Source organism: Bacteroidota bacterium (genome assembly GCA_030017895.1).
Lineage (GTDB): Bacteria > Bacteroidota > Ignavibacteria > UBA10030 > BY39 > JASEGV01.
Window position 1 is genome coordinate 1 of the sequence record JASEGV010000015.1, and the last position, 49,025, is coordinate 49,025.

The following is a 49,025-nucleotide window of genomic DNA, read 5'->3' on the forward strand; positions in this document are numbered from 1 at the left end:
ACGACGATAAAATCTATAACACTAAACTTATATTTGAATTTTTGGAACTGCCCTAAATGAATTGGATGTAATCAAAGCAGAAGTACAACTTCTTCAAGCCCAACTCGACAAGACTGAAATCCGAACTCCATTCGATGGAATCATCGGACTCCGGTATGTTAGCGAAGGCAGTTACATTTCTCCTTCTACCCTTATTACAACATTTCAAGATATTGGCACAGTAAAAATTGACTTTACTTTCCCGGAAAAATATTCGGGAGAGATAAAGTCAGGGAATAAAATCACGTTCAATGTCCAGGGCACTTCGAGAAAATTTACAGGAACAGTTTACGCAATTTCTCCAAAAGTCGATATTAACACACGAACATTACGGGTCAGAGCCACATGCCCAAATCACGATGGATATCTTCTGCCGGGAAGATTCGCAAACGTGGAAGTTCAGCTAAAAGAAAAAGAAACCCTTGCCATTCCTTCGTATGCTGTTATTCCCGAAATGAAAAAACATAAAGTATTCATCTATAAAAATGGAACAGCCGAAGAGAATACAGTCGAAATCGGGACGCGAACAGATGAACATGTAGAAATAACCAACGGCTTAAAATCAGGTGACACACTGATTACTTCTGCTATCCTGCAATTACGGTCTGGCATGGCTGTTAAACTTTCCAAAGAATAAAATATTAGAAGAAAGGATATTGGTTGAGTTTATCTGCGGTATGTATTAGACGCCCCGTGTTGACGATTGTAATGTCTCTTATTATTATTTTATTCGGAGTGATAGGTTACACTTTTCTTGGCGTACGCGAATATCCAAATGTAGACCCTGCAATAATAACCGTTAATACATCATATACGGGTGCGAATGCAGATGTAATCGAATCGCAGATCACCGAGCGTCTTGAAGATGCAATAAGCGGCGTACCGGGAATTCGCACAATCAACTCTACAAGTCGTGACGGTCGAAGCTCAATTACAATCGAATTTGAGTTAGCAGTTGATTTAGAAACAGCCGCAAATGATGTACGAGATAAAGTAGCAGGAGCCGCTCGCAATTTACCGCCCGATGTTGATCCACCAGTCGTCTCAAAAGCCGATGCCGATGCAAGTCCGATAGTTATATTGAGCGTCGGTAGCAACACTCGGAACCTATTACAATTAAGTGATATTGCCGACCGCATATTTAAGGAACGTCTGCAAACTATTCCCGGAGTAAGTGAAGTACGGATTTTTGGAGAGAAACGCTATTCAATGCGTTTGTGGCTGAATCAAGCGAAACTCGCTGCCTATCAGCTAACACCTTTAGACGTTCGCAGTGCGTTGAATGCAGAAAACCTCGAGCTGCCTGCCGGTCGTATTGAAGGAAACGATGTCGAGCTTACAGTAAGAACACTCAGCCGGCTTGAGACTCCTGAACAATTCAACAACCTAATAATCCGTGAGCATAACGGACAGATAATTCGCTTTCGAGATATAGGATCTGCCGAGCTTGGTCCGGAAAATGAGCGGTCTGTAACAAAAGGATTAACGGGACCACGAGTTGCAATTGCGATAGTGCCACAGCCCGGATCGAATCACATTGCGATAGCTAATGAATTTTTCAGACGCGTAGAACAAATCAAAAAAGATTTACCTGAAGACATTGAGCTTGCCAAAGCCTTCGATACTACAGAATACATTCGGACATCTCTGGAAGAGGTCCAAGAAACTATCATTATTGCATTTGTACTGGTTGTCTTGATCATTTTCCTTTTCTTCCGGTCTTGGAGAACAACATTAATTCCTGTATTTGCAATTCCTCTCTCATTAGTCGGAACATTTTTTATAATGTATCTTGCAGATTTTTCTATCAACATTCTTACCTTATTGGGTTTGATATTAGCGATAGGTATTGTTGTAGATGACGCCATCGTTGTACTGGAAAATATTTATGCCAAGATCGAACAAGGAATGGACCCGATTGACGCGGGATTGAAAGGTTCAAAGGAAGTCTTCTTCGCTGTGCTTTCAACAACAATGACACTCATTGCAGTCTTTATGCCTATTGTTTTTTTGCAAGGATTCACAGGTCGACTTTTTAAGGAATTTGGTATCGTGATTGGCGGCTCCGTTGCGATTTCAGCATTCGTTGCACTTACACTTACTGCGATGCTAAGCTCTCACATCATCAAGCCACACAGTACACATAACTGGTTTTATAATAAGACCGAACCGTTCTTCAATAAACTAATAGATTTATATCGTAACTCTTTAAATTCTTTCTTACAGCGCCGTTGGCTGGCATTTATAGTAATTCTCGTATCGGCAGGAATGTTATCGCTTTTTATTATCGTAATTCAGAAAGAGCTTGCACCTTTAGAAGACCGCAGTCGATTGCGCATCAGCTCTACCGCTCCTGAAGGTACATCCTTTGAAAGAATGGATAATTACATGAATAGTTTAATCGATGTGGTTAAACAAAGAGTCCCGGAGGTAACGAATGTCATGGCAAACACTTCGGGATTTGCAGGTGGCGCTAATTCAGGCTCGATGACTATAACATTAAATTCACCTGTTGATCGTAACCGAACTCAGAATGATCTCGCAGAAGATTTATCACGCAGTGTACGGCAGATGAACGATGCACGCACAATTGTTACTCAAGAACAAACTATCAGTGTTGGCACCGGTATGGGGCGTTTCGGATTACCTGTGCAATATGTTCTTCAAGCACCTAATTTAGAAAAGTTAAGAGATGTGTTGCCTCGTTTTATTGACGAAGTGAACAATCATCCGGCATTCAGTGTATCCGATATAAATTTGAAATTTAATAAGCCAGAGCTGGTTATATCCATCAACCGAGATAGAATTCGCTCGCTCGGTGTTTCTGTCAGCGATGTTGCTCAAACACTTCAATTGACATTAGGCGGACAGCGGTATGGTTATTTCATCAAGGATGGAAAGCAGTATCAAGTAATCGGACAGCTTACGCGTGAAAACCGCGATGAGCCAATGGATTTAAAATCAATCTTCGTGCGCAGTCGTAATGGCGAGCTTATACAGCTTGACAACTTAGTTGACATCTCAGAACAAGCAAATCCACCGCAGCTCTACCGGTTCAACCGTTACAAATCTGCCACAATTTCTGCCGGCTTATCACCCGGATATTCACTCGGCGATGGTATTAATGCAATGGATGAAATTTCTAATAAAATTTTAGATGAATCGTTTGCGACTTCACTTGCGGGTGCGGCGCGAGACTTTGCAGAAAGCTCATCGAGTTTAATTTTTGTATTTCTTCTGGCGCTCACACTTACTTATTTGATTCTTGCTGCTCAATTCGAGAGTTTCCGTGATCCACTCATCATAATGTTCACAGTGCCGCTCGCAATCGCAGGCGCTTTACTAACACTGTGGTATTTCAATCAAACCATCAATATTTTCAGCGAGATCGGCATGATTATGCTTATCGGGCTTGTTACTAAGAACGGTATTCTGATAGTAGAATTTGCGAACCAACGAAAGGCAACGGGTCTCTCCGTGATGGATGCTGTGAAAAGTTCTGCGGTCGCACGTTTCCGACCAATACTTATGACAAGTCTATCAACGATATTCGGTATTCTGCCAATAGCGTTAGGACTCGGTTCAGGAGCCGAGAGCCGTGTTTCAATGGGTATCGCCGTCATTGGTGGTCTGATATTTTCAGGTGTGCTTACTTTATACATAATACCTGCGATGTATTCGTATCTGTCAAGAGAGTCTCGAACCCCGTCCTATTAAACTAACATTACCTTGTTGTGTTCGCCACCTTGGTGGAAAAGGGCGAGTCGGTGTGCGGCTGTGGATGAGAATGTCGCATATTTCATCTCCGGGGTTGAGGAACTGGTTAGCTTGTTTTGGCGAGCGTTATTTGGAGACGCAAGAACCGTCCGACTTGGAATAAGATCCACAACTGCGTGTAGTTGCAGGATGGAGAAATGCCGTTACGGAATTTATGCTTGAGGATGCGGCAGGAATAAAAAAAATTATCGGTTGATATTAATCAGCAATCAAATTAATAGTTCCTTGTTGATTTACCTTTATCCAATATCCTTTACCAGGCTTCAAAGTATCGGCAATAAAATATCCGTTCGAGTATCCAAAATATTTTGATGTCGTAATACTGGCGGGATTTGTAACTATCTTACTAACCAGTATTGGCTTACTTATCGAACCAATCATATTCCAACCAGGTGAAACTGGGAGTAGAAGTGAGTTCAATGGATTTGCTGTAAACACAACAGTTTGGTCTCTATCAAATTTTAACCAGTAACCTTTTCCCGGCTTTAAAATATTTTCTACAGTATAACCGATTCCCGGAGTGTATATAAACGCATTCGTTACAGAGGTAGGGAATAAAACATTTTTTTCAGTCGAAATATCAACAGGTACTGAAACCATATTCCACTTGTTAGAGATATTTATTGATAGTGTTTCAGTCGATTTATAATCAACGTTAAGTTTAAAAAATTTTAATTTTGTTCCCGAAACCGGACGTGCTTCGGTTGCCAATGTTGCATAGTTAGCTCCCGGAATTCTATCTTCATGAAAAACCATAAACACCCAGTTACTATCGTTGCCTTCTGTATTTATAATTGGATTGATGGTCGAAAGCGATACATATCTCTCATCGATATCATTCGTATTAGTAATATTTTTGGGAATTGTCCAAGTAGTACCGTCATCATCGCTGTATGTTAAAATTATATCGCTGTAATTGAAGCCGTCCAAATCGGTTATTCCCTGCAGAAACGCATCAGCAGCGATGTATATTCGGCTGCCGGAACTGTTTTTTCCGATTGATGAAAAATTAAACGCAAAGTTATGGTTGGTTTGTATGTTTTGAACACCGGTTGTTTTCATCAATCTTGGAAAAACAAAACTGTCGATAACTGCGGTTGAAGTTAGTGTATTCGATTTCCAAAGCCGGACTTGGTTTGCTAACATGTAGTCATTGTTTACATAGTTGCTGCGAGTATATGTAACATACAATGTTGTTCCGATGTACATTGCATCAAATCCTGTCCAACAAGGACCCGCCGAACCGTTCTCGGCATCGATTGCAATTTTAGTTCCCCACGTAACACCGTTATCTGAGGACAAACGGGTTAGAAGCGAATCGGGATTTGTACTTGACCGCCAGATTACGGCAACGCTTCCGTTATCGCCCGAAGCGATTGCAACTCTTCCGCTATGCTTCGCCGAAGTTTCAAGGCGAGTCCAGTTGTTCCAAGTTCGATCCTGATTAAAAATGATTACCGATAACCCACTTAACAAACTTGAAGAGGGAAATGAACCCGCTAAAACAATATTGCCGTTTGTTGTTTGAGCTATCGAGGGCCAAAGCACATCGTCGCTATTTGGTTGGTGAAGAGGAGAGAGGTATGTAGAAAAATTTTTCCCCCCTTCATATCCATCAAGATAAAGCGCACTTTGCAGTGGTAAACTCGTTCCCGGAGAACCGTGACTTGTAATTGCAGCAAAGTAATTTAATTCGGAATCAGAAGCGAGTATCAACGAAGGATAACCCGAACGTATTATTGGTACAACTGCCGGCGTTCCCCAACTTTGGCCACCATCGTAGCTGAAATTGTAAGCAACACGTCGCGACATCGAGATAGCGGTGGCACTACTCGAATCAGTCGAAATCATTGATGTAACATGAATGTTGTTTGGGTCGTTCGGATTTATCTCGATGTAATTAATAGCCCCGCCATTGCTTTGTAAATCCCAATACCCATAAATTTTTGTATCAATGCCAGTTGGATTAGCTGCCGCTCGGATTTGATATGTTTGTTCTGATTTTCTAAGCGGTAAACTATCATTTATGCTGAAATCAAAGATTTCTTGATAAAATTTAGGACTTACTGCAACCTGCCTATTTTCAACAGTCTGAGAGAAAACAGGTATACTAAATAGAAAAAAAAGGAAGAATTTTGATACAAATTTTAACATTAGCCGCAACTACGATTATATATTTCTAATTTTGGTTATAAAGTAAGCTAAAAATTGTATAAAAACAAAAACTACACCGCAGCAATTAAAAGGTTTATTGTAGAAAGTAAAAAATATTTTCATATATTTGTTGAAACAATGGAGATTTTATGCACATATTTTTAACAGGATCAACCGGTTATGTAGGGAATAGAATTTTGTTGGCACTCATTAATTCTAAAAATCAGGTAAGTGTTTTAGTTCGTAATGAATCTGTAAACAAAATTCCGGATAAGTTAAAACCGAATTTGAGAATAATAAAGGGTGATGTAAGAAACAATGAAAGTTATGCCGGAGAGCTATCTGGTTGCGATGCAGTAATTTATCTGCCCGGTCTTATTCGCGAGTTCCCTAAACGAGGAATTACATTTCAACAAATTCACTTTGATGGTGTAAAGAATATGATTGATTCCTCAAAGCGGGAAGGAGTGAAGCGTTTTTTATTAATGAGCGCCAACGGTGTGAAACCAAATGCTTCAACGGAATATCTTCGAACAAAATATGATGCTGAAGAATACTTGAAACAAAGCGGACTGAATTGGACTATCTTCAGGCCATCAGTAATATTTGGCGATGAGAACGAAGGCAGGTATAATTTTATTTCTGTTATTGTTGATTTGTTGAATCAACTGCCGCTGTTCGTTCCGGTAATCGGAAATGGCGAATACAGGTTTCAACCAATCTCCATTTATAATGTCGCAGATGCTTTTGTAAAAAGTTTGGAAATAGAACAAACAATCGGCAGAACATATTCCTTGTGTGGTAAAGAGGTTTTTACTTATAATCAATTAGTAAATATAATTCTGAAAATAGTAAATCGAAAAAAAATGAAACTCCATATTCCAGTTTGGAATATGAAGCTACTCGCAAAATTGTTTGATAAATTTGATTGGTTTCCTGTAACGCACGATCAGATTATGATGCTTCTTGAAGAAAATATTTGTCGAGACGAAGTAGATATTTTTGTGAAGATGAATATTAAACCAATCTATTTGGAAGATGGGATAAAAGTATTTCACAAAAAATTTTTGTAAATTAACACGTAAAAAATATATGAAAGGAAAATTCTTCTGATACAAGCACTGATAAATTGGCTTCGCCGCCTCAAAGAGTGGGTCGAACACTTTGCCACAAAACCTTATGCACTCCACGCATTGTTTTGGATTGCATTTATCGAGGCATCATTCTTTCCGATTCCACCGGATGTACTGTTAATTGCCTTAGCAGTAGCCACACCTCGGAAGGCATTTAAATTTGCACTTATTTGCACTGCCGGTTCTGTAATAGGCGCCTATTTAGGCTATCTCATTGGGTACGGATTTTTTGAAGTCATCGGCAAACCGATACTCAGTTTTTATGGAGCGCTTGATAAATTCGACTCCGTCCTTCAAACTTATCGCGAGCATGGTTTCTTAGCACTTTTTATAGCCGGATTTACACCAATCCCTTACAAAGTTTTCACAATCGCAGCAGGTTTTAATCAAACAATTGATTTACTCACACTCACTCTCGGTTCGCTTGTTGGCCGTGCTTCAAGGTTTTTCCTTGTCGGTGGTTTATTGTACCTCTTCGGTGCTCGGATAAAAATATTTATTGATAAGTATTTCGATAAATTATCATTAGCATTTGTTATTCTTTTCATACTCGGAATTGTTACTATAAAGTGGCTTATCTAAACTACTCATCCGATGGAGCCGAGTAAAGAAAATATCGTGAGTTTGCCGCGGGCAATTTCAAAATTAGGTGCTGCATCTCGTAAGCAAGCAGAAGAATTAATTCGGTCAGGTCGTGTTTCAGTAAATGGAACAGTTTCAAAAAATATTTCTATCAGAATTGATTTACGAAAAGATAAAATTAAGTTGGATAGTGTGGATATACAAAAGAAGAAATTCTCCTATCTTATTTTGAATAAACCGAAAGGTTATGTAACAACCCGTTCCGATGAATTAAATCGTAAAACAATTTACGATTTAATTAAAAATATCCGAAAATGGGTTTTTCCTGTAGGAAGATTGGATAAGGATACAACCGGGTTGCTACTCTTAACAAATGATAATAAATTGGGGGAGGTTCTTACAAATCCGAAATCAGGGATTCATAAAACGTATGTTGCAAAGATTAACAAACCGGTTGACCGTATAGCTTTAGAAAAATTAAGAGGTGGTGTTTTTATTGGAGAAGGATTGAAAACACTCCACGCAAAAGTAAACATAATAAACGGTTCAAGAACAGAAATTATGCTGACTATAGTTGAAGGTAAAAACCGGCAAGTCAGAAGAATGTTCGAATCTCTGAATTACAAAGTGATAGAACTGAAACGCATCCAAATCGGACCGATAATATTAGGCAGTTTAGATTCAGGGTGCTTCAGGCATCTTACAAAGCCGGAAGTTGAAAAATTATTGGAACATAAATGACCCAAGTAGCTTCGTTATATATTGAAGTCTGTGTGTTTAAATTTGAAAAAGGGAAGCCAGAATATCTGATTCTTCAAAGGTCGGACACCGAAATAATTTATCCTGGAATATTTCAATTTATAACAGGGACAATCGAAGAAGGGGAAACTGCCATAGCTGCCGCAAAACGCGAAATGATAGAGGAAATTAACATTTCTCATAAAAATTTTTGGGTTATCCCATTCATAAATCCATTCTATGTATATACCAGGGATGTAGTAAATTTATCACCAATGTTTCTTGCAGAAGTTGAAAACGATAAAATCCCTCTACTGTCTCCCGAACACCAAACGTATGAATGGTGTGATTATGAGACGGCCTTGAAACGGCTAAATTGGCATGGGCAGAGAGAGGCATTAAAAATTGTGAATAATTTTCTTACAGAAAAGGAGAGCAGGTTTACAACTTGCTGATTGGAAATTAACGAAACTTACAATTTACCAGACACATTTTCTTTAATTTCGAATTTTTTGTTATCAGGAAATTTTTTTAATAAATCCTCGGCTGTTTGCGAAATCGAAATTGTTGCCGCATCTAATATTTGAACGAACTGTTTTATAACTCCCAAATTGAGGGACTGCGGGATATTACTTTCTGACTCTTTGATTACTGTTTTCAACATAGTTAGAGCGTTACAGGCAGTCAGTCCATAGGCCAATAACGAATTCCTGTAAGTATTAAGAATTTCAATAAAGGTGTTCCAATTTTCAATCACTAATCGATTATTTTCTCTTTCTTTGCGAAATAAGTAACGCTCGTGAATTCCATTCAAAATTATTGGCAAATGTTCTAAGTCAAGTTGATCTTTTTTCATATAATCGTATGCCCCTAATTTCATTGCTTCGACTGCAATATTTTCAGAGCCGGCTGCTGTTAGCATTAAGGTAGGCGTTTCGTTTTTTTGCTCACACATCGTTTGAAGCACGTTCAAACCGCTAATGCCTTGCATTTTGTAATCGAGTATGATTACATCGAACTGAAGTCGATTCAATAATCCAACGGCATCTTCACCCGATTCGCATTCTGTACATTCAAACTTGTTGGTCGATTCAAGATATTTCCGTAGAATATTTCTTAAAGGTTCCTCGTCATCGACGAGTAGGATTCTTAGTACGTTTAAATCTACCATTCATTCTCCTTTTGTTCAAAAAATAGTAATGGAAAAAATTCTACTGAATATAGCAAACGACTATTAGATTTGCAAATCGTGTATATAGTTGTGTTGATTTGCTATAAATTCCAACTTTTCGTATCATTATCAGTCAAATTAATAAAACACAGGAATCAAATTGAGTTTACTCGTAGTCGGTTCATTAGCCCTCGATACAATCGAAACGCCGTTCGGAAAAGCTGAAGATGTTCTCGGCGGTTCGGCAGTTTATATCTCGGTATCAGCAAGCTATTTTGTTGAACCTGTCAGGTTAGTTGGTGTTGTTGGCAGCGACTTCCCAAAATCAGCGATCGAATTTTTAGAAAACAAAAATATCGATTTGGAAGGATTGCAAAAAATCGATGCCGGAAAAACTTTTCGTTGGGGTGGAAAGTATCATTACGATTTAAATGTTCGGGACACTCTTTATACCCATCTGAACGTATTCGAACATTTTAAACCGGTCATTCCTGAGTCTTATAAAAAAAGTTCGTATGTTTGTCTCGGAAATATCGACCCTGTACTTCAGCAATGTGTAATTGAACAAATTCAAAATCCGCGGCTCGTTATTGGTGATACTATGAATTTCTGGATAAACGGCAAGCGTAAAGAATTACTAAAAGCAATTGAATTGATGAACGTCCTCGTACTAAACGATTCCGAAGCCCGTTTACTTTCAAACGAGCCTAATCTTATCAGGGCAGCGAAAATTATTATGAAGATGGGTCCCCGAATCGTGATTATTAAAAAAGGGGAACACGGCGCCCTGCTAATTACCGAAAAAACAATTTTTTCAGCTCCAGCTTATCCGCTTGAAAATATAAACGATCCAACAGGAGCAGGGGATGCTTTTGCAGGTGGATTTATCGGATGGATTGCAAAAACAGACGACCTGTCTGAAGAAAATTTAAAACGTGCAGTAGTATATGGCAGCACTTTAGCCTCTTTCTGCGTTGAAAAGTTCAGCATCGAACGAATCAAAGATTTAAACCATCTCGAAATCAAAGATCGGTTTTTAGAGTTCCGTGCTCTCTCGCATTTTGAAGAAGATAGCTTATGAAGTCATTAGAATGGTTAGGAGGTAAATTACGATTCATTGACCAAACCAAATTACCAGCAGAAGAAATTTACATAGTTACAGATGATCATCGAATAGTAGGCGATGCGATACACAAATTAAGTATCCGTGGAGCTCCCGCATTGGGCGTTGCTGCCGCTTACGGTGCGGCACTTGCAGCATTTGAAAACTCAAACGAAAATTCCGCTTCTTTTAAAACCAATTTAACATCCGCAATAAACGAATTAAAATCGACACGTCCCACCGCTGTAAATCTATCTTGGTCGTTAGAGCGAATCAACAAAGTTCTGGATACTTTTATCATTTCCGGTGTTGAGTTAACAGTTGCAAAAATTATAGATGAGGCAATAAATATTCACGACGAAGATATTGCTATGTGTAATGCCATAGGAATTAACGGGGCAGAAATTATTCCGCAAGATGCTACCATACTTACGCACTGCAACACCGGTGCGTTGGCAACAGGCGGCGATGGAACTGCCCAAAATGTTATAGTAACTGCCCACACATCAGGCAAAAATATTAAAGTGTATGCCGGCGAAACTCGTCCCCTTTTACAAGGAGCCCGATTAACCGTTTGGGAATTGATGAAATTAGGCATTGATGTAACTTTGATAACCGACAGCACAGCCGCATTTCTTATGCAGCAGAAAAAAATTGACTTGGTGATTACGGGAGCCGACAGAATTACGATGCAAGGTTTTGTTGCAAATAAAGTTGGCACTTACAATCTTGCAGTGAATGCAAAGATGCACGGGATTCCGTTTTACATTGCTGCACCAACATCGACAATCGATACCAAAATCGAATTCGGTGATGAAATAATAATTGAGGAAAGAAGCGAAAACGAGATAACTGAATATTTTGGAAAGAGAACAGCACCGGTAGGAGTAAAAGTATATTCGCCCGCATTCGATATCACTCCACCCGATTTAATTACAGGTATAATTACCGACAGGAAAATATTCTTACCTCCTTATTCGCACTCGTTATCCGAACTGAAATGATTGTAAAAACAGAAGCCATAGTCCTGAAGGCGAGCAAATACAGAGAGACAAGTAAGTTAGTTACTTTTTATACGAAACGATACGGCAAAATAAACGGGATAATAAAAGGTGCACGACAGTTCAAAAATAAATTCGGTTCATCACTCGAACCGCTCTCTTATGTAATGATCGTATTTTATAAAAAGGAATCTACTCAACTTCACTTGGTTACTCAATGCGATTTGTTAAAAGCGTTCAAAAGTATTTCACAGGATTTAGATAAATTAGAAACGGCATTAAAAATTATTGAGCTTGTTTATAAAGTGATGCACGATGAAGAAGAAAACGAGAAGCTCTTTAGTTTATTGAATAACATTCTTTTGGCAATCGAAACTAATAACCGGAACTTCGCTAATCTATTTTATCTTTTTGAAATTAAATTAGGCGAAATATTAGGATATCAATATAATTTTTCGATTTGTGGTAAATGCGGAGTTGATATTTACAATAACGGAGACGAAATGCTCCAAATCGTTTTCGACTATTCAAAAGGAAGTTTGATGTGTGTTGATTGTGTCAAATATTCAGTTCATCCTCATAAATTGTCTGTAAGAATTTTAAAAATATTAAATCGGATTGAAAAAACAGAACAAGTCGATTCGGTAACTAATATGATAATAAGTAAACAGGATGGAAATGAGATAGGGAAATTTTTATTCGACTATTTACGTTATCATATCAGCAGTTTGAAAGAACTAAAAAGTGAAAAAGTTTTCAGCCAGCTTTTTTAATCGGTTTTGAAACAAAATCAAACCATCTTCAGTATAATGCACTAAAAATGAATCAAATAACTAATTAATAGGATCATATATATGAATAAAAAATCAATATTATCAGCAATATTTTTAATCACCGTTGGTATTATTTTCGGAGTAATACTTGTTACGAGCTTGAATACAGGCATCAATTTTAGTTTTGCGGGGGATGAACAGGTTAAGTTAGGGGCAGCTTCGCCAATTAAGAAAGAAGCTGTCGAAATTAAATCGCTAAGCCAACCTTTCATTGATGTAGCCAAAGCAATAACTCCGACCGTCGTAAGTATCAATGTTGTTGAGAAAGTAGAAAAACGAAGTCAGGAATTTAAAGAGTTCTTCCATTTCTTCGGTCCCGATTTTAAGTTTCCCGAACCTCAACCACAGATGGGATCTGGTTCGGGTGTAATTATTAATTCCGACGGTTACATCCTTACAAACAACCACGTTGTAACCGGTGCACGAGAAGACGGGATCGAAGTTACACTCAACGACAAACGCGTTTTTAAAAAAGTAAAAGTAGTTGGAACCGATCCGACAACCGATTTGGCGGTAATCAAAATTGATGGGAAAGATTTACCAACTGCCTCGCTCGGTAATTCCGAAGAATTACAAGTGGGCGAATGGGTGCTTGCAATCGGAAACCCCCTAGGACTTCGATCAACAGTAACGGCTGGAATAGTTAGTGCAATCGGTCGTGGCGGCATAGGTGTCATCAGTGGCGATTACAGCATCGAAAGTTTCATACAAACCGATGCAGCAATTAATCCCGGAAACAGCGGCGGTCCGTTAGTGAATCTTTATGGTGAGGTTGTAGGTTTGAACACTGCCATCGCCACAACAAACGCTCGCTATCAAGGATATGGTTTTGCTGTGCCGATAAATATTGCAAAGTATGTTGCACAGGATATTATTCAGTACGGAAAAGTTCGGCGTGGTTACTTGGGTGTTCAAATCGGACAAATTGATGAAACGATGTCGAAGGCGCTGAAGTTAGGAAAATTAACAGGTGTTCTGATACAAGGAACGGTTAAAGATGGCGCAGCCGAAAAAGCTGGTTTGAAACAAGGCGATGTAATACTCGAAATCGACGGACGCGAGATGGCGGCTCCTAACGAAGTTCAAAGCTATATCGCAACGAAGCATCCGAATGATGTAGTAGCAATAAAACTGAATCGCGATGGAAAAATTATTGAGAAAAAAGTAAAACTTGCTTCAAGAACTGATGATAAAGAATTAATTACCGCTAAAGAAGCGAAGAAAGAAAAAGAATCAGATGAAACAATCTCCACGAAACCATATTCGTTCGAAAAGTTAGGTCTTTCAATTCAAAATCTAACGTCCCAACAAAAAAAAGAACTGAAATTGGATAACGGGGTGATAGTCAGTGATGTAAAAACATTAACCGAAGCGTTCAAACGAGGACTGCAAAAGAATGATGTAATTTTAGAAATTAACCGGAAAACTGTTTCATCGGTGAATGAAATACGCAAAATAATCGAGAATACAAGTCCCGGCGAATCGGTTTTATTGAGAGTTCGAAAATCGGAAGAAAACTCAATCTTCTTAGCTTTAGAAATACCGAAATAGTTTAAATAACTGAAGTTACGCAAGAATCTGAAACCTCAAATTCAGGTTATTTTTAGATGTTTCGCTTCGCTCAACATGACAAAAAGTCAATTCTGCGTAACTTCACTAAATAATTAAGAATACCCTAAATTTGAAAGGAAACCTTGTATTTTGGGTTTCCTTTTATTTTTGATAGTAAAACTTGATTATCTTCCCATTTTAACATATATTTTTTATGAAATAAATCATTTTAACCATAACCAATTAAAAACAAAAGGAAGTATTTAGTCTTCAGCAAGTTTACAATTTCAAAAAGGTCAAATGGTATCCTGAGTTCAAGGGTACTTGTTCTGAATCAGAATTATGAACCGATCAGCATTTGCAATGCTAAGAAGGCAATATTGTTATTATACCTTGGTAAAGCCGAATTAGTTGAAGCCAAAAACGGCAAGGTAGTACGATCGGCAAAAACCCAAATTTCCGTTCCGAGCATTGTGAGGTTAGATATTTACATCCGCATTCCGTTTCAAAAAATTATTCTATCGCGGAAAAATATTTTGCGCCGCGATGGGCATCAATGCCAATATTGCGGTTCGCATGGTGGTAATCTCACTCTGGATCATATCATTCCAAAATCGCAAGGAGGCGAAGATACGTGGGAAAATTTAATAACTGCCTGTGTATCATGTAACAACAAAAAAGACGATAGAAAACCTGAAGATGTTAATATGAAGCTTCTCCGACAACCGAGAAAACCGAATCACATCACATTTATTCGACACAGCGTAAATAAAATTGATGAACGATGGAAGCCATACCTCTTTTTAAATTAATTACGACTCAACATTCTATTCATGAATAATAAAAAGCGAATACTCAGCGGGATGCGACCTACGGGTAAACTACATCTTGGGCATCTAGTGGGTGCCTTAGAAAATTGGGTTACCCTGCAAAACGATTTTAACAACTATCATTTGATTGCCGATTATCACGCACTCACAACAGATCTGAATTCTACAAACATTTATCAAAATTCAATTGAGATGTTAATCGACTGGCTGGCAGTAGGGCTTGATCCTGAAAAAAGTCCGATGTTCCGTCAATCTAAGATTAAAGAGCACTGCGAGTTACACCTAATTTTTTCAATGCTCATAACATCAGCTCGTTTAGAACGCAATCCGACAGTCAAAGATCAAGTTCGTGATTTGAATATCGAGAATATTTCTTACGGTCATCTCGGTTATCCTGTCCTTCAGGCAGCAGATATACTTTTATACAAAGGTGAATTCGTTCCTGTAGGTGATGATCAGGTACCACATGTTGAGATTACGCGAGAGATAGCCCGCCGTTTTAATCAGCAGTACGGCGAAGTGTTTCCTGAAGCTGAACCCCGCCTGACTGTTTTCTCACGGCTACCCGGTTTAGACGGCGACCAGAAGATGAGCAAGTCGGCAGGCAACACAATTTTAATTTCCGACGATGCGGCAACAGTACAGAAAAAGATGCGCTCGGCTGTAACGGATCCGCAAAAACTTCGCAAGGGAGACCCTGGAAGACCAGAAATATGTTTGGTATTTACATACCATAAAAAATTCAATCCTTCCGAAGTTCCGGAAATCGAATCTGGATGTCGCAGCGGGGCGTTAGGTTGCGTAGATTGTAAAATGAAATGTTCAAATAAAATAAATGAACATCTATCTCCATTTATTGAGAAGAGAAAATATTTTGAAGTTAACCCGGAATTAGTTCTTGAAATATTGACCGACGGCGAAAATAAAGCTCGTTTTGTTGCACAAGAAACAATGAACGAAGTTCGTTCCGTAATGAAGTTTGGGTAATGTCTTATAAAATTAAATTGCTCCAATTCGAAGGACCGCTCGATCTGCTCTTGTTCTTTATCAAGCGGGATGAATTAGATATTAAAGATATTCCAATTTCAAAAATCACAAAAGAGTTTTTAGATTATTTAAATATTCTTCAAGAACTTGATCTTGAAATAGCAGGCGATTTTATCGTGATGGCTGCCGAGCTGATGCAGATTAAAGTAAAAATGCTTCTTCCGAAAGAACCCGGCAACGAAGATGAGCAGGACCCGCGTGCGGAATTAATAAGAAGATTATTGGAATACAAACGTTACAAAGAGATTACGGAAAAATTTTCAGACTTAGAAATAGAGCAACGGAAATTATATTTCCGCAAAACATTCCATCAAGATGAGAAAAAAATTCCTCCCGAAGACCAAGAGGAAGGTTTAAAAGATATCACAATGTATAAACTTATCTCGGCATTCAAACGTGCAATGGAGCGTGCCCCACGGAGGATTTACCACGATGTCGAGTTGATGAATGTTACCATTGATGAACAGATGAGCTATATAGTCGATTTTTTTCGTGCTCGCGACGAAGGAACATTCCTTGAACTTGTAGCGTATATGACTGAGAAAATTCGTATAATTGTTACAATTATTGCTCTTCTCGAATTGATGAAAGCTCAAATTGTAGCCATCAAATATGTAGAAAGTTTAGAAGACGATTTCATAATTTATAAAGTAAAAGAATGGATCAATTAGATAAACAAAAAGTAGTTGAAGCTCTGATATTTGCATCTGATGAACCGTTGTCTTTGAGAGAAATCGTGAACATTCTAAAAATGTCTGAAGAAAGCCATTTAAGAATTAGAATGAATGAAGACGATGTTCTCTCTGTGATCAGGCAGTTGAATAGCGAATACGTAACATCAAACAGACCATTCCGGATAATTCAGTCGGCGGGTGGATTTCAGTTTGCAACACTCCCTGATTTTGCTACTTGGTTGGGATTAATGGTTAAAGAAAAAGCGAAACGAAAACTTTCGCAATCTGCTTTGGAAACTTTGGCGGTCATCGCTTACAAACAACCGGTAACTAAACCGGAGATTGAAGCTATACGTGGTGTGAACGTTGACTATATGATCAGCGCTCTGCTCGAACGCGATTTAATTACAATCGTTGGAAGGTCGGCATCGCCCGGCAGACCGCTGTTATACGGAACAACTTTAACATTTTTAAAACATTTCGGTATAAATGATTTGATTGATTTACCCAAACCAAGAGAAATTGATGAAATTTTAAGCGACACTACTTTTGAAGTAGAAAAAGAATTGATGAAGCGATTAGGCAAAGATTTAACTGAACAGGAAGAACAAATCTCCGGTTCCGATGAATCACCAAGCGATGAAAATGGAACACAAATGGAAATTAAAAATGAGAATTGAAATGAAACTTGTTAGGTTGAATAAGTTTATAGCCGATTGCGGTCTCGCCTCGCGCCGTAAAGCTGATACATTGATAGAAGAGGGGAGAGTAAAAGTAAACGATAAAATTAAAACCGAATTAGGTTTCAAAATTAATCCCTCACGCGATAAAGTTTTTGTCGATGGCAAACAAGCCGTAAAATTAGACAAACCTGTATATATCGTTTTCAACAAACCAAAAGATTGTATCACAACAACCAAAGACGAAAAGGGGAGAACAAGTGTTTTGGATTATGTAAAAGTCCGCGATCGTATTTATCCGATCGGTAGGCTCGATCGTGACACAACGGGTGTTTTGCTCTTAACTACTGATGGCGAGTTTGCTAATCATTTGATGCATCCAAAACACGAGATTAAAAAATCATACAAAGTTACACTCAATGAACCGATGACTCCCCAAATCGCTGCTATACTCAGTAAAGGAGTAAAGATCTCCGGCAGGCAAACAGAAGCTGCCGAAGTGATTATTATTCCAGGAACGAAAAACAAAGAAGTTGGTATCATCATTCACGAGGGAAGAAACCGTCAGGTTCGTAGAATGTTTGAAGCTCATAATTATGAAATTAAAAAATTAGAGCGCATTGCCTACGGTGATGTTTCAATCGAAGGATTAAAACGTGGCGAATGGCGATATATGACTAAAAAAGAGATCGAAAGTTTTTATAAATAGGAGAAAATTATGCAACTAATTAAATTGTTTGTGTTTAGTTTACTAATCTTTGTTATAAGTTCAGTAGCTTATTCAAATTTTGATAAGTTATTCTTCAATAAAACTATGCGTGTTGATTATTTCCATACAGGCTCGAAGACGCAAGAGATTTTTAACATCGACCAAATTTATGAAGAAGGCGAGTGGCCCGGAAGCAAAATTAACTTGATCGATACACTGAATTATGGTGAATATTTAGTAAAAGTATTTGATGTTGCAACCAATAATTTAATTTTCTCACGCGGTTATTCTACAATCTTCAACGAATGGCAGTCAACCGATGAGGCTGCGCCCGGTGTTTTTAAAACTTACCACGAAACAGTCCGACTTCCAATGCCAAAGCGGAAAATCCAATTTACAATCAACAGGCGGGATAAACAGATGATGTTTAAAGAAGTTTATTCAATTACGATTGATCCCGAAAATCCAACCGTTGTTAATAAAAATAATCGTAAATATGACTTCAAAGTTTCGCAAGTTATGAACAACGGACCTTCGGATAAAAAGGTTGATGTGTTGATAATCGGGGATGGCTATACAAAAAATGATCTTGATAAATTTCGCAGAGATGTTAAAAAAGTAAACGACCACATGTTCAGCGTTAGTCCATTCAAAGAACGAAAAAAAGATTTTAATGTTTGGACGGTAGAAGTTGTTTCAGCAGATTCGGGTATCGACAAACCCGATGCAAATGTTTACAAAAATAACATTCTCGGCACTACTTATAATTATTTTAATTCGCCACGTTATATTTTAACCGAGGAGAATAAAACATTACGAGATATTGCAGCAGCCGTGCCTTACGATTTCATAAATATTCTTGTGAACGATAACCGTTACGGCGGCGGCGGAATTTACAACCTTTACACAACTACATATACGATTCCCGACGCTGCCGATAAAGACTGGCAAATAGATTATGTTTATGTTCACGAATTCGGACATAGTTTCGGTGGGCTTGGCGATGAATACTACAGTTCGCAAGTTTCATATACCGATTTCTACACAAAAGGTATAGAACCCTGGGAACCGAATGTTACTGCTCAAACTAAAAAAGAAAAATTAAAATGGAAAAATCTTGTTGATGCCGATACACCAATTCCAACTCCGTGGGAAAAAGCTGAGTTCGACAGTCTCGAAAGCCTCCGCCAAAAATTAGATCGCTTAGCACCCGACTATTACCAGAAGCGTGAACCTTTGATTCAACAGACTCAAAATATTTTGAAATCTACAAAATATGCAAATAAGGTCGGTACCTTTGAAGGGGCTGGATATATTTCAGAAGGACTGTTCCGTCCGCAAGCCGACTGCCGTATGTTCACATTGAGTTTAGCCGACTTCGATGCAGTTTGCCGCGCATCAATCATCAGGATGATAGATTTTTATTCAAAATAATTTTGTTAGGTATTTATGGTCAAAATACTATTTGGTCTTATTTTATTTTTTTCGTTTGGATTTTCACAACAAGATATTCCGAACGTATGGCTTACAAAAGCTGAAAGGAGTAACTTTATTGAAACAGCCCGCTACGAAGAAACCCTGGGTTTCTGCCGCCAGTTAGAAAAAGCTTCATCCTGGATAAAGATAATCTCTATCGGTAAAAGTGGCGAGGGGCGTGAAATTCCTTTGTTGATCGTTTCAAAAGAAAATATTTTTAATCCTGAAAAAGTTTATAAATCTTCCAAGACCGTTGTCTTGATCCAAAACGGAATTCACTCAGGAGAAATCGAAGGCAAAGATGCATCGCTGATGCTTCTGCGTGATATTGTCATTACAAAAAAATATCCTCACCTGCTCGATAATACAATTCTTCTGATACTTCCCATTTATAATGTCGATGGGCACGAAAGATTTAACTCTTATAACAGGATCAATCAAAACGGACCGGCACAAATGGGATGGAGAACTAATGCTACGAACTTAAATTTAAACCGCAATTATATGAAAGCCGATGCACCGGAAACACGCGCCTTCCTGAAAATGTTCAATACCTGGCTTCCCGATTTTTTTATTGATGTTCACACAACCAACGGCGCCGATTATCAATATGCACTTAGTTATTCAATCGATAATTCTGAAAATATGCAGCAAGGTGTTCGCACTTGGATCAACGAAAATATTATTAAGAATGTTTTCACAAATATGGAATCATCGGGTTATCCGCTTGTGCCTTATGTCTGGTTCCGCAATAATATGGACTTGGAAAAGGGGATTCAAGGGGGAGTTGCTCCGCCACGATTTTCAAACGGTTATCCACCCCTTCAAAACCGTCCTGCATTACTCATCGAAACACACATGATGAAAGACTACAAAACGCGTGTCGAGGGAGTGTATCATTTTATATTAACAATTTTAGAAAACTTTCACACCGATAATGGACAACTTAAAAAAGCAGTTCGGAATGCTGATGCGCAAACTATAAACGGAGTAATCTCACCGTTCCCAATCCGTTTTGAAACGAATTCGGAAGCTGACTCGATTAATTTTTTGGGTTATCAGGCAATCGTTGAATCGAGTGAGGTTTCTGGGACGAATTGGATCCGCTGGACTAACGAACCTCTCGATATAAAAATTCCTTGGTTCAATAAAACAAAAGTTACTGCTGCGATTGAACCACCTTTGGCTTATTTAATTCCACAGCAATGGATTAATGTAATAGATGTATTGCGGTATCACGGTATCGATGTCGAACGATTAAAACAACCGGTCGAAGTTGATGCTGAAGTTTATCGCTTATCAGATGCTAAGTGGCAAGAGAAATCATACGAAGGTAGGCACCCTGTAAGTTATAATGTTGAGAAATTTACAGAGAAACGGAAATTTCCAGTGGGAACTTTTGTTGTTCGACTTAATCAAAGGCTTGCCAAAGTTGCAATTCACTTACTTGAACCGGAAGCTCCTGATGCTTTAGCATTTTGGGGATTCTTCGATGCAATTTTTGAACAGAAAGAATACGCCGAAGCGTATGTCCTTGAAAAATTAGCCCGCGAAATGTTAGTCGAAAATGCAGAATTGAAAAAAGAATTTGAGTCGAAGATTGCGAGTGATACAACATTCGCAAAAAGCCCGCAAGCAAGGTTAAACTTCTTTTACGAGCGTTCGCCGTACTGGGATACTCAGATGAACCTGTATCCTGTTGCGCGGGTTGTTTCGGATGTGAAGTTTGTAACGGAACCGGTTAAGAAATGAATCGGTGGAATGGGGAAGGGGAGAAGTCGGAATGAAGGAATGATGTCAGCCGGAGGCTGATGTGCCTATGGCACAGATTGTTGGAGTGATGGAATGATGTAAGCTGGAGGCTGATGTGCCAATATATAGTCTATTACGTTATAGAAATCAAAATAATATTTTGTGCCATATAACGGCGTTGCCGATAAGCGGCGCCCCAGAACAAGAATGCCACTTAGAAAACAACTGCCGAAGATTAAGCAAACTGTGCTTAACTTTCATCGTAAGCGCAGTTTGCAACAATGTTATTTAATTGAACTACCTTGAACAAGTTAGCCGAAACGGAACGACTAACACTGAAATTTGTTAAATGCCGAATGCGAAAACGCTGTCGGCTTGAGGCACTTGTTAGCTCACGTCTCATTCTTTTTAGTAAAATCATACATCCCAATTTTTAATAAACATATAAACAAGAGGTGCAAGTTATCAACTGAATATTCAGAAGAATGCATTAAGCCGTGTGCGACTTTATGCCTTAAATTATAGCCCTTCTTTTCAACTAATAGAAATTTGAACAGCAACAAATCGTCTGGATTAAATATTTTTTCTATTTCTTCTTCCCTAAGTAACATATTGATATCTTTTTCTTTTACTATCAATTTATCATTTTTATCTTTTGTTTGTGTGAATGTTGTAATTCCATTAAACGAACATAAATCTCTTACAAGTCCTTCAATTTTTAAAGTCAGTGAATCGGTTGGCATTACTAAATCCGGATAGTAATTAACATTATGAATGATATTCTTTAATTGAACAAAATATTCGATTAAGCTTCCAGTTATTTGGGATAACCAATTGAAACTATAAACCTTGCCCATAATTTTTTTTGTGAAGGTTTTACCAAACCAAGAATTCTTTTCAAAATAATCTAAAACAGAATTAATATTTAACTTGTTTTCTCTAACACACGTATAAATTATATAGTGAATGAGATAAATATACTGCATACTTAAAGCGTGTCCATAATTCTCAAGAAGATGGAAATATACTTTCTCGTTTTCAGAAGAAAAATGTTGGATAGGATTTCCAGATTGGTCGTGAATCGTTTTTGTTAATAAATGTAAGAATGGAGTTAATTCTGCTTGTGATTTGACGGCTTCTTCTAGTTCTTTTTTATTGGGAAGAATATCCTTAGCGTGCATCAGGGTCTTCAATATTTCCTCGGAATCTGTCTTTGCGATTTCTTCCGCTACCTTTTGGCAATGATCAATATATTTTTCAAGACCAATCTTTTGGGAATATTCTTGTAAGCCAACATCTGCTTTCAATGCAATAAACTTTTCTTCTAGCTCTTTTATTTTAGAAGAATCTTTAATTTATTTGTAACAATCTAAAGCTTGTTGACAATAACTAATGCCAGCTAAGTCTTCTTTAGTTTCTGCTAATAGCTTCTCGTAAACAATTGCCTCGTTTTTCTTCCAATTGTATTTGGTAAGCCCTAGCTTCTTTGATAAAGCATATCCAATCTCAAGCATTTGAATTGCTGGATGATATTCGTTATCATTTTCAAGTATGCTCGATATATCCCACATTATTTCAATCATTTCATCAAGTGATGTATCCTTGAATATTTTGTAGTTATCATTGATAAGGCGAAGAAGGTTGTATTGCAGAAAATGGTTTTTAGTTTTGACTGATTTGTAATTTTTGATATGCTCAATTACAAGTGAAATCACTTCATTTGTTTTGTATTTAATTTGAACAGATAAGGGGAACAAATTCCTAAGATAGTATAAGATTTTGTGCGGCGAATCTTTTAACTCCCCAGATTTTACTTCTTGATTTAGTTCTTCTATTATTGCGAAATAATCATCTATTGCTGATTGCGCATATTTTTGATTTTTGTGAGGAGATAACCATAATAAATGGGAATAGCGAACACGCAAATAGATATTATTAGTTTCAGCAAACTTGTTTTTAATATGTTCAAAAGAATCTCCGGTAAAATTGTTTAAGGATGGATATTCCACAGGATTGCCATCTTTGTCAGAACCACTCCACATATTATGGAGTTCGTTATCACGAATTGTAAAATTAAAAATGTCCATTTCGAGTTGCGCTAATTTAACAGCATCCATATCCTTTGTTTTATATTTCTCATCTCTATACTTCTGCCAAATGTCGCTTACTGAAGTAGGATATTTATCTACAAAGGATAAGGTTTCTAAATATTTATAAACTTCTTCATTGGTATTGAAATTCATATTTGCACCAATTAGTGAGCTAACTATTAATTATCCCGCCATAAATCTGCATATCACTTACGCCGGTGGCGGACAAGCCGGCGGTTTGTGTGTTATAATCTATTCAGCCAGAGGCTGACAAGTAAAAACTTTGTTTTCGCGTTATCACTTCACAATGCGAAATTCTGTTACATCAATCTCATTACTCTTATACCTCAATTTTATTTTATCCTCTTCAAATGCAACGAATATATCAATTGTATTTCTAGAAAACGCATCAGAATCATTTATCACTTTTTTTACTTCTCTGAAGGGAATCAATAAGATGCTGCCTCTTGGCATAAGTAGTGAACCATTTTCTTCTTTGAGGGTTTTCTTCAAAACATCTCTAAAAGTTACTTGCCAACCTTTTTGCTTTTTACTTCCAGGTCTAATAAAAACTTTCTCGCCATTGATGGTTGCTTCATATGATTTGAATTCTTGAATATTATATTTATACTTCTCCAAAATTTTTCTCAGGTCATCTAACATTACTTCTTCTTGACCTCTTTTTGCAATTAGCTTTTGAATTAATCCTTTCCTTAACAAGAAAAAGTTTAACTCAGAAATTAATTTTGTTACGATAACTTTCTGTAAAGAATTCAGAGTCTGCTTTGACCCTTGGGATACAACTTTATATTTGTTTGCCTTAAATAGGGCGATCAAATAAAATTCTAATTCAAGTCTAACAACGTTATCATTAAAATCAGACTGGTTCGCGGGTCGACCATCATTGATTATTACAACTCTATCCCAATTTTTAATTTTATCATCCGGCGTGTTATTGTGAGTTTTTAATCTAATATAAAGACTTTTTGCTTCTCCTACATAAACTTTATTAGTTTTTGATTCAATAAGCAAATAAATACCGGGATAATCAATTTTTCCAAGTTCCGCGTTGAAAGTTTCTAAAGATTTGATAGAACGAGGGAAATCCCACGAACGAATTTGCTCGGTAGTTCTTGACCTAATTATGTTTTCACCATTCCGAGGATCTTCATAAAAACCGATCTGTTTTTCTTCCACTTTTATTTCCTTAATGTGATTATGGTTTCTCTGAGCTTATAACTTCTAATTTGTCCAGAACGCCTATTTCTCGCTTTTTCGATTTTCTCAATTGTGAGTCCTAAATCTTGACCAATTTTTGCAATCATTAAATCAGTAGGAACATAAACATCTGCAATAAGGCTGTCGCCAACTACTAAAATAAACCTTCCATTATTATTTATTTTATCTACAACTTTCTTAAAAACTTTATACATATCATCAAAATATTTATGCACGATAAAAGGCATATCCTGACGACGATATTTCCCTCTTCGGTCAATATTCCGTTTAATATTACGTTTGATATTTTCTATCCATTCATTAGTATAAGTAGGCTGGTATTCTTTAATCATTCCCTTTGAAACATTATCACAAACCACCATCTCATCTTTTACTTTTTTAAGTTGTGCCTGATTAGTAGCAAAACCTAACCAACCCATTTCTATTTTGTAATTGATAACATAATCTAACCCATTCATATAAGGTGGAGATGTAATAACCAAATCAAATTTATTGTTATGTTCATATTCCATTGCGTTAGCAAGAATTACATCCGCTCTTGTCGTAATAAAATCCGAGTATTCATTATGAATGATTCTCAAATCCTCAGCAATTTGATGAATCTTTTGGTTCATTAGAACAAATGGGGCTGCGGGGTCGATTTTTTTATTTTTTGAATATCCCAAGCAAGGACTTCGCTTGAGATTACTAACATCAATTAGAATGGATGAAAAAGCCACTTTTAATAAATCAACAATAATAGGATTTATATTTTTTGAAAGATTTTCGATGCCACCTTTCAGCAATTCCAATTTTTTTAAAACACCTTTTGAAAAATGTTTTTCAGATTTTAAAAATTTTGGAGCAGGTGATAATTTACTAGTATCTAATTTGTTAAATACTTTTAATAATTCTGTGGAAGACACTTCCCAAGAATTAAGCTTTGTTTCAGCAATAAACTTTAAAAGAGGATTAAGCTCGGTACCAAACGACCTGTACCCATTTAATTTTGATTGAACTTGAACTGTACCACAGCCAGTGAACGGATCTAAAATTATTGGATTTTTGTAATCTTGACTGTACTGATCAAAAATAGTTTGAACAAAAGATGCAGAAAAACCTTGTACGTAAGGTGCCCAACGATGTATAGCCTCATTTACATTTGGGCTAAATTGAATCGGTTGTTTTTTATTAAGTATAGATATACCCAACTCTTCTAAATAACGAATAGAATCTAAGTCACAATTGCCCATCTTTTTGGGTGAATTGAGTATATTCAGCTGGCGTGCAGTTATATGTTTTGCATTTATCGGAAATAAATTTTGTTGTTGCATATTATGTTAAACTATTTTAAAAAAAGATACAGAACAAACCATTATTAGTATATATCGTAGCTGCCCTCAATATATTATTTAATACCTTCAAATTCAAATTATTTTGACTTTACTATTTATTCCTAGGTACATTACTCACTGTTGTCTGTCCTTTTGCCTATTTTTATTTCGGTTGTATCGGGCGTTTCGACATGCTCAACGCCCGGTAAGGTTGCTGAGTTTGCAGGGCATGGCACTTCGACGCGCTCAGTGCCCTTCTCTCTGTCGGTTGCTGAGCTGTTAAACTGAGCTTGTCGAAGTTTTGTCGAAGCAACCATATCTTTGACTGCCAAAGCAACCGCAGCAACCGGTTTACCAAACTGAGTATAATTCCTTGACAAGAGAGGCAAATCTCTGGAGCATCCTTCTATCAAAGCTTTTTTCTTATTGTGGTTCCATCCCTGCACTTGTTTCTCGCGATAGAATGCTTCATCTATTCTTGAATATTCTTCATAATAAACAAGTTTGACAGGTAATCTTCTCTTAGTATAGTTCGCACCGAGAACGTTTTGATGTTCACAAAGTCTTCTCTCTAAATCTTTCGTGCTTCCAGTATAATAACTTCCATCAGCACATTCAAGTATGTACATAAACGCAGAATTCATAATGAATTAGTATTCTTTATTCCCTGAATAAATATATTATTTAATAGTTTTAAATTCAAATTATTGCTTCTCTCATCGGCTTTTGCTAAATTTGAAGCGTTAATCGTTTATCGTGAATCATAAATCTTAAATCATAAATCTTATCAAGGAGTTTGTTATCAACAAAAATATTATCACTCGAATATTTATAGTTCTTGTCTTGCTTTCGCAAGTAACCTTCGGTCAAGAAAAAGGTAAAGAACTCACGCTTGAAGACATATTCAACTCCACTAAATTTGCTCAGAAATCTCTTCGTAGTATCACATGGATGCAAGATGGTAAAGCATTTCTTTTCTTACAGACCGATACAGCAAAAAAACAAACAGACATTTGGAAATATGATGTAGCTACCGGTCAACGATCGCTTTTTGTTGATGCATCTAAATTAATTCTGAATGATTCCGATAAAGCATTCAAAATTTCTAACTACATTTTATCACCCGACGTTAAGAAGATACTATTTACCGGCGTAGTTCCAGCGCGTGCAATGAAATCGGGGGGTAACTTCTACTTTTATGACTTACAAGCCGAAATATTTCAACAGCTTACAGATACACGAACCGAGCAAATGAATGTAAAATTTTCTCCGGATGGAAAGAAGGTTGGCTTCGTTCGCGATAATAATATTTTTATTATCGACATTGGGACGAAAGTCGAAACACAGCTTACATTCGACGGCGAAAAGCATATAATGAACGGCCGCTTCGACTGGGTATATGAGGAAGAGTGGAGTATAATCGACGGCTGGCTGTGGTCGCCTGATAGCAAGAACATCGCCTTTTGGCAGCTTGATGAGAGGAGAGTGCCTGCATACCAACTCACCGACTTCAATCCGCAGCATCCAAAAATCGAAACAATGCGCTACCCAAAAGCCGGCGACCCGAATTCCATTGTGAAAATTGGTGTAGTTTCAGTCGAATCTAAAACTACAAAGTGGATGGACATCGGTGACGATGACGATATTTATATTCCAAGAATTTATTGGACTGCAAAACCGGGTAAACTTGCAATTTTCCGTGTGAACCGGCTGCAAAATAAATTAGATGTATTAGAAGCCGACATTAAGACCGGGTCAAGTTCGATAATCTTAACCGATGAATCAAAAACGTGGTTAGATGTCGAGCAATCGAATTATATATTCCTTAAAGACGGTCGATTATTGTGGGCATCAGAAAAAAATGGTTATCAGCATATTTATATAACCACTTTTGATAAACAAACCAAGCAGATTACAAAAGGAAGCTGGGAAGTAGATAAGATTTTAAAAGTTGATGAAGCCAAAAGTGTGGTCTATTTTACTGCTACGGAAAAATCCCCACTCGAACGCCATCTATACAAAATAAAATTAGATGGAACCGGCTTCAAACGTATCTCCACCGAAGATGGAACCCACAGTATAAATTTCTCGCCTGACTATTCGGTGTACATTGATACTTATTCCGATGCTTACACACTGCCCAAAATTCGTCTTCATAAAAACGATGGAAAGTTAATCAGAATAATCGAGGAGAATATTGTTACTGCTTTCGATGAATACAAATTAAGCAGGAGGGAGTTTTTTGATTTCAGAACTTCCGACGGCATTTCATTAAACGGCTGGATGATGAAACCGGTTGATTTCGACCCAACAAAAAAATATCCAGTTTTAATGTACGTTTATGGTGGACCTGGTTCACAAACAGTTACCAACAGTTGGGATAGAAACAATTTGTGGTACACACTTTTAACTCAAAAGGGTTACATCATTGTTAGTATCGATGGCAGAGGTACAGGCGCTCGTGGTACTGAGTTTAAAGAAATGGTTTATAAAAATTTAGGAAAGTGGGAAACGCACGACCAAATCGAGGGCGCGAAATATTTGGCATCACTTCCATTTGTGGATGCGTCACGCATCGGGATTTGGGGATGGAGTTACGGAGGTTATATGGCGGCAATGAGTATTTTGCTTGGTAACGAAGTTTTCAAAACTGCGGTTGCAGTCGCTTCAGTAACCGATTGGAAATTTTACGATACGATTTACACCGAACGTTATATGCAGACTCCGCAGCTTAATCCCGAAGGATACAAACGGGGTTCAACACTCACGTATGCGGATCAATTAAAAGGAAACCTCTTGTTAATTCACGGCACTTCCGACGATAACGTCCACTGGCAAAACACAATAACTTTGGTCAATGAATTGCAAAAGAAGAATAAACAATTCCAAACTGCATTTTATCCGGGTGGAACTCACGGCGTAGCAGGGGGAATTGGACGGCTTCAATTATACACGATAATTACAAATTATATTTTGGAAAAACTTTAATTATGATAGTTATGAAATTTGGCGGTACTTCTGTTGAAGATGGCGCAGCAATTCGCCGCTTGATCGAAATAGTAAAACGAGAGCTTCCGAAACAAATCATAGTCGTTGTTTCGGCTTGTTCGGGTGTTACGAATGAATTGATTCGATGCGCCCACACAGTTAAAAATGGCTCAGAATCAGATGCGATGGATATTCTGGATACATTGCACAAACGGCACACTCAAATAATCGGGGAATTAATAAAAGGAAATCGACTCGCCACTCTGACAAAACAGATAGATGAATATTTCAGTGAAATAAAAAACATAGTAAGGGGTGTAAACCTCCTCGGCGAATTGACTCCACGAACTCTCGACCTTCTCACGAGCTACGGTGAACGTCTTTCGTCATTGATTATCCACTCGGCTTTAGAAGAATCTGGAATATCTTCTAACTTATTCGACGCACGAAAGGTAATGATCACCGACTCATCTTTCGGTTCAGCAAAACCTTTGTTTGATAAGATAGAAGAACGGATTAAAATATATCTCATTCCGGTTTTAAAAAAAAATCATGTTGTTATTACACAAGGTTTCATAGGTGCAACGGAGGAGGGAATTACGACAACAATCGGGCGTGGTGGTTCAGATTACAGCGCCTCAATATTCGGGTCAATCTTATCGGCAGAAACCATACAAATTTGGACTGACGTTGACGGAATGATGAGCGCCGACCCGCGCATAGTTTCGGAATCGAAATTAATCACCACTTTAAGTTTTAATGAAGCTTCAGAGCTTGCTTATTTTGGCGCTAAGGTACTCCATCCAAACACAATTTTACCGGCTGTCCAAAAAAATATTCCAGTGAAAATTCTGAACTCCCGTCGGCCAGAGATACAAGGGACGTTAATTCTACAGTCAACCGAATCTGAAAATAAATCCGTTGTTAAATCCATCGCATCAAAGAAGGGAATTATAGTTATCAATGTAGCCTCTTCGAGGATGTTTCTGGCGCACGGTTTTCTCGCAAAGTTGTTTTCTATTTTCGCCGACCATCAAAAAAGCGTAGATGTGGTATCAACCTCCGAGGTGAGTGTCTCTTTAACCATCGATAATGATAAAGACCTTGACCAAATCAGAAAAGACTTGGAGGATATCGGTGAAATAAGAATCGAGAGAAAAAAGGGAATTGTTTGTATTGTCGGTGAAGGGATGAAGAAAACACCCGGAATCGCTGCAAAAGCTTTTAATGCTCTCGCAAAAGCAGATATAAATATCGAAATGATTTCGGAAGGTGCCTCCGAAATTAATCTAACTCTCGTCGTTGATGAAGAAGATGTAGATAAGGTGGTTCGCGTTTTACATAATGAATATTTTAGTTAAATTAACATAACAAAAACATTGTACGAATTCAAATATAAAAATAATGAACTATGGTGCGACGATATATCATTGATTGAAGTTGCTGAAAAATTCGGAACGCCTCTTTATGTTTACAGTAAGAGATCTATAATAGATCATTGCCGCGAAATCGAAAAAGTATTCGGTGAAGTTGATCATCTTTCGTGTTATTCAGTAAAAGCAAATTCAAATCTAAATATTTTAGAAATCATAGCGGCGGAGGGAATAGGGGCAGATGCCGGTTCAATTGGTGAGTTGTATGTCGCATTAAAAGCCGGATTTCCACACGATAAAATTACATTTAGCGGAGTCGGCAAGCGTGATGATGAAATAGAATTTGCACTTCAAAACGATATTTCATTATTTATCGTAGAATCAGAAGAAGAACTTTACATCATAAATACTATTGCTGCAAAGTTAAGTAAGCTGGCTCGCATTCAGATACGTATAAATTTTGATATATCAGCATCCACACATCCATATATTTCGACGGGTGAAAAACATAATAAGTTTGGGATTGATCAAATGTATGCGGAAGAAATATTTCAGAAAGCAATGGAATTGAAAAATATAGAAGTTTTAGGAATTCATACGCATATCGGATCACAAATAACAAACCCGGATATTTTCATTGAATCAGCCAAAGCTGTTGTAGATTTAATTAAAGTTTTACGAAACAAAAGTATTCCAGTACAACAACTGAATTTTGGTGGTGGGTTCGGTGTACAATATCACGATTTCGTTAAGCACAAATTGTTACCGACCGACGATGAACAGATAGATTCAAAACTTACTACTGTAAAATTACTTGAATCCGCACTACCCGTGCTTAAGGAATCGAAGACAAAAATATTTATCCAACCCGGTCGGTCAATTATTGCACACTCAGGAGTTCTGCTCACAAAAGTATTATACAGGAAAACAACATCCGAAAAAACATTCATCATAGTTGATGCCGGAATGAACGATTTAATCCGTCCAAGTTTATACAAATCGTATCATCAAATTTCACCTATCACAATTAAAAATTCAGAATATGAAATTGTTGATGTAGTAGGACCTTTATGTGAGAGTGGCGATTATTTTGCATTAAACCGCCATTTGACTTTTGTAGAAAGAGGCGATTATCTCTCAATATTCTGCACAGGCGCTTATGGATACGTTCTTTCATCAAATTATAACGGTAGAATGAAACCTGCAGAAGTAATAGTCGATGGTGATAAATACTCCTTAATTAGGAATCGTCAGTCGTTTAAAGACATTGAATGAAGCTCACATCTGAAAATAGTTGGTTGCTTGTAATTTTATTGGCAGCACTAATTTTAAGATTGCTCTTTGCTTTTAACACACCGAACTGGCAGGCACCTGATGAGTATCCGCACTACTTTGTGATTAAACATTTAGCTGTAACGGGTGAATACCCAATCAGTAATCCGAAGTTTCCTTATTACGAAGCATATCAACCACCCTTATATTATTTTATAGGGGCTGGTATTTATTTACTCGTTAAGCATTTGGATTCTCCATCACCTGATTTGTTTCAGGAATTCGATCCCGACACACTTACCACTCCCAAGAATCCAGTACTGATTATCCTGCGATTATTTTCTGTTCTACTTGGGATGCTTACAATACTCATCATTTATAAAACAGCTTTTCTGGTTTTCAATATTGAAACAAAATCTGCTTTACTTGTATTAGCTATGGTTAGTACCCTGCCAACATTTATAGTAAATAATGCTTCGGTTACAAACGATGCGTTGGCAAATTTAGTTGGTGCTATCATTATTTGGCAAATCTTTTTACCTGAAACATCTAAAAGAAATATTTTAATTGGCGTCTTACTTGGGTTAGGGATACTAACAAAAGCAAACCTGTATCCTCTTTCATTACTAATTGTATTTTCGGTTTTGATTCAAAAACGAAATATGATGGAAACTATTAAAAGTGTTTACCCGATTTTCTTGATTGCATCAGCACTCTCATTATGGTTTTTCATTTGGAATTATACAAGATATGGAAGTATCATTGCGATATCTCCGGGTGTCTCTAAAATTTTATCAATCGATGAAATAACGCTTGTCGATTTATGGCAAACAGTTAGAAATATTAATTGGAGTTTTTGGGCGGCGGCAGGACGTATTTATCAAATCAATCTATCGCCTGTATTCTACTTATTAATATTTTTACCCGTTACGTTGGTTGCTTTATTAGGTGTGATAAAAACTTTACTGATTCGTACATACACGACTATCTCTTCAAATAATTTTAACATTATCTTTTTTGCAGGGACATTAATGATGTTATCCTCTTCGTATTTTTCCTTAATGTCAGTCGAGCACAGCAGTTGGGGAAAATATGTCTATCCCTCATTATCTTTCTTTATAATTTTGCTAATTTATGGCGTGTATCAAATCGTGGGTAGAACAAAATCACTAATAATATTCAGCTCGCTTGCAGGAATTCAAATTATTATATCGTTCTATCTACTGTATCAGTTGATTCAATTCAGTTGAGCTCCCTTTGAAATCCATCTTCTCAAACCATTGATTTGATTTTGATTAAGTGGGGGACGATCGGGCGGCATACGAGCTCCCAATTTTCCTTCTACCCGTAAAATCAACGGACTTGCATCCGGATTGCCCCTGTAAATTACTGGTGTCGATGCACCAGTCATAAAATTATCATAATCGTCTAAACTAAAACCACGGGTCTCCTTTGTATCAGCTCCGTGGCATCCAACAAAAGCACAGCTGCAATCGAATAGTGGTTGAACATGAATCAAGTATCGAACTGTTGCTGTATCGGGAAAGACGATATTACAGTCATCCGTTGTTTCGTCTTTACAAGAAGAAAAAATGACAATAGCAGATAGAATTATGATTAAGAAAGTTACTAATTTATTCATTTATTGTTAAATAATTTTTGTTTGTATGAATTTAACCAAATTGACTTTAAAACACAATCTTTGTATATTGGCAGTGCCAAAATTCGAGAAATTATAATTGGGGCCGTAGCTCAGCTGGGAGAGCGCCTGAATGGCATTCAGGAGGTCGTGAGTTCGATCCTCATCGGCTCCACTTCGAATTCGACACAACTTAACGGTTTATTTTCGTTAAATTGTATGTCGAATTCAGAATCCCGTCGAAGACGGGAGAAGAATTAACAAAAGGACTAACTTGATTTATCTTGTTAGTCCTTTTTAGTTTGAGGAATGAGATCGAAGAGATGGCATTTTACGTTTACATACTACAGAGTGAAAAAGACGGGACGTTATATACGGGTCAAACTTTGAATCTGAGAGAAAGATTGCACCTCCATAATTCCGGTAGAATAAAAGCTTGATGGGATAATGGATAAGCAGTAAAATACTTGTTCACCAGTGTTCTGTCTAAAATTCAAAAAAATAAAAAACCAGAACGACATAAGTCAATTATGCCCCAAAATTAAAATTCCCTCACGAACAACCCCAATTAAGATATTATAAATTGTTTTGTAAATATTATCTTGTAATTTTCTTGCATATTTAAGTTTCATCTGATATATTTATACAATTGATTATGAATATCTATTTTTACTTGAAAATATTATTAGGTTTAACCTTTTTTATCGTTAATCTGCCCGCACAACCGGCGGGTTCTACCCGGATGCCCAAACAGGAGTTCCGTGCAGTATGGTTAACAACAGTTGCAGGATTAGATTGGCCCAAAACAAATGACATTGAAGAACAAAAGCGTTCGCTCCTCGAAATAATTCAAATTATTAAAGCTGCTAATTACAACACTATATTTTTTCAAGTTCGGGGCAGAGGTGATGCGATGTATAAATCGAACTACGAACCTTGGTCAGACCGGCTCACAGGAACCTTTGGCAGAGATCCCGGTTGGGATCCTTTGGAATTTGTTCTTAAAAATGCCCATTCGCTTGGGATGGAAGTACATGCCTGGTTTAATACATTCAGAGTGCGGAATGGTGAAAAAGTTTCGAATGGGGGAAAAAGACACATCGCCGACATTCAACCAAGCTGGGTGAGAAAATTAGATGGTGAAATGTGGCTTGACCCGGGAATTCCAGAAGTCAGAAATTATTTAATTAACGTTGCAATGGATTTGGTGAGGAATTATAGTATCGACGGTATCCATTTCGATTTTATACGTTATCCGGGGAGCAATTATCCTGACGAAGATACTTATCGTAAATTTGGCCGGGGTGAAGATAAAGATAGCTGGCGTCGTGAAAATGTAAATAAATTTGTACGTGCTTTTTATGATTCGGCAATGCAAATAAAACCTATGTTAAAGGTTGGTTCAGCGCCTATCGGTGTTTACAAAAATTTACCTAACGCAAAGGGTTGGCAATCGTATTCAGCAATTTATCAGGACTCGCGTAAATGGCTGCAAGAGAAAAAACACGATTATATAGCGCCACAGGTTTATTGGTCATTGGGAACAGAACCGCGAGATCCTGACTTTGCGGCATTAACAAAAGATTGGTGCGAAAACAAACTCGATAGACATATTTATATCGGAATTGGTGCATACAAAGAAAAAGTTTTCGATCAACTTCCGTTATTAGTAGATGTTTCACGTCTTTATGGTGCTGATGGAAATTCATTATTCCGGTATGAATTTATCAAAGACATAAGTACAATCAGTGGGCGATACAGTTATCCGGCGTTGATTCCACCAATGTCATGGAAAGATAACATCCCACCAAACCCACCGTCGGATTTGATAATAGATGAAATATCGGGCGGAGTTTTTCGCTTGCGATGGAAACCACCAGCACCTGCAAAAGATTTAGACCGTGCAAAATACTACGTAATATACCGTTCAACACGGCATCCGGTAAATATTAACGAACCATCAAATATCATAGTTATTACCACAACGAATGATACAGTATTCATTGATCGGATACCAAAACCTAAATCATCTAATTACTATTACATTGTAACCGCAGTAGATAAAGGTAACAACGAAAGCCAACCTGCGACTGAATTAAAAGTCGAAATTCCCATTGTAGCTACACTTTCCAAAAAACTTGCTCCCAAATTTCCCCTTTCGTCTTACCAAAACAATTTGGAATCGATTTTTGTAACGTACGAAGTAGCAGAAGAAGGTAGAGTCAAATTAAAAATACTCGATACTTATAAAAAAGATTTGCAAATAATTGTTGATGAAAATAAAAGACCAGGACGTTATGTAGTCGAGGTAAACTCGAAATTCAATGAGTCGCTAATTACTCTTCAACTTACATTAGGGACAAAAATCTACAGCAAAAATTTACTTCTTCAACAATAAACGTTTTGTTGCGAAACAATTAAATTTTTTGTAAATTCATTGCAATTAAAACTTTATGAGATTGCAATGAAAACTATAATCGAACCATTTAAAATCAAATCAGTAGAGCCCATTAAATTCACTACAGGTGAGGAGCGTGAGTCAATTTTAAAAAATGCCGGCTATAATCCTTTTTTAATCCGTGCGGAAGATGTTTTAATTGACCTTTTGACTGATAGTGGAACCTCGGCAATGAGCGCTAAACAATGGAGCGGTATAATGGATGGTGACGAGTCGTATGCAGGTGCCCGAAGTTTCTACCGCTTTGAAAAGGCTGTTAAAAACCTTACAGGTTTCAAACATATAATCCCAACTCATCAAGGCAGAGCTGCCGAGAAAATTCTTTTTACTATCGTAGGAGGTGGAGGGAAATTTATTCCAAACAATACACACTTCGATACTACACGGGCAAATGTGGAATTCAGCGGAGCAACCGCAATTGATTTACCTTGTAAAATAGGACGAGATCCGGATACTGTTGCCGACTTTAAGGGAAATATGGACATTGATGCCCTCGATAATTTCATTAAAAATCAGGGAGCAGAAAACATTCCTTTAATTATGATTACTGTAACTAACAATTCCAACGGTGGGCAACCTGTTTCGATGGAAAATATTAGAAAAACAAAGGAAGTGGCAAAGAAATATAACATTCCGCTTTTCATTGATGCTTGCCGCTTTGCTGAAAATGCCTACTTCATAAAGACAAGGGAAAAAGGTTACGCGAATATATCAGTCAAAGAGATTGCTCAAGAGATGTTTGCGTTGGCTGATGGCTGCACGATGAGCGCCAAAAAAGATGCTCTTGTAAATATGGGTGGCTTTTTAGCTTTAAATGATGATGATTTAGCTATGAAAGCACGCAACATATTGGTTGTAACTGAAGGATTTCCTACATATGGCGGTTTGGCGGGAAGAGATTTAGAAGCCATAGCACAAGGTTTAGAGGAAGTTGTGGATGAACACTACCTCACCTATCGCATTCGGTCAGTCGAATATTTGGGTGAGAAGTTAACCAAACACGGAGTACCGATATTACAACCACCCGGTGGTCATGCGATATATCTGAATGCCAAAAAATTTGCTCCGCACATTTTGCCTGAACATTATCCAGGACAAAGTATTGTAGGTGAACTTTATATATGTGGTGGCATTCGTAGTGTTGAAATTGGGAGTGTAATGTTCGGAAAATATAATAACCAAACTGGTAAATTGATCTCACCGAATATGGAATTAGTCAGGTTAGCCATTCCGCGTCGAGTTTACACACAAAGCCACATCGATTATGTCATCGAAGTAGTTACCGAGGTTTATCAAAAACGTAATAGTCTAAAGGGTTATCGGATTATTTTCGAGGCTCCAATGCTGCGGCACTTCACGGCAAGGTTTGAACCATTATGATAATTTGCCCGGTTTGTAATACCGTAAACCACCATCTCGCAATTATTTGCAAGCAGTGTGGTGGTTACATACAAACAAAAATAGAGAACATCGATCTGTTCCAGAAGCTTTGGCAACTCATCGAACATCCCGTAAAAGCATTTAAGCATATCGCCATTGCCAAACATAAAAATTATATAATCTTTCTAACCTCTTTGTTTGGAATGAGTTTTTTATTTCTTCTCTTTGAATACATCAACATCGGTCGTTTCATTGATAAGGGAGTTTCTATTGCTGTTGCCGGGATAGGTGGCGGAATTGTTTTAGGTTTTTTCACAGTAGTTTCACTAACATCCATAACGCTTGCATTTTCAAAATTATTTAAATCGCCACCTACAAAATTTTGGAATTTATATTCTGTTATCGCATATTCAACTGTGCCAATCATTTATATTTTCATATTTTTACTGCCAATAAAACTTTTAACATTTGGCATAACCCTTTACACATCAAACCCATCGCCCGTATTAGTTAATGCTTCGGTTTCGTACATATCATGGTTTTTAGAGACACTGATGTTTGCCTGGTTTATTTTTTTATTTAGTACTGCAAGCAAAGTTGTGTTCGAGTTTAATTTTTTCAAAGCAATTACAATGACATTAGCTATATTAATAGGCTTAGGAGTAGGGGTCGTGTTAGTTTTAAATTACATTAGTTCATCAATAATCTCCTCTCATTAAGAAATGCAAAAAAGTGAATTTGACGAAATAGTCTCTCTTTGTTTTGAAAGCCTCCCCGAAATTTTTAAAACTAACATCGATAATGTTCAATTTTCGGTAGAAGATTATCCAACCCACGACCAATTATCAAAAATAAAGCATACTTCAAAGTACTCGCTACTCGGTTTATATGAAGGAGTGCCACGAAAATACAGAGGACCTGGATACGGTATGAGTGCAATGGTGCCCGACAGGATAACTCTTTTTCAGAATAACATTGAATCTGTATCTATGAATGAGACAGATTTGAAAAGCAAAATCCGAGAAGTATTGATGCATGAGATTGGTCATTATTTCGGAATGACTGAAGATGAAATTCGTAAAGCCGGTTATTAACGAAAGTTAAGCGTGTGATTACAAAATCAAAAATAGGCTTCATAGTTGGTCCAATTATTTTTGTTACAATTTTATTGATGCCTGTTCCCGAAACTTTTCTTCATAATGTCAGGCAAATCCCAAACCTAACCGAAATCGAAACTCTTGAATTAGCAACAGGAATGAAAAACGTATTAATTCCTATATTTCAAGTGAAAGGATTGGTTAACGGTACGTTATTCGATTTTACATTTGCAAATACTATTAAAAATTATGCACATCCCGTAATCGGGTTGTTCTTCGGTTGTTTTTTATTAGCGGCTGCGATGCAGAAATATGGTATTGATAAACGGGCGACTTTATGGATTTTAACACGAGGGAAAATAGCAGCTAACCCGAACAGGATTTTATTAGCTATGATGTATTCGAGTGCGTTCATGTCGATGTGGATTTCAAATACTGCTACCGTAGCGATTCTTCTTCCGATTGCAATGGGGCTTATAGTGCACAGTAAATTGCAAGATTCGAAGAATGGTTTTGGAGTTGCACTGATGTTAGGAATAGCATGGTCAGCTTCTGTTGGGGGTGTCGGGACGATAATCGGAACGCCGCCAAACGGTATTGCTATTTCTATCCTAAAACAAAATGGCTTACATACAATTAATTTTTTAGATTGGATGAAGATTGGTGTACCGTATGTGGTTTTGTTTATTCCTATTCTGTGGTTTTTATTAATCAAATTATTCCCCGTATCAAACGATACAATCATCGACGTTAAATTTCTGAATAGCCAACAATCTCAAATTGGAAGACTCAAGACCGGCGAAATTTTAACTGCATCGGTTTTTCTGTTAGCGATATTTTTATGGATTAGCAGACCTTTCTGGGATACTCTTCTTACAAATAACATTTCAGAAATATTAAGTTGGATTGATGAGTATCTAATTGGACTTTTTGCCGGATTAATTCTTTTTGCAATACCGGTAAATTTCAAAAAGTTAGAATTCGTTCTGAATTGGAAAGACACAAAATTTGTTGAATGGGGAACTCTGATTTTGTTCGGTGGCGGACTCGCGCTTTCAGATGCAATGTTTAAAACAGGTTTAGCTTCATGGATTGCAGCATCGTTTATCGGGTCCTTCGGTTCACCCTCTACTTTTGTTATGTTAATGATTGTAGTTGTATTTATTGTATTTTTAACTGAGGTAACTTCAAACACTGCCGTTACATCTATGATGGTTCCGGTATTAATTGCAATTGCATTAAAAACCGGCAACGACCCAATAACGTTTGCGGTAGCTGTTGCTTTTTCGGCTTCGTTAGCTTTTATGCTTCCGGTTGCAACCCCTCCGAACGCATTAGTATTCAGCACTGGATTTGTAAAGATGACACAAATGGTAAAAGCCGGATTTATCTTAAATATCATTGCGTGTTTTTTTACTTTAATAATTTTCTTTATATTTGGACATCTAATATTTAAAATACTAACATTCTAACAAAAACAGGAAAAGATATGGCAAATGTTCTTTTTATTATCTCTTACGAGATAAAGCCTGATAAGAGAGGCGAATATCTAAATCTTATCAAAAATTTATCAACCAAAATTAAACAGCTCGGCATGGTTTACGATGTGTACGAAAAAAAGGGCAAAACCAATTACTTTAACGAGGTCTATTCGTGCAAATCGATGGATGAAATTGATAATTTGGAGGATTCGTTTGATGAAAAAACACAAGAACTAATATCAGTATTAGCTAAATTGGTAAAAGGGAAGATGACGTATCAAACATTAATCGGGCTTGATTAGAAAAAGATGAAAAAGAAGTTTAACCCCATTGTTGTGTTCATACAAGAACACTCAAGCTTGTTGTTGATTTTAAAAAAACTAAATGCAGCCGCTCAATCCATCGAGAAGGAGGGAGTAAAAACAAAATCTATAAAAACCATCAATGATGTAATCAAAGTGTTAGAGGAGGAGATAATCCATCATAATGTGATGGAAGAGGAAGCCTTGTTTCCCGTGCTAGAGCAATATGTTGAAGGACCAACCGAATTACTGGTCGATGAACATAAGTTGATGCGAAAGAAGTTTTTGAACTTAAAAAAGACACTTGCACAAGCTCAATTACCTAAGGCATCAAAATTAATTTCTCAGAAATTAGTTTTAAATATCCGGGAAACTGTTCATGTATACGTGAATCATATACACAAAGAAAACTATATCCTTTTTCCGCTGCTGAAAAGATTTTTATCGAAAGAAGAATTGGATAAAGTTGCATCAAAGATGAGGTGATGAAATCCATATCAGCGCTGATTTTGATAATACTATGTTGTATTGGATAGCCACAAGCGGAATAATTATTTTGACTACCCGTTTGGCTACTGGTGTATCGACAAGAAAAAATATTCACTCAGTTGGTTTTCAGCAATACACATTCCCGTTATAATGATAAAAATAAAACATAATATTCCTCGAATTGGACATGCGATTTATATTTTATTACTCATCATAGTATTAGCAGTTGCATCGTGGGCGCAACAATATAAGGACACTAATGACAATCAAACGATTGATACTACAGGTTTCATAGACAGCACACACCATTGGTACGACATCTACGACGAGGATAAAGTCATTACTCCTTCACCGCATCAGCCGAGATATAAAATAAACCAAATAGTAGAAATCTCAGATAACATTTTACTGTATCAAAAGTTGAATGGCGGATGGCCCAAGAACTACGATATGCTCGCCATATTAACCGAAGAGCAAAAATATTCGTTGCAAAAAGTAAAAGAAAAAACGAATACTACTTTCGACAACGGGGCAACACATTCACAGATACATTATTTGGCTAAAGCATATACGGCTACAAAGATTGGAAGATTTAAAGCGGGTTGTTTGAGAGGAATAGATTTCATACTTGCGGCGCAATACCCCAACGGTGGCTTTCCCCAGTTTTTTCCAGACACAAGCGGCTACAGAAAATATATTACATTCAACGACGGTGCTATGATCGGTGTAATGAAAGTGCTCCATGATATTATCCAAAATAAGCCTTGGTATTCGTTTGTGGATAGTTTCACACGTATTAAGGTATTGCAAGCTTTTGATAAAGGGGTAGAGTGTATTTTGAAATGTCAGATAATTCAACACAGTAAGTTGGCAGGATGGAGTCAGCAACACGATAACGTGAATTTTCGTCCTCAAGGTGCAAGGACATTTGAGCCGGCTGCACTGGGTGGAGAGGAAAGTGCTGATATTGTTCGTTTCTTGATGAGTTTAGAAAATCCAAGCCTGGAAATTATTAGCGCGATCCAAACAGCCGTAAAATGGCTCAAGGAATCACAAATATATGGTATTCGAGTGGAAACAATTGAAGCTCCGGCAATGGTTTATAAATACTCCACATCAAAGATCGACCGGGTGGTTGTTGAAGATCCAAAAGCAGTGCCCATCTGGGCGCGGCTTTATGAACTGGGAACGAACAAACCTCTGTTCTGTAATAGAGACGGAATACCGGTTTATTCTTTAGCAGAAGTAGAGAGAGAGCGGAGAAGCGGATATAGCTGGTACACTTACGAACCGGACAGAGTGTTCAAAGAATATCCCAAATGGCAGAAGAAGTGGGCACCGGATAATAACGAACTGAAATGATGATAATAAGAACAATAATTTTAATCCTTTATGTTACAGTCGCTGGTGCCCAAGTAACAGTTGTCGAGGATAGTCTCTTTTCTCCATCCGTTAATTCCACAATGAAATTTTGTATTGTACTTCCTGAGGGATATGCAAAAGGAACGGAACGCTATACAACAATTTATCTTCTCCACGGATACGATGGGTGGCTACGGCGCAGCAAAATTCGGATTGAAACATGATACTCTTTTTTTCTTCGCGGGATGTTTGAGTCCGGCAATTCACGCACCTTTCGGGCTTGAAGATTCTGCTATCGTCTCGAGGCGTTCAAAGGAAGCGATTCAAACTATTCGGGATATTTTTGGTGCAACGAGAAACAGTTATTGGGATGAGAACGATGTATTTGCGCTTACCCCAAAAGCTGACCCAACATCCTCACCATTCTTTTATCTTGCTGTCGGCTCACAGGATGGTTTACCTGAGATTTTGGAGTTGACTTACAAATTTGCCGTTACATTAAGAAAGCAAGGTATCGAATTTGAATTACACGAAACCGCCGGTGCACACGATTGGAAATTCTGGAATAAAGAAATTGAAATCGTTCTGCATAGAATCAAACAATTGAGAAAGATGAAGTAGAATAATTTGCATAAAAAGGCTATAATTTCGCATAAATCTCAATTTTATCGAAATTAATGTTATTCACTGAAGTTACGCAGAATTGACTTTTTGTCATGTTGAGCGAAGCGAAACATCTAAAAATAGCCTGAATTTGAGGTTTCAGATTCTTCTCCCGCTCTACGAGCGGGATCAGAATGACTCTTTTGCGTAACTTCAGTTTATCAGTAAATTTTGATTGACTATCATCTTAATATTCGCTAATTTTACAGCAATAAATCTGTCTGCATTTAATCTTTTTTAAAAGGAGTATTGAGTATGAAAAATTTTAAACCTTCCTCACTTTTCTTTTCTTTAATTTTAACAATATTATTTATCCTTCCTTCCCAAACCCAACCGCTTCGCCAATGGGTGGCGCATTATAATGGACCAGCGAATTCATCGGATGTTGTTACTTCAATGGTCGTAGATGATTCCGGCAGCATCATAGTAACAGGTTGGAGTAACGGAGTAGGTACAGGGGCTGATATAGCGACCATCAAGTACAACGCTGATGGGGTTACACAATGGATACAAAGATACAACGGCAGTGGTGCCGGAGAAGATAAACCGGTAAAAGTTGTCGTTGACAGCGCAGAAAATGTTTATGTAACAGGGTGGAGTAATGGAACCGGTTTGGATATTGTTACCATTAAGTACGACAAAGCAGGTGTACAACAATGGTTAGTAAAATATATTGGAACAGGGGACGACAAACCTTCTTCGATCCAGGTCGATGATTCGATGAATGTCTATGTTACAGGCTCAACTGTCGTATCAGGTTCAGGGCTTGATATTGTTACTTTAAAATATAACAGTGCTGGTATTCTGATTTGGTCGAAGACTTATAACGGTCCGGGTAATGGTAACGATTATCCTGTTTATTTAAAGTTGGAAGATTATAATTATTGTTACATCGGTGGTGTTGCCAAAGAAACCGATAATGACTTCTTAGTTATTAAATATAATTCAAAGACGAGCGATATTGTTTGGACCAGGTTGTTCAAGCGAACGACCGGTGCAGAGGATATTTTAAAAGCAATGGTTTGGAGAGATGCTGATGAATTGTATCTGACCGGGACGACTAATACCGGTACAGGAAATGATATCCTGACAATGAAAGTAAATGGTATCACTGGAGACACAGTTTGGACGCATGTTTACAACGGAACAGCATCGGGTGATGACGTCCCGTTCGGAATTGCCTTGCATAGCAACTCTCGAGTTTACATTACCGGTCGGTCAGTTGCTTTCGGTTCTTATTACGATATCATAACTTTACGATATGACCAGAGTGATGGGGATTTAATTTTTGAAACTCATTACAACGGTCCCGCAAATGATGAGGATGTCGGTTATGCTATTTTGGGTGGAGGCTCTCCGCACATTGTTGGCTCAAGTTTCGGTATAAATTCAGGTAGAGATATTGTGTTTTTAGAAGTGAAAGCCGATGGCGATATCCGTTGGAAATTAAGATACAACGGCATTATGAGCAACGATGACGTTGCAGTGGCATTAGATTATTATAAAGATACATACTACATCGCGGGGAGTACATTAATGAAGAAAGGAACTCCTGATTTTCTCTTGATAAAGTATGTGAAAGATGATTTGATGAAATACCGGACAATTACACAGAATGATTTACTTCTAAAAGGAGTCAGCTTAAAGCCTTATAATTCAACCGGTAATTTTGGTAACCTTCGCGACTCAGCATTCGCAAGAGCATTCCCGAAAATAAAGAAATATTATGCCGGTGCACCTGGCGGTATGGTACTCGGTATCGCACGAGCAGATAGCCCGAACATCTGTGGATGGATACGCTTTAAATCTGGAAAAGATTTAATGAAATTTGTTCCGCATACAGGTAGTCCTCGTGGTTTTGATATTGCTAAAGGTGTACCGTTCTTCAAAGAGCTTAAGGGTGCAAAATTGGCTGACCATAACAATAAATTAGCCGGAGAGCTTGCAACACTGAAAATAAATATCGGAGCCAGTGATGCTGAAATTACTCCAATCGGTTTAGGAGATCTAATCTTCAACAATGGTGATACAAGTTATCATTATAATGGATATACGGTACGTCAATTAGCTCTGGTCGTAGATAACTTTTTATCATACTATCGAAACTACAGCGGCGTCGATTGGGCACGGTTCGATACAATGTTAACTAAGATCAATAGTGCGTTTTCTGGACCTTATGCACAGGTCAGTCAGTCGCCATTTATGGTTTCGGGTGTGGCACTTTTGGATACGATTCCATTCCTACAAAAAAATCCTTTAGCTATTCAAATGCGTTTAGAATTTAAACCCGAGATGCTCGACGAAACTCCAAACGAGTTTGCATTATATCAAAATTATCCCAATCCCTTCAACCCATCGACTACAATTAAATTTACGCTGCCAAGCGCTTCTTTGGTAACAGTGAAAATTTATGATATTCTAGGACGCGAGGTTGCAACATTACTCGAACAAGAAGAATTAGACGAAGGGGAACAGTCAATCGATTTCTTTGCCGATAATTTATCTTCTGGAATTTACTTTTGCAGACTTGTAGTGAATAAAGGAGAATTTCAGCAAATTAAAAAAATGATTCTGATGAAATAATTTTATTAAAATAGCATTATGACAGAATCTTACAACCGCATAAAACAATTAACCGAGCAATTCAAATCTCAGGAAGCCGCCTATCTTTCTCCGGGATATCAGGAATCGCAGGTCCGGCAGGATTTTATTGATAAGTTATTTACTGCTCTCGGTTGGGATGTTACGCATGAAGTTCAAAAGAATCCTTACGAGCAGGAAGTAAAGATTGAAAATAAAGTTAACACATCCGGCTCGCAGCGGCGGGCTGACTATGCTTTTTTTACAGCACCTAACTTTCGCGATGTTAAATTTTTTGTTGAAGCAAAGAAACCATCAAGAAGCATATCGAATCCCAACGACTATTACCAGACAATACGTTACGGATGGAATTCCAAAACACCTATAGCTGTGCTTACAGATTTTGAGGAATTTCATATACTCGACTGCCGGTTTAAGCCCGATATAAAAACCGCACTCGACAGAAAGCTTGAGGTTTTCCATTATACCGATTTTGAGGATGAAGAGAAATTCAAAAGAATTTATTATCTGTTCAGTCGCGTTGAGGTAGCTAATGGATCGATAGATAAGTATGCCGGTGCCTTGCCTAAGCCGCGTGCAAAGGCAGCAGAAAGAGGAATGTTCAAAGCCGAATACAAGGCTGTCGATGAGGCTTTCCTTGAAGCATTAGACGGATACCGCGAACAGCTTGCCCGTGCATTCAAAAATAAAAACCAGAATTTAGAAGGTGAGGAACTAACCGAAGCCGTTCAGCGCACAATTGACCGACTTGTGTTTATAAGATTTTTAGAGGATAAGTCGATTGAGGAACCGGCTATTGTCGCGATAAAAGATAAACCCGCCGTGTGGGAAGCATTCGCATCTTTATGCAAACGACTTGAGCCGAAATACAACGGACTTGTTTTTAAGCCGCACAGGATTATTGACAGTCCGGAGTTTAACCCTCCCGATAGTAAAATGTTTGCAGATATATGCAGCGAGCTTGCCGACCCAACCTCGCCTTATGATTTCGATAAAATACCGATTTCAATTTTAGGCAGTATATACGAACGTTTCTTGGGTAAGGTTGTTAGCACTACCGATAAGCGTGCAAAGGTAATTGAGAAACCTGAAGTGCGCAAAGCCGGAGGTGTATATTATACGCCTGAATATATTGTACGGTACATTGTGAATGAGACTGTGGGGAAGCTGCTGTATGAAAAAAAGGGTATAGGAATTAGGGGCGAGGGTATAGGGGTTCAGGGATTAGAGATCATGAAAGGAGAATATGATGGCATTAAAAACTTACAAGGAATTGGAAGTATGGAAGCGGGCGATGTCGTTAGTGGAAGAAATTTACAAGTTGACGACGTTGCTTCCCAAAGAGGAGCAATACGGATTGAAGAGCCAGATGCAACGAGCAGCGGTCTCAATTCCGGCGAACATAGCGGAGGGATACGGGCGGACGAATCGGAAGGAATACCTTCTGTTCCTGTCATACGCACGGGCATCGTTAATGGAATTGGAAACACATTTGGAAATAGCGCTGCGGGTTATTCCACTGAAGCAGGATCAAACATCACTGGCAATATCGTTGATGGAAGAAGTGGGAAAGATGCTCACGCGCCTAATACAATCCCTCAAAGCCCACTAAACCCTAATCCCTACACCCTAACCCCTAAGCTTACTCCCAAGCAAGTAGAAGATTTAAAGATAATAGATATTGCCTGCGGTTCAGGCTCGTTCCTCATTGAAGTGTATAGCCAGTTGTTAGATTACCATACAAAGTATTACAACGAGTTTCCAGAGAAAGCAAAGAAGGGCGATGTTGAAACACGCGAGGGCAAAATTGTATTATCGCTAAAAAAGCGACAGGAGATTTTAACAAACAATATTTACGGTGTTGATATAGATTTTCAGGCGACTGAAGTTACACAGCTTTCGCTTTATTTAAAACTGCTTGAAGATGTAACGATGAACGATGCTTTCCAATACAGTTTGCTGAAGGAGAAGATACTTCCCGATTTGAGGAATAATATTGTTTGCGGCAACTCGCTAATCGGTCGCGAGATACTCGAAGGCAAACTATTTGACGACGAAGCCGAGCATACACTAAAGCCGATGAACTTTGAGGATGCGTTTCCTGAAATAATGAATCCTTCGACACGCTCAGGAGGCGGCTTCGATGTGGTGGTGGGAAATCCACCATATAGAGTAATTGGAAAAGAGGATGCCGAAAGTCATATAACTGGGTATTTACAATCAAAATATTCTTCATTTCAATACAAAGCTGATTTGTATCACCTGTTCATTGAAAGATCAGTCAGCTTACTGAAGGCTAATGGGATGTTAGGATACATCACCCCGAATACTTGGTTTACTCTACAGTTCACAAAAAATTTGCGTAGTTTAGTATTGAACAATTCTTTGGTTCAGAAACTTCTTATATTTAACCATAAAGTTTTTGGAGACGCAAATGTTGATACAGCCATAACTGTGTTAAGGAAAGGTACGAAAAGGGAAAATACTGACAAAGTTCAGGTTTGGTCATTTCCAAAGGTCTTCTCTCCTGAACTGATTTCAACAATGACACCACAAAGATTCTCTCAATTAAAATGGCAAAAAGATGAGCCGTATCGATTTGAAACGAGAGTATCATTTCAGTTAGAACAATTGCTTTCAAAAATTAAATCTCAGAGTAAAGAACTTGGAGTTATTGCACGTGCTTCACTTGGAACCCAGGCATACAATAGTGGTAAACATACGAAAGAACAGATTGTTAAGCGTGTGTTCCATGCTTCAAAAAAGCTAAGTGACGAGTATCTACCAGAAATCGCTGGAAGTGATGTTGGCAGATATAGCTTACAGTGGCAGAAAAAAGAATACATCAGATATGGTCCGTGGTTGCACGATTATAGAACTATGGAATGGCTTAGCGGTCAGAGATTATTGATTAGAGAAATTACGGGAAAAGGTATCTACAAGATTTGTGCAACCTACCTTGAAGATACTTACTGCAATTATAAAACTATTCTAAATGTCATTTACCGAGAAGATAGAACATTTTCTATGAAATTCTTGTTGGGCGTTTTGGACTCACGTTTGATTTCTTTTATTTATCCACTTGTATCCAATAAAATTGTGAAGGATAATTTTCCTCGTTTGTCTGTCGGTGACTTAAGACTTATTCCCATCCGCACAATCAACTTTGAGGATGCGGCGGACAAAGCCCGTCACGATAATATTATAAAGCTTGTAGAGCAAATGTTAGATGCAAAAGCTAAGTTAGCCAATGCCAAAACAGAATCGGAAACCAACCGGTTTGAAATGCTTTGTAAAACCTTAGACCGCCAGATAGACGAGGCAGTCTATGAGCTATACGGTTTAACGGAGGAAGAGATAAGGATTGTGGAAGTGGGGAAATAAAATATTGTGATTTCGGCTAACGGTCAGGGCTTGCCGCAGTGGCGGATTAAATGCTCGTCACTGTCGCCCAGCACAAAGTTAATTAATTGAACAAATATTTCTTTACGCACTGCACCCGCCATTGTCGGCAAGCTATTGTTGGCGGCCGTGCTACTGTCTTCACGAAGTCCGTCAGATTAATTGTTTTGAGATGCTCTTACAAAGTTCCCAAATTATTCTTGCGTCACTTTGTTGTATGAAAACTCCGTAAGTTTTTTGTTTGTAAGGATGAATGAAATTTCTGTAATCTCTCAGAACAACACCTAAATCTTTTTCCGTTTGAGTTATCCATTTTAGTTCGTGTGCAACATCAATATAATTTCTAAGTGTCCATTCGTTAAGAGGCAACGTTTGTCCTTTCGGATTTCTCGGTGCAAGTTTGGCAGTAAATACAGGTGCTTGCGTTGGCAGCTTATTGATTTTATTAAGCAAAAGGGTTTCAAGTAGTCCACCCATCATCACTACGGCTGCAAGAGGAGCATTGCCTTCTACACATTTGATGCATTCGTCCCATCTTGAAGCCAAAATCTTCTGCATATCTAAATCGGCAACAACTTTTGCAAAGTTGGGAATTGTATCAACTGTCTTAGTGGCTGGTTTTGCCAC

At 37.8% G+C, this 49,025-nt stretch carries 43 protein-coding genes, 1 tRNA gene and 2 pseudogenes; 37 read left to right on the forward strand and 9 right to left on the reverse strand.

The window, feature by feature from the left end:
- Positions 1–61: 61 nt before the first annotated feature.
- Together QME58_04285 and QME58_04290 are read left to right on the forward strand one after the other, a co-directional pair.
- Entirely contained in the window at positions 62–676 is a 615-nt protein-coding gene (locus tag QME58_04285) for an efflux RND transporter periplasmic adaptor subunit (protein ID MDI6803051.1), read from the forward strand.
- A 23-nt stretch (positions 677–699) separates the two neighbouring features.
- Positions 700–3,756 carry an efflux RND transporter permease subunit gene (locus tag QME58_04290; GenBank protein MDI6803052.1) on the forward strand — a complete coding sequence of 1,019 codons (3,057 nt, stop codon included), beginning with the start codon at positions 700–702 and terminating at the stop codon, positions 3,754–3,756.
- 258 nt (positions 3,757–4,014) lie between these two features.
- Here QME58_04290 and QME58_04295 read toward each other — a convergent pair whose 3' ends face one another.
- A complete protein-coding gene (locus tag QME58_04295) occupies positions 4,015–5,970 on the reverse strand; it encodes a sialidase family protein (GenBank protein MDI6803053.1) in 1,956 nt (651 codons plus the stop codon).
- A gap of 149 nt (positions 5,971–6,119) precedes the next feature.
- On the opposite strand from QME58_04295, the gene QME58_04300 reads away from it, so the two are divergent.
- From QME58_04300 to QME58_04315, 4 genes are all read left to right on the forward strand, one after another.
- Positions 6,120–7,043, forward strand: a complete 924-nt coding sequence (locus QME58_04300; protein ID MDI6803054.1) for an NAD(P)H-binding protein — start codon at positions 6,120–6,122, stop codon at positions 7,041–7,043.
- A gap of 120 nt (positions 7,044–7,163) precedes the next feature.
- Entirely contained in the window at positions 7,164–7,685 is a 522-nt protein-coding gene (locus tag QME58_04305; GenBank protein ID MDI6803055.1) for a VTT domain-containing protein, read from the forward strand.
- 12 nt (positions 7,686–7,697) lie between these two features.
- Positions 7,698–8,426, forward strand: coding sequence for a pseudouridine synthase (locus QME58_04310; GenBank protein MDI6803056.1), 729 nt, complete (start codon positions 7,698–7,700; stop codon positions 8,424–8,426).
- On the forward strand, positions 8,423–8,878 hold the full coding sequence (locus QME58_04315) for an NUDIX pyrophosphatase (GenBank protein ID MDI6803057.1): 456 nt from the start codon (positions 8,423–8,425) through the stop codon (positions 8,876–8,878). The genes QME58_04310 and QME58_04315 overlap by 4 nt, the downstream gene beginning before the upstream one ends.
- A 17-nt stretch (positions 8,879–8,895) precedes the next feature.
- Here the strand turns inward: QME58_04315 and QME58_04320 are convergent, their stop codons facing one another.
- A complete protein-coding gene (locus tag QME58_04320) occupies positions 8,896–9,594 on the reverse strand; it encodes a response regulator (protein MDI6803058.1) in 699 nt (232 codons plus the stop codon).
- Between the two features lie 160 nt (positions 9,595–9,754).
- Here QME58_04320 and QME58_04325 point away from each other — a divergent pair, with 160 nt between their 5' ends.
- The 11 genes from QME58_04325 to QME58_04375 all read left to right on the forward strand — a co-directional run bounded on the left by QME58_04325 (position 9,755) and on the right by QME58_04375 (position 21,249).
- A complete protein-coding gene (locus QME58_04325; protein MDI6803059.1) occupies positions 9,755–10,675 on the forward strand; it encodes a PfkB family carbohydrate kinase in 921 nt (306 codons plus the stop codon).
- Positions 10,672–11,700: an S-methyl-5-thioribose-1-phosphate isomerase gene (gene mtnA / locus QME58_04330; protein MDI6803060.1), complete on the forward strand. Its 1,029-nt coding sequence runs from the start codon at positions 10,672–10,674 to the stop codon at positions 11,698–11,700. Before QME58_04325 ends, mtnA begins: the two co-directional genes overlap by 4 nt.
- Entirely contained in the window at positions 11,697–12,470 is a 774-nt protein-coding gene (gene recO, locus QME58_04335; GenBank protein ID MDI6803061.1) for a DNA repair protein RecO, read from the forward strand. The genes mtnA and recO overlap by 4 nt, the downstream gene beginning before the upstream one ends.
- An 81-nt stretch (positions 12,471–12,551) precedes the next feature.
- On the forward strand, positions 12,552–14,081 hold the full coding sequence (locus QME58_04340) for a Do family serine endopeptidase (protein MDI6803062.1): 1,530 nt from the start codon (positions 12,552–12,554) through the stop codon (positions 14,079–14,081).
- A 308-nt stretch (positions 14,082–14,389) separates the two neighbouring features.
- Positions 14,390–14,893: an HNH endonuclease gene (locus QME58_04345; protein MDI6803063.1), complete on the forward strand. Its 504-nt coding sequence runs from the start codon at positions 14,390–14,392 to the stop codon at positions 14,891–14,893.
- A gap of 21 nt (positions 14,894–14,914) precedes the next feature.
- The gene (gene trpS, locus QME58_04350; GenBank protein ID MDI6803064.1) at positions 14,915–15,898 is read left to right on the forward strand and encodes a tryptophan--tRNA ligase; all 984 of its coding nucleotides are present in this window, start codon (positions 14,915–14,917) and stop codon (positions 15,896–15,898) included.
- Positions 15,898–16,629, forward strand: a complete 732-nt coding sequence (locus tag QME58_04355) for a segregation/condensation protein A (protein ID MDI6803065.1) — start codon at positions 15,898–15,900, stop codon at positions 16,627–16,629. The genes trpS and QME58_04355 overlap by 1 nt, the downstream gene beginning before the upstream one ends.
- Positions 16,617–17,312, forward strand: a complete 696-nt coding sequence (gene scpB / locus QME58_04360; protein ID MDI6803066.1) for an SMC-Scp complex subunit ScpB — start codon at positions 16,617–16,619, stop codon at positions 17,310–17,312. The genes QME58_04355 and scpB overlap by 13 nt, the downstream gene beginning before the upstream one ends.
- Entirely contained in the window at positions 17,302–18,021 is a 720-nt protein-coding gene (locus QME58_04365; protein MDI6803067.1) for a pseudouridine synthase, read from the forward strand. The genes scpB and QME58_04365 overlap by 11 nt, the downstream gene beginning before the upstream one ends.
- 9 nt (positions 18,022–18,030) lie before the next feature.
- Entirely contained in the window at positions 18,031–19,455 is a 1,425-nt protein-coding gene (locus tag QME58_04370; protein MDI6803068.1) for a M64 family metallopeptidase, read from the forward strand.
- Positions 19,456–19,470: 15 nt separating this feature from the next.
- Positions 19,471–21,249 (forward strand): M14 family metallopeptidase, encoded by a 1,779-nt coding sequence (locus QME58_04375; GenBank protein ID MDI6803069.1) that lies wholly within the window; start codon positions 19,471–19,473, stop codon positions 21,247–21,249.
- A gap of 392 nt (positions 21,250–21,641) precedes the next feature.
- Here the strand turns inward: QME58_04375 and QME58_04380 are convergent, their stop codons facing one another.
- Positions 21,642–22,556 (reverse strand): DUF4209 domain-containing protein, encoded by a 915-nt coding sequence (locus QME58_04380; GenBank protein MDI6803070.1) that lies wholly within the window; start codon positions 22,554–22,556, stop codon positions 21,642–21,644.
- Positions 22,557–22,604: 48 nt separating this feature from the next.
- Positions 22,605–23,492 (reverse strand): hypothetical protein, encoded by an 888-nt coding sequence (locus QME58_04385; protein MDI6803071.1) that lies wholly within the window; start codon positions 23,490–23,492, stop codon positions 22,605–22,607.
- On the opposite strand from QME58_04385, the gene QME58_04390 reads away from it, so the two are divergent.
- Complete coding sequence (locus QME58_04390; GenBank protein MDI6803072.1) at positions 23,482–23,610, forward strand: hypothetical protein; 129 nt, start codon at positions 23,482–23,484, stop codon at positions 23,608–23,610. The genes QME58_04385 and QME58_04390 overlap by 11 nt on opposite strands.
- Positions 23,611–23,636: 26 nt before the next feature.
- On the opposite strand, the gene QME58_04395 is transcribed toward QME58_04390, so the two are convergent.
- The 3 genes and pseudogenes from QME58_04395 to QME58_04405 all read right to left on the reverse strand — a co-directional run bounded on the left by QME58_04395 (position 23,637) and on the right by QME58_04405 (position 26,535).
- On the reverse strand, positions 23,637–24,536 hold the full coding sequence (locus QME58_04395) for a GIY-YIG nuclease family protein (GenBank protein ID MDI6803073.1): 900 nt from the start codon (positions 24,534–24,536) through the stop codon (positions 23,637–23,639).
- Between the two features lie 2 nt (positions 24,537–24,538).
- Positions 24,539–25,891, reverse strand: coding sequence for a hypothetical protein (locus tag QME58_04400; protein ID MDI6803074.1), 1,353 nt, complete (start codon positions 25,889–25,891; stop codon positions 24,539–24,541).
- Between the two features lie 371 nt (positions 25,892–26,262).
- Positions 26,263–26,535 (reverse strand): annotated as a pseudogene (locus tag QME58_04405) (GIY-YIG nuclease family protein).
- A gap of 199 nt (positions 26,536–26,734) precedes the next feature.
- Here QME58_04405 and QME58_04410 point away from each other — a divergent pair.
- From QME58_04410 to QME58_04425, 4 genes are read left to right on the forward strand one after another with little or no spacing between them, the layout of a single operon-like run.
- On the forward strand, positions 26,735–28,879 hold the full coding sequence (locus tag QME58_04410; GenBank protein MDI6803075.1) for a S9 family peptidase: 2,145 nt from the start codon (positions 26,735–26,737) through the stop codon (positions 28,877–28,879).
- 2 nt (positions 28,880–28,881) lie between these two features.
- A complete protein-coding gene (gene lysC, locus QME58_04415; protein MDI6803076.1) occupies positions 28,882–30,240 on the forward strand; it encodes a lysine-sensitive aspartokinase 3 in 1,359 nt (452 codons plus the stop codon).
- A gap of 18 nt (positions 30,241–30,258) precedes the next feature.
- Positions 30,259–31,527: a diaminopimelate decarboxylase gene (gene lysA, locus QME58_04420; protein ID MDI6803077.1), complete on the forward strand. Its 1,269-nt coding sequence runs from the start codon at positions 30,259–30,261 to the stop codon at positions 31,525–31,527.
- The gene (locus tag QME58_04425; GenBank protein ID MDI6803078.1) at positions 31,524–32,774 is read left to right on the forward strand and encodes a glycosyltransferase family 39 protein; all 1,251 of its coding nucleotides are present in this window, start codon (positions 31,524–31,526) and stop codon (positions 32,772–32,774) included. The genes lysA and QME58_04425 overlap by 4 nt, the downstream gene beginning before the upstream one ends.
- Here the strand turns inward: QME58_04425 and QME58_04430 are convergent.
- Entirely contained in the window at positions 32,762–33,166 is a 405-nt protein-coding gene (locus QME58_04430; protein ID MDI6803079.1) for a hypothetical protein, read from the reverse strand. The two genes, QME58_04425 and QME58_04430, sit on opposite strands and share 13 nt — an antisense overlap.
- 99 nt (positions 33,167–33,265) lie before the next feature.
- Between QME58_04430 and QME58_04435 the strand changes: the two genes are divergently transcribed.
- From QME58_04435 to QME58_04505, 15 genes and pseudogenes are all read left to right on the forward strand, one after another.
- Positions 33,266–33,338, forward strand: a tRNA-Ala gene (locus tag QME58_04435).
- 148 nt (positions 33,339–33,486) lie between these two features.
- Positions 33,487–33,603: a GIY-YIG nuclease family protein gene (locus QME58_04440; protein ID MDI6803080.1), complete on the forward strand. Its 117-nt coding sequence runs from the start codon at positions 33,487–33,489 to the stop codon at positions 33,601–33,603.
- A gap of 215 nt (positions 33,604–33,818) precedes the next feature.
- On the forward strand, positions 33,819–35,561 hold the full coding sequence (locus QME58_04445) for a family 10 glycosylhydrolase (GenBank protein ID MDI6803081.1): 1,743 nt from the start codon (positions 33,819–33,821) through the stop codon (positions 35,559–35,561).
- A 66-nt stretch (positions 35,562–35,627) separates the two neighbouring features.
- Positions 35,628–37,001, forward strand: a complete 1,374-nt coding sequence (locus tag QME58_04450; GenBank protein MDI6803082.1) for a tryptophanase — start codon at positions 35,628–35,630, stop codon at positions 36,999–37,001.
- On the forward strand, positions 36,998–37,720 hold the full coding sequence (locus QME58_04455; GenBank protein MDI6803083.1) for a hypothetical protein: 723 nt from the start codon (positions 36,998–37,000) through the stop codon (positions 37,718–37,720). Before QME58_04450 ends, QME58_04455 begins: the two co-directional genes overlap by 4 nt.
- A gap of 3 nt (positions 37,721–37,723) precedes the next feature.
- Positions 37,724–38,095, forward strand: a complete 372-nt coding sequence (locus QME58_04460) for a metallopeptidase family protein (protein MDI6803084.1) — start codon at positions 37,724–37,726, stop codon at positions 38,093–38,095.
- A gap of 14 nt (positions 38,096–38,109) precedes the next feature.
- Positions 38,110–39,570: a DASS family sodium-coupled anion symporter gene (locus QME58_04465; GenBank protein MDI6803085.1), complete on the forward strand. Its 1,461-nt coding sequence runs from the start codon at positions 38,110–38,112 to the stop codon at positions 39,568–39,570.
- A gap of 17 nt (positions 39,571–39,587) precedes the next feature.
- Complete coding sequence (locus tag QME58_04470) at positions 39,588–39,881, forward strand: hypothetical protein (protein MDI6803086.1); 294 nt, start codon at positions 39,588–39,590, stop codon at positions 39,879–39,881.
- A gap of 6 nt (positions 39,882–39,887) precedes the next feature.
- A complete protein-coding gene (locus QME58_04475) occupies positions 39,888–40,367 on the forward strand; it encodes a hemerythrin domain-containing protein (protein ID MDI6803087.1) in 480 nt (159 codons plus the stop codon).
- A 153-nt stretch (positions 40,368–40,520) separates the two neighbouring features.
- Positions 40,521–41,732, forward strand: a complete 1,212-nt coding sequence (gene pelA, locus QME58_04480; protein MDI6803088.1) for a pectate lyase — start codon at positions 40,521–40,523, stop codon at positions 41,730–41,732.
- A gap of 132 nt (positions 41,733–41,864) precedes the next feature.
- Positions 41,865–42,353, forward strand: coding sequence for an alpha/beta hydrolase-fold protein (locus QME58_04485; GenBank protein MDI6803089.1), 489 nt, complete (start codon positions 41,865–41,867; stop codon positions 42,351–42,353).
- Between the two features lie 297 nt (positions 42,354–42,650).
- Positions 42,651–44,978 (forward strand): SBBP repeat-containing protein, encoded by a 2,328-nt coding sequence (locus QME58_04490; GenBank protein MDI6803090.1) that lies wholly within the window; start codon positions 42,651–42,653, stop codon positions 44,976–44,978.
- 18 nt (positions 44,979–44,996) lie between these two features.
- Positions 44,997–45,404: pseudogene (locus QME58_04495) on the forward strand (type I restriction enzyme HsdR N-terminal domain-containing protein).
- A gap of 838 nt (positions 45,405–46,242) precedes the next feature.
- Complete coding sequence (locus QME58_04500; GenBank protein ID MDI6803091.1) at positions 46,243–46,608, forward strand: four helix bundle protein; 366 nt, start codon at positions 46,243–46,245, stop codon at positions 46,606–46,608.
- Positions 46,590–48,380 carry an N-6 DNA methylase gene (locus QME58_04505; GenBank protein MDI6803092.1) on the forward strand — a complete coding sequence of 597 codons (1,791 nt, stop codon included), beginning with the start codon at positions 46,590–46,592 and terminating at the stop codon, positions 48,378–48,380. The genes QME58_04500 and QME58_04505 overlap by 19 nt, the downstream gene beginning before the upstream one ends.
- A gap of 171 nt (positions 48,381–48,551) precedes the next feature.
- Here QME58_04505 and QME58_04510 read toward each other — a convergent pair.
- A partial coding sequence (locus tag QME58_04510; protein MDI6803093.1) for a hypothetical protein occupies positions 48,552–49,025 on the reverse strand: 474 nt, incomplete at its 5' end.

Coding starts and splice junctions, on each gene's coding strand:
- QME58_04295 (MDI6803053.1), bottom strand. CDS start 5,970: ATGTTAAAATTTGTATCAAAATTCTTCCTTTTTTTTCTATTTAGTATA.
- QME58_04300 (MDI6803054.1), top strand. CDS start 6,120: ATGCACATATTTTTAACAGGATCAACCGGTTATGTAGGGAATAGAATT.
- QME58_04310 (MDI6803056.1), top strand. CDS start 7,698: ATGGAGCCGAGTAAAGAAAATATCGTGAGTTTGCCGCGGGCAATTTCA.
- QME58_04315 (MDI6803057.1), top strand. CDS start 8,423: ATGACCCAAGTAGCTTCGTTATATATTGAAGTCTGTGTGTTTAAATTT.
- QME58_04320 (MDI6803058.1), bottom strand. CDS start 9,594: ATGGTAGATTTAAACGTACTAAGAATCCTACTCGTCGATGACGAGGAA.
- mtnA (MDI6803060.1), top strand. CDS start 10,672: ATGAAGTCATTAGAATGGTTAGGAGGTAAATTACGATTCATTGACCAA.
- recO (MDI6803061.1), top strand. CDS start 11,697: ATGATTGTAAAAACAGAAGCCATAGTCCTGAAGGCGAGCAAATACAGA.
- QME58_04340 (MDI6803062.1), top strand. CDS start 12,552: ATGAATAAAAAATCAATATTATCAGCAATATTTTTAATCACCGTTGGT.
- trpS (MDI6803064.1), top strand. CDS start 14,915: ATGAATAATAAAAAGCGAATACTCAGCGGGATGCGACCTACGGGTAAA.
- QME58_04355 (MDI6803065.1), top strand. CDS start 15,898: ATGTCTTATAAAATTAAATTGCTCCAATTCGAAGGACCGCTCGATCTG.
- scpB (MDI6803066.1), top strand. CDS start 16,617: ATGGATCAATTAGATAAACAAAAAGTAGTTGAAGCTCTGATATTTGCA.
- QME58_04365 (MDI6803067.1), top strand. CDS start 17,302: ATGAGAATTGAAATGAAACTTGTTAGGTTGAATAAGTTTATAGCCGAT.
- QME58_04370 (MDI6803068.1), top strand. CDS start 18,031: ATGCAACTAATTAAATTGTTTGTGTTTAGTTTACTAATCTTTGTTATA.
- QME58_04375 (MDI6803069.1), top strand. CDS start 19,471: ATGGTCAAAATACTATTTGGTCTTATTTTATTTTTTTCGTTTGGATTT.
- QME58_04385 (MDI6803071.1), bottom strand. CDS start 23,492: ATGAATTTCAATACCAATGAAGAAGTTTATAAATATTTAGAAACCTTA.
- QME58_04400 (MDI6803074.1), bottom strand. CDS start 25,891: ATGCAACAACAAAATTTATTTCCGATAAATGCAAAACATATAACTGCA.
- lysC (MDI6803076.1), top strand. CDS start 28,882: ATGATAGTTATGAAATTTGGCGGTACTTCTGTTGAAGATGGCGCAGCA.
- QME58_04425 (MDI6803078.1), top strand. CDS start 31,524: ATGAAGCTCACATCTGAAAATAGTTGGTTGCTTGTAATTTTATTGGCA.
- QME58_04430 (MDI6803079.1), bottom strand. CDS start 33,166: ATGAATAAATTAGTAACTTTCTTAATCATAATTCTATCTGCTATTGTC.
- QME58_04440 (MDI6803080.1), top strand. CDS start 33,487: ATGGCATTTTACGTTTACATACTACAGAGTGAAAAAGACGGGACGTTA.
- QME58_04445 (MDI6803081.1), top strand. CDS start 33,819: ATGAATATCTATTTTTACTTGAAAATATTATTAGGTTTAACCTTTTTT.
- QME58_04450 (MDI6803082.1), top strand. CDS start 35,628: ATGAAAACTATAATCGAACCATTTAAAATCAAATCAGTAGAGCCCATT.
- QME58_04455 (MDI6803083.1), top strand. CDS start 36,998: ATGATAATTTGCCCGGTTTGTAATACCGTAAACCACCATCTCGCAATT.
- QME58_04460 (MDI6803084.1), top strand. CDS start 37,724: ATGCAAAAAAGTGAATTTGACGAAATAGTCTCTCTTTGTTTTGAAAGC.
- QME58_04470 (MDI6803086.1), top strand. CDS start 39,588: ATGGCAAATGTTCTTTTTATTATCTCTTACGAGATAAAGCCTGATAAG.
- QME58_04475 (MDI6803087.1), top strand. CDS start 39,888: ATGAAAAAGAAGTTTAACCCCATTGTTGTGTTCATACAAGAACACTCA.
- pelA (MDI6803088.1), top strand. CDS start 40,521: ATGATAAAAATAAAACATAATATTCCTCGAATTGGACATGCGATTTAT.
- QME58_04485 (MDI6803089.1), top strand. CDS start 41,865: ATGCAAAAGGAACGGAACGCTATACAACAATTTATCTTCTCCACGGAT.
- QME58_04490 (MDI6803090.1), top strand. CDS start 42,651: ATGAAAAATTTTAAACCTTCCTCACTTTTCTTTTCTTTAATTTTAACA.
- QME58_04500 (MDI6803091.1), top strand. CDS start 46,243: ATGATGGCATTAAAAACTTACAAGGAATTGGAAGTATGGAAGCGGGCG.